This is a genomic window from Paenibacillus paridis, from assembly GCF_006345825.1.
Taxonomy (GTDB): Bacteria; Bacillota; Bacilli; order Paenibacillales; family Paenibacillaceae; genus Pristimantibacillus; species Pristimantibacillus paridis.
The window spans coordinates 1-57,671 of record NZ_VCIX01000073.1 but is presented as its reverse complement, the minus strand read 5'-3'; the positions used below and the strand labels follow the sequence as shown (position 1 = coordinate 57,671).

The following is a 57,671-nucleotide window of genomic DNA, read 5'->3' as shown; positions in this document are numbered from 1 at the left end:
AGTACTCGATTGATATAAGCAACGTTGTTCCGGTCGCGATCCCGTAGCGCAGCCACCATTTCGGCCATCTCATGCACTTCCGCAAAACGTCCCAAATAACAGGAAAGGTTGCAGTAGAAATAGCGATGACAAGACTCCACATAGAGACCAGCTGCTTCCCTAAGCCTTTCCTCATTCCAAGGGATATCTCTCTCCGACATCAAAATCACGAGCAGCAGCCCTCTATCGAGCTGAAAACAAATTCCGTTATCATGGCTTCCGATAAGTATCTCTTGCGCGGAATTTTTAAGCGCGTATTCAAGAATTTTCTCGTCCCTGCTCTTCAGTTCCTTGTTCCAGCGCTGAATGGAAATCAAGATCGGAAAGAAAACAGAATCCTCCGTAATCGGGATATGATGCTGTTCGACCTGCTCCCGAATCGCAGCTTGGTGGCTGGGGATCGAATGGTGGACCAGATCGAACCAGAAACGTTCAATGATGAACGATTCATGCTTCTGCCACAATTGATGAAATTTAATGTTACGAGTATTTTCGCTGTTCTTATCGATGACAGCCTGAGCCTTTCGAATAGCGCTCTCCAGTTCCTCCGAGAGCACTGGCTTAAGCAAATAGTCAAGACTACCGAGCGAGAGTGCTTCCTTCGCGTATTTGAAGTCGGCATGGCTCGTCAAAAAAATCGTGACCGTTTGCGGATAATGCTCCTTTACCCAAGTCAGCAATTCCAAGCCGTTCCCCTGCGGCATCTCGATATCACATAGCAGAATATCGATTTTTGCGTTATCGAAGCATTCTTTCGCCTGTCTAATATTATTGGCGGTATACAGCTCCGAGATCCCGAGCTTTTGCAAATCGAGATCCGCTTTTACGCCTTCAATGGCATGAATTTCATCGTCGACGATGAGCAAGTGATCGTTCATTTCTTGTCCTCCATTAAGGGATTTATCGGGAGAATTATGAATACTGAAGCACCGCCCGTTTCCTGATCGTTAGCATAATCAATGGATACCGAATCTCCATACAATAGCTTCAGCCGTCGCTGTACGTTCCATATTCCGGTATGCTCTCCGCGTTCATTTTCAACGCTTCTGCCCGCCTGCAGCTCGCGAAGTACCTCTACACCGAACCCGCAGCCCGTGTCTAGAATACTGATTTTAACCCAGGACCCGCTGTCTTCGTCCACAAAGTCAATTCGTACGGATATATGAACGGGTTTGTCCATCGTAACCGCGTGTTTAATCGAATTTTCGACGAACGACTGAATGACAAGTGGAGGAGTTGGCGTATCCGTCAAATAGTCTGGCACTTCAAGAGTCCATGTCAGTTTCTCTGGAAAACGCAAAGCTTGAATGCCCAAGTAGTTCCGAGTGTGCTCCAGCTCGTCTCTCAATAGGACGAATGTCGTATTGCTTCTAAACATGTAGCGGAAATATTGTACCAATGACCGTGTCAATTTCATCGTTAATTCATAATTCTTAACCTTTGCCAAATTATAAACGATATTTAGAGAATTCAAGAAGAAGTGGGGGTTAACCTGCAGCTGCAGCCGCTGCAGCTCTTCCTTCTGCTTATTAAGCTGCTCTTCAAAAACGTTAACACGAAGCGTTTCGATTTCCGTCATCATGGAGTTGAATGACTCTCCGAGTACTCTGAACTCCTCCGAACCGCCTTTGTGCATATCTACCCGAATGCTCCAATCTCCACCTCGGACCTTCTTCATTGAAACAAGGACTCGGTATAAAGGCACGAGTATGGCCTGTCTAATGAAATACAATCCGATTGGGATAAAAAGCAGGGATGAAGCAGTAATAAACCATATGATCCCTTGCAGGTAAGGAAGCCTGTCCAAGATTTGGTGATCCGGTATGACAGCGACCAGCTTGAAGTCGCCTCTGACGGAAGCCGAATTAACGATCAAAAATTTCCGATCTGAACCGGTCAAATAATATTCGTCTTCGCTTTGGTACAGCTGAATTCCATTCTTATCGACTAGCTCCGTGTCCGTAATTGGTTCTCCCTTGGCATTCGCGAGCAGTACTCCCCCACCTTCTCCGATTTGAAGAGTTTGGAGAGGCGCTAGCAATTGGTCGGTTCTCACCAAGCCGCCCAAATACACGCTGCTGGATCGGACGATATCAATGAAATAATCGTTTTGCCCAATCCGGGCGTAATGCCATCTTTGTGTCGAGTTACTTGGAATGCTGGCGGATCGAATAAGATCAGAAACATATTGTTGAATGTGATCCTTTTCCTCAAACGTTAAATTTTGCGTCTTATTCACATCCATAAGGTCCTTCCTTTTATCCGCATAAACGAAAAAAGAACTCAGGGAATCATATAAAGGAATATCCTTGCTCAATTTATTAAACAAATATACCTTCGAGTCGTAATAATCCGCATCCGTTTCGGCCTGATCAAGAGAAACCAAATCAATGCCCGATAACATGGAATTCATATAGGCATCCACATCGTTTAATCCCGAATCGATCTGGTTCATGTATAGAGTCAGCATGTTTTTATACGAATCCGCGACCTGCTCCCTAACGACATCAATGGCATAAAAGTTATTATATATAAGCATTGTTAACAGTGGTCCCGTCATGATCAGCACGCTTAAAATCAACTTGAACCTTAGGGAACCTCGTCGCTGCAACAATCCGGGTATCTTCATATTCCTGGCTCCTTAATCGTCAAGTTTCCTTCATCATATACGAAATGAAAGTCCAAGCGCCACAACCTTGTGCCTGGTTGCGGCGTTTGGACCTCATTTACGATCAGTTTAACCTTTTACAGCACCGATCATAATCCCTTTAATGAAGTACTTCTGAAAGAACGGATAAGCAACGAGGATCGGTAGCACGCCGATTACCGCAATAGCCATCTTGACTGAATCGGTCGGCATCTGCTGCATAGCTTCTCCTGCATTAGCGCTCATGTTGGTTGTAATAAACTGAATATCCTGCATAATTCGGTTAAGTAGATTTTGCACGCTGAACAGCTCAGGGTTGGTAATATAAATCATCCCGTTCTGCCAGTCGTTCCAATACATGATGCAGGTAAACAAGCCGATTGTCGCAATGACTGGCGTCGACAGTGGCAGTACGACGGACCAAAGCGTTCGGTATTCATTAGCTCCGTCCAGCTGCGCCGATTCGATTAACGCCGGCGGTACAGTCGACTGGAAGAACGTTCGCATCATCATGATATAAAAACCATTTGTGAGTAGCCCTGGTATGATAAGCGCCCATATCGAGTTTTTCAAATCGAGCAATTGTGCATACACCAGGTATGAGGGGACGAGCCCCCCATGGAACAGCATCGTAAAGAAGATAATAAACATGAGCAGATTTCGGTGCGGCGTTTCTTTCCTGGATAGCGGATAAGCCAACAATACCGTAATGGCCAACCCGACTACCGTACCAAATACCGTAACGAATACCGTTACACCGTAAGCTCTCGCGATGTCTGAGCCTCTGTCCAACAAATATTCATAAGCTGACGTACTGAACACTTGCGGGATGAAAGAATAACCGTGAGCGGTAATCGCATTCTGATCCGTCAAGGATGCTGATATAAGCAGCAGGAACGGAATAAGACAAACCGCAGCGAATAGAAACATCGAAATATGGCTGAACCAACTTATAAATCTGTCTTCGTTTTTCATATCGGGACCTCCTAATTTTTACGGGTCTCCCAAAAGTAAACGGAATTCGCTACGGAGGCCGTCGTCACTTTTGGGGGATTTTTAAAACAGCGCATTATCTTTGTTGAAACGTCTGACGATTAGATTTGCCAAGATGACGAGGATAAAGCCGACGATCGATTGATAGACGCCCGCCGCCGTAGACATACCGATGTCACCTGAGCCCATCAGTCCTCTGAAGACATAAGTGTCGATCGTGGAGGTTGATTCAAATAGTGCCCCGGAGTTCATTGGAACCTGATAAAACAGTCCAAAGTCGGAATAGAAAATCCGTCCAATGTTCAGTAGCGTCAACATGGTGATAACCGGAACAATAATCGGCAGCGTGATGTGAAGAATTTGCTGCCATCGGGAAGCGCCGTCAAGTCTAGCCGCCTCGTAATATTCCTCGTCAATACCAAGCAGCGCTGCGAAGTATACGATGCTGGAATATCCAATTGCCTTCCAGAAATGAACCAGGGTCAGAATCCAAGGCCAATACTTATTTTCCGTATACCATGAGATGCCCTCCTCAATGCCGAACCATGGAAGCACCGTTTTGTTGAGGAATCCCGTATCCGGGCTTAAAAAAGCGAAGCCAAGATAACCGACGATAACCATTGAAATCAAATGCGGCAGCGTGATGATGCTCTGATACGCTTTGACGAGCACCTTGCTCTTGATTTCATTCAACAGAATTGCAGCAGCGAGCGAAAGCACCGTTCCTAGAATAATGAATACAAGGTTGTAGAGAATCGTATTGCGTGTGATGATATACGCATCGGAAGTCTTGAACAGGTATTCGAAGTTGGCGAGTCCGACCCAATCGCTCTGCAGGATGCCTTTAGCGAAGTTCACATCCTTGAAAGCGATTACGATTCCGAGCATTGGGAGATAGTTATTAATCAGAATGTAAAGAAGTCCGGGAATCATCATAATCAGAAGCGGTGCATATTTCCGATATTGGGTTTTCCTTTTTATAGGTTTCTTTACGGCTTTTTGGGCATTTACCGCTGAGGCCTGTGCCATTGTCATTCCCCTTCCTGTTCATGTGTTGTCTGTTTCTGACTATCCTTATCATAAGGGAAGACCGTATTGCTAACTAACGGAATGACGACTTTTTCAATAACGGTTTTACGACTTTATTCTCACTCGATTTTGAAGCCGGACCCTCTCAGGATCCGGTTTCATTGCTCTTAAATTGAATTATTTCTCGGTTTGTCATCTCGAATTGCTCCTCTCAAGGTTTTTCAGTACAAGCTCATTCATCAAATTTCAACTCTTGTAGAGCCAGCTATAACTTCGCGACTAATCTGTTAACCGTTTCACGACTTCTTGAGTTGAGAGGTCATTCTCCTACAAATCAAAAATTCCCGCTACTAAAGAGCGGGAATCAATGTTATTCATTAAAAGAATGATTGAAGGATGTTAAAGACCCCATTCCTTTGTGCTAGAACCATTTTGTCTTTATTATTTGTTCAATGCTGCCCACTCGTCGAGCTGCTTCTGCTTTTCCGCGATGACTTTATCAATCCCTGAAGACTTTAGCTTCTGTCTGAGCTCTGGAAGTTTGTCGGCTGGATCGAAGGTTCCCGACTCCAGCGCTTTTCTATATTGTTCGATGACATTATTAAGTGAGGTAATTTCGTTCTTGACTGGCTCCGAATTGAATGCGAAACCAAGAGCTTTCGATTTGATCGCTTTCTGATTCGCTTCCGCCGTTAGTTCCCATACATTCGGCAAGTCAGAAGTCCGAATAAAGCCGATAGATTGGTTAGGAACCATCCATGTTTGAATAGAATATCCTACTGTCGTCGCTTCGACGCCTTCTGGATAATCAATCGTGTTATCAGACACCTTCACATAATGCTTGCCTTCAATACCCCATAAGAACAAATTAGATAGTTCCTTATCCGAATACATAAGATCCAGGAACATCATCGTTCTTTGAGGATTTTTGGAGTTGTTGGAGATCGCCCACAATCCCGCTGTTGCGTCGGTTGTTGTCGCATAGGTGTTAGACGATATCGGTACCGCTATGAGTTCTTTTCCTGCTGCTGCACTTTGCACTTCCGCACCGCCAACCTTTAGGCCGTCGAAGTAAGAGAAGGCTTTGCCCGCCTTCACCATTTCTGTACCATTGATTTGGCTCGTAGCCGCGTCTTTATTAATGTAGCCTGCTTTAAACCAGCTGTGCATCTTGTTCAAATGGTCCTCGTACTCTTTGGACTCAAATATGTTCTCAACCTTAAGTCCATTGTCGAATCCAGGCAATACGCCGAATCGATTACCCAATCTGTCATAATCGCCATATTTATCCGCAGGAACAAGTAATCCTACTGCAAATGGAACAACTCCAGGCTCATTTTCCTTAATCGTTTTAAATACCTGATCTAGGTCATCCAGCCCTTTGATGGAGGCTACATCAATCTTATGCTTGTCTACCAGCGCTTTATCCATCAGAATCGAATTTGTTCCGGTTGTGTAGTCTTTGTACACAGGTACTGCATACGTTTCCCCTTTAAGCTTGGCGCTTGCCAAATACTCGGGACCAATCGCCTGTTTGATTCCCGCCCCGTATTGCTCCAAAAGACTATCCAGCGGAATAATTTTCCCAGCTGCCATAGCGGCGCTATAGCCTTGTCCAAACTCAAACACCAAGTCCAGCTTCTCACCGCTAGATGACATCAAATTCATTTGTTGTGTCCATGTGCCAATGCTTATTGGCAAAATTTTCACAGTTGCATTAATTTTCTCTTTTGTAATTTTGCTCATTTCATCTTGAACCAACGCAAGATCTGCCGGCGTTGCTCCGATGATTGGCAACGCAAGCGTGATCTCGAAAGGATCCTTCGTTGCTTCGTCTAAGCTGTTGCTTGGCTCCTGCGTGCTCGACGAATTGTTCGATGGAGCATTAGTTGCAGCGTTCTCTCCATTTTTAGACGACGAGCACGCGCTGATCAACCCCATCAGCATGACCGCTGCAAGTGTCAAAACGACAAATCTCAAATTTTTTCTCATATTGCAATCCCCCTTATTTAACTTTAACTTACACCTACATCGTATCGTTATACCCCTTGTACCGGCTAACACTTTGACGACTTTTTTGATAACGCTTTCGCGACTTGTTCGGTCACGATAAATGTTCATTCATGAACCTAGCGCTTAGCTGCAGCGATTTGATCGGAGAATCATCTATCCAGTTTGTATGGGATTCCAGGATAACGGCCTGCACGCCATAGCTCTTCGCTGTATTCACGAGAGCTTCAAGATTCATATTGCCGTAGCCCAGCTCCATACTGCCCGACTCGATAATCGAAGCGGTTGGTCCACTAACGCGGAAGCCTCGATCATTAATATGATAAAGTTTCATTCTGCTGCCAAGTTGATTCATAAGTGCTAAAGCATCATAGCCTGCTTCTGTAGGCCAATAAGAGTCAAACTCGAAATTCACATAATAAGGATCTGTTAGTTCGATGAGCAATTGAAACGCGCTCTTATCCGCATCGACTTTGCGCAGCTCGCTATTATGGTTATGATACAACAAGCGAAGTCCATCCTTCTCCAGCAATCTGCCTGCTTGATTCAGTCTTTCAGCAAGGTCTATCACTGCTTGTCTGCTTGAAAAATCGAAGCTTCTCATTCCTGTAACGATAATTGTATCCGTTCCATATGCTCTAGCGTCCGCCACAATGCTCCCCGTTAACATAAGGATCATATCCAGATCTTCATGAAGACCAACAACCTCCAGACCAGATTGTTTAATTAATGCCCCCCAATCGAGCTCAGCACTGCTTTCCAGTTCAATACCTGCAGCTTTCGCCATCTCAATCGCCGCCTTTGGCAAAGGTCGAACGAGAAAGCCGCACAGCTCGATGCCATCATATCCCGCGTCCCTTATTGCCTTAAGCGTAGCTTCGGCCTGTTGCTCCGTCCCAACTACCGATCTGATTTGAAACTGCTGCACAGCCTTACGGACCATCCGTACACTCTCCCTTAATCCATTAATCGACCGCTTATGAAATAGTAAATCGATATTGTCCGCTTCCTGCTGTGAACATGATTCGGCCATCCTCGTAACGCGCATCTGAGAATTGCTTAAATTCGTCGCTCAGGTCATCTTGATTACATGGAAGCATGATTGTCGCCGTCGTATTGGCCGGCACTTCAAACCGATAATTGATCCCATGCTCTGTCTTTTCCCAGCTCGATTGGATAGTGCCATAAAGGGACTCGAACGTTGCAGACGCTTGCGTCAGCGTCCCCCCGTGCAAAGGCTTAATTATAAAGTGCTTATAGCCCGGCATTTCCCATACCGGACGGATTCCGGCTATGCCAGCGAAGAGAAAATCGCATACGGCTCCATACGAATAATGGTTAAGCGATCCCGAGAAATCACCATCAGGCTTCATCCCTCTCCAGCTTTCCCAAATCGTCGTAGCTCTCTTGCTGACAGCATACAGCCATGAAGGACACGATTGCTGCTCCAGCAACTTGAAGGCGATTTCCGCATGTCCGTAATCCGCAAGCACTTGAAGGATGAACGGAGTCGATAGGAAGCCAGTATTCAGATGATAGTCTTGCTCTGTGACTAGCTGCGCAAGCTTATCGGCAACAGCTTGTACTTTGTCAGCCTCCACCAAGCCGAATGCAAGCGTACGGACATTCGGCGCTTGCCTGCCTTCTACAATTTGACCGTCTTCTTTAATAAAATAACGATTATACACGCGCTTGATTTTACCATAGAGCTCTCGATACTTCGCTTCCTCTTCACTCTTCCCGAGTACCTGCGCCATTTCCGCTAGAAGCCTAGTTGAATAGGCAAAATAAGCGGTCGATACGTCGGGGAAGCACCCTCCAGTTTTCGTCAATAAAGCAGCCAAATCCGTAAATTCCGTGTCGGTTTCCAGCCACTCACCCCAGTGGAACCTCGTATCCCATACGTAATTCGCGTCAGGCTCCCCATCTGTTTCATTCTGATAAACCGAAGTATCCTTGAATCGCAAATTCGACTCCTTCGCATTGGAGGCCATATATTCTACCCACGCCTTTGCGGAATCGAACTGCTTCTCTAGAATCGACTTATCGCCATAGCATAGGTACATGGTCCACGGAATAATGACAGCCGCATCACCCCAGCCCGAAGAACCGTCAAGCATGCTTGCCACTCCGGGCTTGCGAAATGCCATCATCGGATTAGCACTTGTCTGGGAAAGCCGTTCCCATTCGGCTAAGTTGTGGTAGCCGATTACAGTCGGCACCGTGCTTGGCACCGATCCGTCGGAGAACTGCTCAACTGCCAGATCTGCCATCCATTTCTCGAAGAAGGGATACACATTCATGAAATCGGATGATGTTCTGGAATAGACCTGCGCATCTCCTGTCCATCCAGCCCTCTCCCGCGTTGGACAATCGGTAGGAACCTCCATAAAGTTGCCCTTCTGGCTCCATTTGGAGTTGGACACGAGCTGATTAATCAATGGATGCGAGCAGGTGAAATCGCCCGTTTCTTCCATATCGGAATAGACTGCTACCGCCGTAAAGCTATGCGGATCGATTATACCCGGATAATTTCTCAGCAGGACATAACGAAAGCCGAAGATAGCAAACCGCGGACGATAGCTTTCCACTCCGTTGCCTACCAGAATATAATGAACTTCTTGGAAATCCTCCAATTCTCCATGCGCCAGATTTTGCAAAGTGAAGTTGCCGTTATGGTCCAGTGCTTCTCCATGAATGAGGACGACCTCAGTTCCTGCATCTCCTTGAACCTGCATATCGACCCAGCCAGCTATATTTTGTCCGAAGTCCAGTACCGTTTCACCGTTCGGCGTGTGCAGCACTTTAGGCGTGAAGCGTTCTTTCGCTCTTACTGGCACGCTTCTTGTACCGATTAAGTTATCGTATCCATTCTCCGTGACGACAACTTGCTCCCATGCGGAATCGTCATACCCGATCTGATTCCATCCTTCGATGCTGATTGTAGCAACGTAGACCTCCCCTGCTTTCATGTCCGTCTTCTGTAATGGTCCATGGGAGGTCTTGAAGGAGTCGTCACTTGCGATTATTTCGCAGCTTCCATCTTCGTAGGTCAGGACCAGCTGCCCTAACACGGCTAGTTTATAGCCAAAGTTATTTTTCAGACTTGCCCCACCTGTCGTACCTCTCCACCAACCGTCCCCAAGCATAACCCCAAGCGCATTCGTACCTTCACGCAGAAGACTCGTTATATCGTACGTTTGAACCTGGAGTCTCTTATGATAGGAGGTGAACCCCGGCGTAAACAAATGGTCCGTACCCTCGATTCCATTCAAATAAAAGCTGTATAAGCCTCTTGCCGTCAAATAAGCTCTTGCCGAGACAAGCCCTTTCTTCACGTCGAATTCTTTCCTTATATACGGGGCAGGTTTATAGGCATCGATGTCTATCTCCTTCTCCGGTTCGATCCAGCGAGCCTTCCAATCCGAAGCATTGAGCATTCCCGTTTCGAAATAAACTGGCTTGCTAAATAATGATTCCTCTCCCTTGTTGTCCCATACCTTAACCCGCCAATATATCCGCTGCATCGATCGCACTTCAGGACCGGCGTACAACACATGCTGTGATTGGCTTGTCTCCAGCCTCTCGGTGTCCCACGTTACGTTGTCGAAGCTCAAGGTTTCGGATGCTTGCAATTGATATGCGCATTGTAGCACATTTTCCCCATCGCTTCGAAGCTTCCAACCCAGACGCGGCTTGACTGAATCTAGCCCCAATGGATTCTCCAGATATTCCGTTCGCAAAGACACTGCTTCTAGCATATTTGTAACCTCCTCTACCTTTTCCGTTGTATTTCCTTCCCTTTTCACGATATCATTTCGGAACTATGTAGACTAACACTTAGCCGACTTTTTGGATGTCGTTATGACGACCATATTTTTTTATAAAAAGTCTAGTAGATTCCATCCGTAAAGTCGTAGAACGATAGAGAAGAAACTCGAATTGTTTTAGGGTGAAGGTGACAGGTAATCGTTCTACATAGGAGGGAAATAGATGACCGATTTTTCTAGTTGAAACGTAAAGTTGATTCTGATTTGGCGTGTTACATCATAGGTTCAGCTGTAGTAATCGACGACGGCTCGCATGCGGGCAAAGCAACTTCCGTCCAATGGACCCATTCGGAAATTTTAAAGTGAAACGGATGGTTTCAGAAAATAACTTCCTTCACAAGGACTTGTTTTTTATGAGATTATACTAAGTAGAAACGAGGTGATTTATTTGCGTGCAAACGAAACGATTACGATTTCTAACGGTAGCCTTAAAGGCTTACGTCTGAAGGAAACTGGGGCGATTGCATGGCTGGGAATTCCTTATGCGAAGCCTCCAGTGAAGGAGCTCAGGTGGAAAGCACCGCGTGAGGTTGAGTCATGGCCGGGCGTATTGTCTGTGCAAGATTTTAGACATAGCAGCATTCAACTAGCTCTTGGTGTTCCTAACGGAAGCGAAGACTGCTTGTATTTAAACATTTGGCGCCCAGATCATGTAGAAGAAAATTTGCCCGTTTTCATATTTCTGCATGGTGGTGGCAATATAAGTGGCTCTGGCAAGGATTTTCAGGGCAGTATATTGGCGCGTGAGACCAACAGTATCGTAGTCACGATGAATTACCGTCTTGGTGCGATGGGTTTTTTTAGGCATCAAGCAATTCTGACTGGAGATCGCTTAGATGACTCGGGCAATTATGGTCTCCTTGATATTTTGCATGCATTGAAATGGATACAAAAAAATATCACTTCCTTTGGCGGTAATTCCGGTAATGTAACATTGGCAGGCCAGTCCGCCGGTGCGCGGAATGCATTGGCAGCTTATCTCTCTCCGCTAGGTGAAGGACTATTTCATAAGCTGTATATATTGAGTGGAGGCTGCACGACTGCTACAGTAGGCCAAGGCGAAGCCAAAGCAAATGATATTTTAACGGCTTTGCTCATCAAGTCGGGTGAAGCCACGAATCGCGATGAGGCGCTCAATTGGATTTCGACGCAGTCTTCCGATACGATTTCCAATTACCTGCATCGTCAGCAAGCCATTCACTTTGCCGAATTGATTGGTGATACCGGACTTCGAATGACGGCATTTCCACACTTGTTCGAAGATGGTTTTGTCATACCGAAAGGAGGGTTTGACAATCTTAAATACCGAACGCAGCTTTCGATACCGATCGTCCTTGGGAGCACAGTCAGTGAATTTTCCACATTTGCCTTATCAGACGCTCATTTCATGCCACAAGTCATGCAGGGTCAATTAATAGGCAATTCGGAGCAAAGGATGCTCTATGAGGCAGCCGTACAATATGGAAGCGAGATATATGGGGCCTTCAATGTAGAGGACGTCGCGGAGAAATTGTCGACCTTATTCCCGAAGATGCCGATATTCACATACCGATTTGGCTGGGGATTGCAGGAAGGCGTTATCGAACCTTCCTTCCGTTTTCTTTTGGGTGCTTCTCATGGTGCAGATGTCCCCTTCTATACAGACGATTTTTCGATACAAAGTTTTTTTTCAGGTATGTACACTGAGCATAACGAATCCGGACGCAAGGCGCTCACTGCACTTATACAAAGCTATTTAAGTCGCTTCTTGAAGACTGGTAATCCGAATGGTGAGGGTCTCCCCGGTTGGAAATGCTGGACTAATGATTCAGGGTCTAACGAAATTCTCTCGTTGGATGCGACCGTAAGCAACGTTATCGTACAACCGGTCCAGAAGCTTTCAGCCAAAGAAACCATATCTAGACTGGACGAAGACGAACGTTTGTCGGAGGAGCAGCGAACTTGGCTAAAAACTCATCTATTCGCAGGACGCTTTTTCTGGAAAAATGAATGAGCGCTGAATTAAATAAGCTTAAGGATTTGTGATTACCGGAGTAGACAATGATGGTGAATATGGCACGACTGTGTGGTTCTCAATGCTTGATGCCCTGCTCGTGTAGCTTATCCTACAGCTACCTTTTATACAGCACTTGGACAAACCGGTTCCCTTAAATCAGATGCAGCGTTTGTAATTGATCTTGTTGTAACCGCGTGTGTTGGGGAAGCGCATATGATAAAACAGGATTATTTTATAAGAGCAGGAAAAGGTATAAAGCGACTTCTTCGTACTGAAGTTTGATCGGGTCTTCCATGTTCAGTATTAATCCCTGGATTCGATTACCCGGAATTACCTCGAGTTGTGGGATCAAAATAATATTGTTGGCCAGCCGGCGATCGACTTAGCATTGTATTTTAGTTCAATTGGTACCAATTCCTTTAGCAGATAAGAAAATTCTCGATTAATAAAAAAAACCACCCAAAAGGGTGGCCCGTACTCATGATGAGCACTATAGGATTTGGATAGGAGTGGAGAGTCCTGTCCTGAATGTGTAGCTTTTTGACTATAAAGGAAAAACATTATCATGGAATCATTTTTCATACTCTTCTGCGGTATAGAAAGTATAGTTGCCAGAGCTGATTTTAATGAGCCCAAAAGGCTGGCCATTCTCCCATATAGGCTCGAACTCCGTTTCCTGCCCCGCCTCGAATACCTTGCCATTAGCAACAGCAAGCGGAATCTTAACCTCTCCTGAAGTATTCGGTGGCAAGCTTACCTGCAATCTTACGCCATCTTGCCCATGTGAGAAATCAACTTGAATTATGCCTCTTACCGAATGATAGCTTCCTCGCACAGAGCGCACCTTGTCTATACAAATTGGAGCAATCCCAATTTCTTGATAGGCATCCTTTATCGATGAAATACCGAGCATATGCTTATATAGCCACTCTAAGATATGTCCCATCATGTCATGATTACGAGATCTGGATTCGTCTGTCCAAAATTCCGGCAACGCCGTTTCGCCTTGCTCTACAAATCGGATATAGCTCGGATGCTCCGGCTGCATCATCATATCGAAAACGATATCGTTGCGATTTATTTTGGCTAATGCGCCAAACAAATAACGAAGTCCAATCTCTCCCGAACGCAATTGATGGCTGGCTGCCGCCTGAAGCAATGCATTCTCTATATCTGGGAGCTGCTCCTCCGGCACCATGCCAAAATAAAGCGGCATCGCTTGCATGACTTGATTCTCAGGGTCATATTCACCATTCAACTTGCAATAGGCGTACCGGGTCTCTCCAGGCACTTGCCTAAGCAGCCGTTCATTATAAAGCTGTTTAATTCGCTTCGCTTTTTCCTCGTAATGCGCATGGTCCTCACTATATCCCAGCATTAGAGCATACTTTGCCATCAAACGGAAGGCTTCGTAATAGAAGGCGGTTTCTACATTCTCAACATAATCTCCGCCTGTCTGCGGCGAAATTCCCCAATCGCCTAAGCCATGTCCAATGAATCCGCCATGAATTTCTTTGGTATGCAAGTAAGCCATATAAGCCTTCATAGCCGGATATGCCTCAACTATAGCGGTCCTGTTTCCATACGTCTGCAATAGCAGCTCCGGTACGAAGATGACCGCGCTTCCCCATGCGATGGAATCACGGAACCCATCCTCAAACCTTGAATACTCAGGCGCAATATCTGGGATGAGCCCCTTATCTGTCTGAGCCTCCGTCATATCGCGTGTAATTTTCAACCAGAGCTCTTCTACCTGCTTAACGTACATAATGGAGGGTCCCATCAGACTAGCCGTCTCTACCCAGCCCAGCTTCTCAATCGTCGGACAATCCGAATGCACGCTCTGCAAATTACTCTCAATCGCTTTCAGTATAATCTGAGCAAGCTGTGTGATCCGCGGATCATCTGCCTCCAGTTCGCCAACCTTTTTTGCGGCAGATGTGACAAAGTAACCTTTAACATCGTGAATGACTGGCTTAGCAGAATCTGCGCCATCACGCGTGCAGCCTTCGATTTGCACCCATCTGGCTCCGTAGCAGGAAAAATCAGGCTTCCATATCTCGATATCACCTGTACCAGCAAGGGTATATTCGGAAAAAGTAACAATATCCCATGGGGTCGCAACTGTATTATCCTTATTCCGCAGCTCGCCTGGCTTGATTGTCACTTTGCTGCCTGTCAGCCCGCTCACATGGATCTCAAACATACCAGACATGTTCTGACCAAGATCATAGACATAAACCTGTTCAAGCGGCTCCTCAACACCGTTGGTGTCATATATTTTTTGGACGGTTATCGGAGGTTGATTTTGGCGGACCAGTCTGCCTGAAGGAGCAGTCAGCACCACTGCCTGTTCCCATTTTGCAGCATCAAACGGAGCATTATCCCAGCCTATTGGGTAACGTCTTGCATCAAAATTTTCAGAACCATACACATTCGCAAGCGTCGTTGCGCTATCTCTTACACTCCAGTAGTCGGTATCCGTAAGGATGAGTGCTTTGGAGCCGTCCACATATTCGATATGCCATTCGCCAATGGCGAGCAGGTTCTCTCCAAATGCTTCGTAACCTTTCCCTATCGTATAGAAATGCCTTCCACCCGCATCTCCCGCATAGAAGCCATTGCCTACTGACAATCCAATGACATTGGTTCCCGTGCAGATGTGATCTGTTACATCAAAGCACACATATTGCACGGACTTGTGATAATTCGTCCAACCGGGGTCCATTTCATGATTGCCTACTTTGCTCCCGTTCATAAACAACTTAAAATGGCCCAACCCGGATACGACAGCAAAAGCCCGTTTGACCGGCTTTACTACTTGAAATTCATGACGGGCATAAAAGGGCTGCTTTCTTCCGCTGCCGATCCACTTTGCTTTCCAATCCGTTTCATGCAGGTACCCTGTCAACAGTATTTGCTGTTCGCTCCATACCTGCTTGTCCGCTTGATCCCAAACCGCTACTTTCCAGTAATAAACGGAAAGACTTTGGAGCTGCTGCCCCGAGTAGCGTATATTTAACTGCTCGGAGGAACCCACTTTTCCGCTGTCCCAGCATAATTCCGCTTCATTTGATAAGTTCTCTTCCGTTTCAGTAACCACAATTCGGTAGCTTGTTTGCCGCACTCCGCGATTTTCGCTCTCCAACTGCCAAGCAAAGATTGGACAATCCGTATCAATTGCCAGAGGGGAGTCATAGTTTTTAATTTGCAAGTGAATAGGCCGAATGATGCTCACTCTCCTGATGATGACTTTAGATCATACATTAGCTTTGGCGTTTCCATAAGTCCATAGGGCTTGCCCTGATATCGAGGCGTATAATCCCCTTCCTCTGGATGGAATGACCACCAATCCATCCAGTTTGGCTGAGGATCGGCCTGGTGAAGTGGGCCAAACAAATTGCGCGGACTGCCCACGACTTCGATGGCTATGGAGTTCAAGCCAAGGTTCAGCATGTTGTCCAACTCGACAAATGCTTCGCCTCGCCAAGGAATTGTTTTTCCTTCAGCCTCGTTCACCTTCACATCAAGCAGAACAGCCTCATATTGACCAAGCTCCAGTCTGTATCCTGTGCTATGCTCCGGCTGCCATTCTATCTCATAAAGGTACTTCATACTCCCGCAATAATAAGGATAGCCTTGGCTTCGCCAATCTCCATAAGCTAGCTTTAATGGCTCCTTAATTAGCTTACTATGCTCATTAACAGCAAAGTCTCCGATAAGATAACCATTCTCAAGCTCCATATCATTCTGATATGAAATTTGAACGTCTACTGTGTTTACCCCTTGTGCAAGCGCGGGCAGCCTAATCTTCTTCATGCTGATATCCAAATAATAGCCTTCGGTTTCTACCTGCACTTCCTCGCCGTTCAGAATAAAACGAAAGCGTTCCGCATCCTCAAACACAAAAAACACATTGCTGCTTGGCAAATCGGCTACAACAAAGATAAAGCGAAGCGAGACTGGCGTTCCATTTCCCGAATGCGGCTCCTGAATCCAGAAGTAGCGCTGCAAATTTCCGGAATGAAATACCTGCCTCATCCCAAGCTGTTCCCGAATTTGCCGCTGTGCTCTCCAAACTTCCATTGTCTCTGACCAATGCTCTTCTCCGAAACGATACTGACATTGATCTAATATCAACGCATTTGGCGCTGTGCGCTCGAAGGCCATTGGCTCCAAATGAATTTCCGACTTGCCGGCTGGGAGCGCCTTTATTTGCCCAGCATCCTCCTCTGGCTGTTCCGTAAATAAAACATACAGCTTCGAATCAGCGGGGCCAAAAGAAGCTCGAAAGCTTACCCCTTGCTCGGTCGCTTCGGTTTCTATCGTTTTGATCTTGCCCGTCCAAGCATCCCACTCCTGCAAGTAGCTGCCGCCTTCTAGTTCAATTTGAACCTCAAAGCCTCTTTCACGATCGTTATTGACAATAAAAGCAATCGCTTGCTTCTCAAGAGTACGATGCATATGAATAAAGGTATCAGCTTCCGCTCCATGATTGCCCTGAATACGAATAGAACGTTTGGATTCATTACCGAGAAGCCGCTCCAATTCCTTCAAATCTGCTACCTTAGTATATCGCTCGTGACGCAGCAGCGCGGCCAGCTGGCCTGATTTTTTGCCATCTATTAGCGAAGGTTGTTCTCCATAGGAAGCTACTTTTCCTCCATTATCCATAAACGCAAGCAGCAATTCAACGGTAGAAGATAATAAATTCGTTAGCGACGGCAGCACAACATAGCTGTACCCGCACACGCCTACATGAAGGCTGTCTCCATCCACCTTGCCGAATTCCTTCATTATTAGCTCATCGCCAAGATCATAATCATGGTGAAGCTGGACGAGCCGATTCACGAATTGATTGAATTCACGGTCATATTTTTGAAGCTCTAGCTCATTGCCTGCACTATTTTTCCATTCTTCTATCTTCACATCATGCCCCAGCTTCGTCCACACCGATGTGCCAGGATGAATAACTAATAAATCACGAGTAAGCTTGCCATCACTCAGCACAGCGCTTAATCTGGCATAATAATCCTCCATGCCGCGGTTATGCTCCCACCAATTCGTATGATAATTAAAGGATGGCGGATAATCGCGCTTTCGGCAGCCGCGCAGCGAATACCAGGATAAATGATGCGTCAATACATTGACGCCCAGCGCAAATTGCCAATCGCCAATCCATCTGCGGGTCTCAAAGGTGAGGTCCCAGCCCGTCACTCCATAAGTTTCCGTTATGACTCTCTTTTTTCCTAGCTGGTTTGCCACACTGGATACCTGCTTCATCGTAAGATGCTCATCTGTTTGCTCGCATAACGTATCGACACCGGGAATATCCAGATACCTATAATGCGGCATGACCGCGCCGCTATTTAAGGTAGAGCCGATTAGACTGCTCTCAGAATGAAAATGTCCAGTGAACTGGATACCTTGCTCAGTGCACCAATCGCCAATTTGCTTCGTATACGATTCGCTAAACGTTTCTGTTATCGTAAGCCAGTAATCATGCCTGATCTGCGCGGAGCTCTCACCTTGAAAAAAAAGATACGGCAGCAACTGGCCGATTGGATATCCCCGTCGTTGCTCAAAGGATTGCTCCAACACTTCACTCCAAGTCATCCAGGTCAGCTCCGGGTCATTCAAACGCTCTGAAAAGCCTTTTACCGTAGGTTCATCCGTAAAAATGCCAGGAATCGTTGTACCGAACTCTTCACCAACGGCTTGGCGATAGGGCTCGTAATTGGTTTCAATAAACAAGCGCGTCGTTTCGGGATTCATCAAATCAGTATACGTATCGCCATGGCACCAGTCGTTTTTGGCAGCAATCCGCTGCTCGAACACAAGATAAATTTCGTTCTCTTCATGAAGTGGCTCGCTAGGCTCATCTAAGGATAGCTGTGTCAACTTGTGAAGATGGTTGCCCTTTATAATGGCTCGGTAAACAAAACGGAGGTTAGCGCTTAGACGATATTCACGGCAAATTTGCAGCACAAGCGCCTTAGCTCGCACAGCATCGCCGCCAAGCCGCGGAACCAGACCTCCTCCCATGCCTGAGGAATAGCGGTCCTCATCATACAACCATGCCTTAATGCCGGTTGCCTTCGCTTTAGCGACGCTTCCTTTTACACGATCCATAAATGTCTCACTGAGATAAGGCGTCTCAAGACCCTCGCGAACATGCATCATAAATCCGCCCATCCCCTGCGCTTGAAACCCCTCGATCTGACGGTTTAATTCCTCCTGCTTCAGCTCGTCGTTCCAAGCCCAGAAAGGTACCGCCCGATAGTCGATACCCGGATTCTGAAATGCTTTCTTCAATTCGTTCCGTTTCATCTTACACCTCTATCGTTGTAAAATTGGCTAGCCTTTCACGCTTCCCAAAACAAGGCCTTTAACAAAGTATTTTTGCAGGAAAGGATAAATACAGAGGACCGGCAGCATGGAGACAAACAGCTGTGCCGCGAGCACCGTCCGATTGGAAATATTGGCGATCAACGACAGATCGCTCGCATTCATATTCGTTAAATCTCTAGCGACGATGACCGTCCTTAAATACGTTTGCAGCGGATAGTTGGAAGGTGAATTCATATAAATCATGCCATCAAACCAGGAATTCCAATGAAAAATAATTGTAAACAATGCGATTGTAGCCAAGGAAGGCTTGGAGATCGGCAAATAGATGCTCCATAGCGTTCGCCATACGCCAGCTCCGTCCATTTGAGCCGATTCCTCCAGCTCAATTGGCTGTGTACGGAAGAAATTGAGCATGAGCACGATATTGAATACATTGACGGCGGATGGAATAACGAGCGCCCAAATGGAATCCATAAGTCCTGTCTCTTTGACGACCATAAAGGTCGGTATCAATCCTCCGTTAAAGATCATCGTGACAACAAAATACCAGGAATAAATCGTTCTTGAACGAAATTTCAAATTCGACTTAGACAAAGGATAAGCAGCTAGCACCGTGAGAATGAGACTGATCGATACGCCTAGAAACAAACGCTCGAAGGACACAAGCACCGTTTGTAGAAAAATATGATTACCGAATATATACTTGTACGAATCCAGATTGAAGCCTACGGGCCAAATCGTCACCCAGCCGGCCGTGACAGCTGAATTACTACTAAGAGACATGGCCGCCATATGAATAATTGGAAAGAGGCAGGTTAATGAAAACAGCGTCAAGAATATATAATTCGCGTATAAAAATAGAACTCTGGAAGGCGTTCGCCGTTCAATCATAATACATATACCTCCATTTCGTTAAAAGATGCGATAGTTGGCAATTCTGTAGGCCAGCAAATACGATACACAGATAAAGATCAGTGAGACGATCGATTTAAACAATCCGACCGCGGTCGCTACGCCATACTGCATTTGCTCCATTCCAATCCGGAACACATAAGTGTCCAGAATGTCCCCACTGGAGTACACCTGCGGACTATATAAATTAAATACCTGATCGAAACCGGCATTCAAAACATTTCCGAGACTGAGTACACTTAGCAGCACAATAATCGGCCTCATACCAGGCAGTGTTATATGCCAGGCTTGTTTCAAATGGCCTGCACCGTCAAGTGCTGCTGCTTCGTATAACGATTTATCGATACTCAATATAGCAGCAAGATATACAATCGTATCAAATCCTAGCTCTTTCCAAATGTGAGAGGCTACAATAATGAAGCGGAACCAACCTCCGTCACCTAGAAAATAAATAGGCTCCATACCAAGAAATTGAAGGAAATTGTTGACGATACCGCCTGATGGCGACAATATGTCGATGAGAATACCTGATAAAATAATCCATGATAAAAAGTAAGGCATATAGACAATCGTTTGTACCGATCTTTTGAATACGACGTTTTTCACTTCATTTAACAATATCGCAAGCGTTAACGGGAATATAATGCCTACAATAATTTTCAAAAATGAAATGAACAACGTATTGCCGATCACCTTCATCGTATCCGGCATCCCGAACACATACTTAAAGTTGTCTAGCCCGATCCACTCTGATCCAAACCAGCCGCGGGAAGGAACAAAATCCTGAAACGCGATGGCAATGCCCATAATAGGTCCATAGCTGTAAATAAGCACAAGGATGACCGCTGGCAAAAGCATCATATGATAAGCTCCGGTGGAAAACCGGCGTTTACGGATTCCTTTCGTTTCCATAGTTGTGCACACTCCATCCTTCTATCTATAAAATAAGGAGGGACTAGAGCTGTCCCTCCATCTTGCATTACTTCTTTGCTGCGTCCCAAACATTAACTTCCTTCGTCACATCTTCTAGTCCAAGCTTATTGAGCTGAGCAACGAATTTATCGAAATTATCTACCGAATCTGAACCCATAATGACTTTCGTATAATACTCGACCACCGCTTGTTCAACGGTTTTCAATCGATTCTTCATTGCATCTGTAGAGGCACCATAAAATTCATCCATTTTAAACAAATTGTTTTCTACATACGCATTCATGGATTTGAAAGAGCCTGTCTCGCCAAATACCTTCTCGAATTGAGCATTCGTGTTGTCACCAGCTTTAAACTTCTCAATGTTATCGTAGTAACCTTTTTCCTCAGCATTGAGCTTAGATGAGTCGCCTGTTTTGAATGCTTCAACAATTTTGAGATGTGCCTGCAAGTTTTTTTGTGCTTTCCATGCTTTAGCTACCGCATAGTGATGGCCAGGAGCAGGCTCAGGCCCCATGAATTTATCAAACTCCGCTTGCGTTGTATCCCCATAATTTAAGTCCGTCCAGAAATTAAGCAGCTTCATAATCGCTTCAGGATGCTCATACCCTTTGCGTACCACAAAGTAGTTTTCCACATTCAGTTTAATTTGAGGATTAGCAGGCTGGTCATCCTTGGATACAATCGGATGAGCAAGCCAATTGGCCTCTGGAAAATTATCGATCGTTTGCTGCAGCGGGAACATCCCATTCCACATTGCTCCAATATTAATACCAACCCGGCCCGAAGCGGCAAGCTCAGCAGCTTTGCTCGAATCCTTCGCTCCAAAATCTTTTTCAATCAGTCCTTCTTTATACAGCTTGTTCAAATAAACAAGCGCGTCCTTCACTTCCGGCTGTGCGCTTCCGTATATAAGCTTGCCGTCAGCTCCCCGTACCCAAGCTTTTGGATAAGCATCAAATGCGTTGAAGATACCGAGCGCTTCAGCTACCCCTGGCATTAAGAAATCTTTGTTCAGCATCATGCCCACCGTATCCTTCTTGCCGTTGCCGTCTGGGTCCTGCTCAACAAATGCTTTCATTACGTTGTATAGCTCGTCTGTCGTTTTCGGAACCTGCAAGCCCAGCTTGTCGAGCCAGTCTTGACGGGTCCATAAGAAGGATGCGCCGTCGATAGCCGAGTTTGTTCCCGGAATAGCAATCAGCTTGCCGCCGAAGGTTGCCGATTCTAATGCAGAATTGCCTTCCTCCGTAATAATTTCCTTGGTAAGCGGCGTAGAGTATTGATCATAAATTTTAGTTAAATCCTCATACATATCGGTCTTGGACAGCGTTGCCAACTGCTCTTGGCTTACAGCGAGCAAATCTGGAATATCACCAGAAGCAATCGCTACGCTTATTTTTTGTTTGCCAGCGTCTGTGCCTTTGGTATACCAAAGTGGCTTGATATTGATGCCAAGCTCATCGCGATAGGCCTTGATCCATTCACTGTTTTCCCATTTTTCCTCTGTAAAACCGTCAGCAATAGGATCGCCGATCATTACGCCCACTGTGAGTTCCACTGGTGGATCGAACTTTGCAGCCGGATCAATCGGCGTATTATCTACTGCTGCCTCGTTGTTGCCCCCGTTTGCTGATGGTCCGTTACTTGCCGTATTGTTGCCATTACCCGAGTTACATCCTGCTAGAAGAGATACGCTTAAAAGTACGGCCGCTGCTGTGGAATACACATTTCTTTTTTTCTTCATCATGCTTGCTCCCCCTCTGTTTATCGCCGAATACTTACAAGTTCATCTTACTCTCCACTCAAAAAGAAAACGATTTCAAAATTCCGTGATTTCTTGCACTCTTCCGACTTTTTATCATTGTGAGCGCAAAAAAAAGAAGCTAAGCCTCGTTTAGAGAGGATGCTTCTCGTTTCGGTTTTTACAAATATCGTTATCGCTTATTGGATTTCCACTCATTTACTTCTCTTGTCACATCCTCCAGACCAATCTTATTCAGCTTGGTGATAAAGGCTTGAAAACCATCGATAGATTCTATTCCCATGATAACCTTAGTGTAATACTCCTCCACCAACTGATCCACCGTTAGAAGGCGGGTGTTCATGGCATCTGTTGATGCTCCGTAAAATTCATCGATCTTAAACAAATTTCGCTGCTTGTAATCGTTCATGACCGCGTAGGAGCCCGTGCTGCCAAATACCTTCTCATATTGGGCATTCGAATTTTCTCCTGCCTGGTACTTTAGAATATTATCGTAATAGCCTCTTTCTTCAGCATTCAAAATTGAACGATTACCTGTTTTGAAAGCCTCCATTATTTTTAAATGAGCTTGAAGATTTTTCTCTACTTTCCACACTTTTGCAACGGCATAATGATGCCCAGGAGCCGGAAATGGTCCAAGAAAATGATCAAATCTAGCTTGGCTTGTATCACCATAATTCAGCTCCGTCCAGAAATTGATCAATTTCATCAGTGCCTCCGGGTGCTCATATCCATTTCGCACCACATAATAGTTCTCTACATTGAGCTTAACCTGAGGATTAGCAGGCTGCTCATCCATTGAAACGATTGGATAAGCCCGCCAGTCGGAATCCGAATCCATATCTTTGGTCAACTGCATCGGATACATCCCATTCCACGTGGCGCCAAACATAACACCAACCTTCCCACTAGCCACAAGCTCGCCTGCTCTGCCTGTATCCTTTGCGGCAAAATCAGTCTCCATGAGTCCTTCTCTGAACAGCTTATTTAAAAAGGCAAGTGCCGGCTTCACTTCTGGCTGTACACTGCCATAAACAAGCTTCCCCGCTTTTCCTTGAATCCATATTTTCGGATACGAATCAAACGCATTAAATATTCCAATCGCTTCGGCCAAACCCATATTTAAAAAAGAGTTGCTGAGCGAAAGTCCCACCGTGTCTTGCTTGCCGTTGCCATCCGGGTCCTGCAGCGTAAAAGCACGAATAACGTCATAAAGCTCCGCTGTCGTGCTAGGGACTTGCAGCCCTAGCCGATCCAACCAATCCTTGCGAAGCCATAGGAAGGAAGCACCGTCAATGGCTGAGTTCAGCCCTGGAATAGCAATAAGCTTCCCATCAAAGGTTGCGGATTCCAAGCCCCGAAGATCATCTCCCTCAATAATCGATTTGGTTAGCGGCGATGCATATTGCTCGAATATATTCGTTAAATCTGTGTATAAGCTTGTTTTGGATAATGAAGACAGCTGTCCCTGATTAACCGCAATCACATCCGGGATTTTACCCGAAGCAATCGCAACGCTGACCTTTTGTTTGGCGGCTTCCGCACCTTTCGTATACCATGTCGCCTTCACATCAATACCTAGCTCATCCCGGTACGCTTGCTGCCAAACGCTGTTCTCCCACTTCGCTTCCGAAAAATCCGTCGCAATCACATCACTTATTGCGACGCCAGTCGTCAGAGTTATAAGCTGAGTAGCTTCATGATCAATCTCGCTTGCACCCTCACCATTTTCCACGGTTGCTTTGTTTCCACTGCACGCCGATAAACCAATTAACATGATTAGCAGCATGAGAGTCGCAAAGGCTCGAAATTTATTCACATAAGCCAATTCATTTCACCTTCCATTTGCGCAGTTTGCAGTCTTTTTTAGCCACTTGTCCGAAACTCCTGCGGCGTTTGACCCGTTTCTTTCTTGAAGAAGCGGCTGAAATAGCCCGCGGACGTAAAGCCCAGCGACTTGGCTATATCCTGTATTAGCAATTGCGGCTCGGAGAGCAGTTCTTTGGCTCTTTGAATTTTCAGAACCGCAATGTATTCACTAAGCGTTATGCCTTTGGCTTGTTTAAATAAACGCGATAAATAATCGGGATTTAAATACACTAGCTCCGCCAAGTGCGTCATCGAAAGATCACCATCCAAATGCATCTCAATGTACTTAAGAACCGTTCCCAGCACATCGCCCCGCAAGCGAGAGGATTGCGCATCATGATAGCTCTCAAAAACATTAATCATATGTTCAAGCAATATAATACCTTCTCTTCGTTCAGAAAATGCTGCGGGATGAAGCAGCTTTTCGATATGCGGCCCCGCAATCGGGTCGCGATCCAGACCATATTTGTTAGCCGCCGTCAAAAAACGCAGCGCAACTGCATAATACATCTCTATATATCGGATATCATCGATGGCAGGCGAGCTCGAATAAGAGCCCAGCTCTATTACGATCGCCTGTACTTCCTCGCGCTTACCCGTTTCTAAATAGAGGTCTAGCGCATTTGCTTTTTTGTGAAAAACCTCGATGAAGCCTCGTACTTCCGCATCATTCGATTGGGCGTCAAACGGCAGATTCTTATCCGTAACAATAATCTGTTTCTCCTCGTAATACTGGGAGAGCAGCGCTTTCAGCCTAGTAAATTGCCTCGGCACCCCTTCCCAATCAACTTCCTTGTTCGTATATGCAAAAGAAAAAGTGCGTCCAGTCGATTTTTCAACGGTTTGTTGAACGGTTTCCAGCGAGCCTTGCAAAAAAGTCATCAATCTCTCCGAAGAAGGGAGCGCATGATCTTGGGCTTGCAAAAACACGACATAATATTCCCGATTATAAACCACATCCATCATATTTAAGTAAGGAGATAAATAGCGGACACAGACCGAGTGAAGCGCGGTTAACATCAGCTCTTTCTCAGAGAGCCGTAAGGCACTAGATGCCAAATCCAGCCTCGCAGCTAACATAACGAGGGGCTTGTTCGCGATTAGCCTGATTCCGAGCATATCCATCGTTTGTTGGGACAGCTCCTCTAAAGGCTGAAGTCCATCAAGGACGTCAGAAAGCATCATGGTGCGATGATGAACGGCCTGTTGACGCTGCGTTTCCCGCGCCTGCTTAAGCAAGGTTTCAACTGCCATACGCTTATCCAGCTCCGTCACCGCAAGGCGAACAGCCTCAACGATCGCTTCGTCTCCCTCAGATTTCAAAATATAATTTTGGGCTCCATTGTTTATCGCGTGGTGCACATAGTCAAATTCGTCAAAGCCCGTCAAGAAAATCAGCTTGCATTCCGGCCAGCTTTGCTTTACTCGATCCCCCAGCTCCAAACCTGTCATTTTAGGCATTTTGATGTCCGACATTAATATATCGATTCTATTCTGTGACATTACGTCCAATGCCTCATTGGCACTGGAGGCCTTATAAAGCTCAAGCTGATGCCCCTCAAACTCCAAAAACAATTCATATAAGCCATCGAGCAGCAGCTTTTCATCATCTACGATCAGCATCCGGTACATGCACCATCTCTCCGTCCCATTCAATGATCATTTTAACCTTTAAACCGCCAAGCTCGCTTCTTTCTACCTGTAGGCCGCTTTCGGGTCCGTAACTGTATTTCAATCTTCTATGCACATTTAAGGTTCCTGTGACTTCCGCAACTTCGTGTTTCTCTGACAATAATGCCTGCAGCTTCACCAGCCCTTCCTCACTTGCTTCCCCATTGTCTTCCACCACAATAATTGCTTTACCCTTCTCTTCAGCAAAAGAGACACGCAGCAGCCCGCCCTCTGTCACATTTTCAAGCCCATGTACAAATGCATTTTCAACAAGCGGCTGGATGATAAGGCGTGGTACGGATATTGGCTTTAGCTTTTCTGGAATATCCCCAAAATCAATGGTCACCCTATCCGAGAAACGTGTTAACTGTAGCATGACGTAATTTCGAGCATGTGCTGCTTCATTCTCTAAAGGTACCGTATCCCTTGTATTGCGTGTAATGAACTGAAAATATTTGGCGAGCTGATTGGTAAACTGCACCGCTTCATCCTCTTTTTGCATCTTGATCAATCGAATAATACTGAACAGGCAATTATACAGAAAATGAGGATTGATTTGCGATTGCAGCTGCTTCAGCTCCGCATTTTGCCGATGGATTTGCTGGTTGTATACCTCATCAATCGAAATTTGGAGATTAACAAGCATCTCATTAAAACGTTCATATAAAAAACCAAACTCATCATCCTTGTGATGTCTAATATTCAGATCCAGATTCCCTTCCTCTACCCGTTTGAATGCGCGCACAATTTTAACTAAAGGTTTGTTTATTGCACGGTTAATATACAATAGATATAAACCTACCATAATAATCGTGGCAGCAAAGAACAGCCAAAACCATTGAATATACGGAATGACAGATCGAAACATGGTGGGCTTGTACAGAAAATGATCCAAATAAATACCGCTTTCAGGTTCAACTGAGCGCATATAAATATAATCTACAGCCTTCTCAGTGAAAGAAGCCTCCGTTAATTCCTCCGTAGCTTTGTTCGATGTGTAGCTTTGTTCCATTAATGGAGACAGCTCCGTTTTTTTGACAGCTATGATCTTGTCTGAGCTGCTGCTTAGACCCAGCACCATTGCACCTGTAAACTCACGTTCTACTGCAGCCTTAAGGCTTCGCTTCAGCTCGGTAGCTCGCAATTCGATTTCGACAACCAGTTCCGGTGTCCCGCTGAATGAGCTATCAAGCGGAAAGGCAACCATAAGCAGCTTGTTTTTGTAGGAGATCACATTATAAGGATTTTCCAGCTTCTCTGCCGGAACCGCGTTTTCTTTGAGTTCGCCATATCCGTCAACCGCCGATATTTCCACATGGATTGGTGACAAATACAGCCGTACATCAAAGATCAAGTCGCTGCTATTTCGAATCGAGACAAGCTTCGCGCGAAGAAAATTAATCAATTCAATTTTTCGATACGATTCCAAAATATCATAAGCATTAACGAGTTGAACCAAATACGTGTCGTTCATCATGTCGTACTGAAGGGAATTAAAACGCTTGAAAGTACTGTTCAATTCCCTAATGTAATTCTCGGACTGCGTTTCTGCCGAATTTACGATATCCTGTCTAAGCATGCCCGTTGCCCAGCTGTACAAGATGCCTGCCAAAATATAAATCGGAATCGTCGCTATAATAAAGGCAATGATTAAGCGCTTAAAAATGGAAAATTGCCATTGTCGATGCGATGGTCTCATAACGAGCCCCCCTTGCGCTTATTTTAATTTTTGATTATAACTTATTCCTAGACAAGGAAACAATGATAAAGTTCCGACTTCAGTATCATAATTCCGACTTCGTGTAAACTGCAGAAAATTTGGGGATTATTCCTCCGTGATCGTCAAACAACCAGCACCTTGTCTTTAAGGTACTGGTTGTTTAACTCTTACGTTTGGACTATGAGTTTAGGAATGTAAGATACCTTTATGCGCAACCTTAACTCATTTCCCAATATCCCATAAAAATCAGGCCATTTATAGCTATCCCCTTGAATCTTTATTTGCATGATCATTATAATATTACAGCTACAATTAATCGAGTAGGAGGGGGCGGCTATCCTCCGACCTCTCACACCATAGTACTTACCGTTCGGCATACGGTGGTTCATGTCCATATTCCGCAGTTGTTTGTATCTATCCGATAAGCTTCTCAGACCAAGAGATGACCAGTATTGGTTATTTAGTGATCGGTGAAGAATCGGGCTATTTGCAATAGGCCAGTATTTCTTCCTCGAGAATCCTTAGGTGTCCAACTTGCTATCGTATCTATCAACTTTACCAAAGAGCTTCATTCATCCAAAGGATCTTGTCCACCCCCTCATTTAGCTCTATATCGAATTCGAACTTCCGGTAGAAATGCTCTTGTTCGCTCGATGTGATCCCAATCCCCCTGCTATCATGGTTGTGATACATGGGACTTGCTGTTGATCAAAGAGTTTCATGATCGCTGTCATTAAGATTGAGCCGCATCCGCAGTTAACTCGTTCCCCTGTAATTTTGATGTACGAAGTTTGATAAATATGAATGAACTGGCTTCCACCCTTCATTTCAGCGATGTGCCATCTACCTTCGTAATTAATGTCGAACTTGCGCTTTAACGGTATTAGTTTATGATCAGAAATGAGATCTTCAGCTCCGAATACGTTCATGAACAAGCTGCTACATATTGTAATACAAAAGACTAAATTTAGAAATAAACCCCATAAGCGAGTGTATTGGAATGTCCTAATATAGATGCGACCACTTGGATTTGACCGGTTTCAGCAGCTAATTGCTTTGCATACGTGTGACGAAGTTGATGAACGGTAAATTTTATGCTTGTCAATTCAGCTAATTTTTCAATTATGTGCTGAATCGTCAGGGGAGCTAGAAGTGGGCCATTGAACTATTCAGAAATCACCATCTCGCTATTTTTCGGATTGCTTCACTAATAAACGATTTCGCTCCGTCATTTTCAAGCGCCAATAAGAGTGCCTCGTCAGCTTAATTACAGTGTGACTAACCACATTTCATAAACTACTGCCTTGCCCAATACCATGATCCTTTTCCAGCTCGGCCACCATCTATTTGAAATCAACTAAAAACAAGCAACAGCTCCTTATCATCATTCGATAGGAGCTGTTGCTTGTTTCTAACGTTGTAAAATATAATTTATGGAGCTTTTCCCTCTACGACTCTCCAGCCTCATTTTTCAACCATTCCCTGCACAGCAATGTCCACGTTCCGACACTTGCATCGTTCTCGGCTAATCCCATACCGTGCGGACCACACTCGAACATATGCAGTTCACACGGAACATGATGCCTATTTAATGCTTATGCGAAGAGAAGGCTGTTCTCCACCGAAACGGCCTCATCGTCTGCCGGATGCCACAGAAAAACAGGTGGTGTATCCGCCGTTACTTGCAGCTCAGTGGATAAGTCACGACTTTGCTCCTCAGAAGAAAATTCCCCAAGCAAATTGACCATGGAATGATGATGGCGGAACTCACCAAAACTGATAACGGGATAACATAAGATTAGCAAGTCAGGACGACTGCTTTCCCTCTCAATCGGATCAAGGTGTCCCGTTTGTCCTCTATCGTAATGTGTTCCTACTGTAGAGACAAGATGGCCGCCTGCCGAAAATCCAAGCATACCTACACATTTTGCATCGATATTCCATATCTCCGCATGATTACGCACACAACGAATGGCACGTTGAGCGTCAAGCATTGGAACAGGATGCTTATAGGGCGCGAACCGATACTTCAGCACTAAAGCAGAAATGCCTAGACTGTTTAACCATCGAGCAATTGGCTCGCCTTCATGATCTGCGAGCATGCCATAGGCACCACCCGGGCATACAATGACAGCTGCTGCAGGAACATCACTATACACTAAATAAGGAGTTAATGTTGGATCTCCCTGCGGTTCTTCGCTAATCAGATGCGGTGCACCTTTTGGCCAAATTACAATCGGAGTTGTCAATGTATCCCCTCCAAGCTGTTATGGTTATGCTTTAGCAGCTAGATTAAATAATTGATCGAATCATATGGGCTGATGGAGCCTTTGAATCCACAATAGATCCCGTTTCTTCTCCGGCAGCTTGGGGCACATTCAACAAAACGATGGGAATTAGACCCTTCGTAGGCCGTCCAGCCGATGTGATCTCGACGATCAGATCATATCGCGGCTCCTTTAATGCATGAGGCGTCAACTCGAAGAAAAGCTCATTATAGCCAATATTACAATGATACTGCTCCAGCGGTACGCTAATATTCGGTCCTGGAGACACGGTCCAACCCTCCGGCAAATGCCATTTGACGTTTAACCACTGCTGTATAAACAGCTGGTTGTCCAAGACAAGGCGGAACCGTTTCGGCCGAGCCTCCGATACAAAGGGTTCATTCTGATAATCCAAATAGACCGAAAAGATTTGAAAGTCGTAGTGGACCATAAATGGGCTTTGCTTGAACAAATCGGAGGTTTCACGATAAACCCAGCAGTTTACTCTTTTCGGATGATTATATAAATCCTTATCCTCTTTAGTCTCGATCGTATATCCGCGTTCCGCATTTACATAGTCACAATACTCGCTTCCAAGAAAAATCGGTGTTAGCTTTAAGATTCGATCCGTAAGTTCCGTCACCGTCTTCGGGATCTTTAATCCTTGATCTCCCAGATTGATGCATAAGGTTTTGATCTCGTCCCCAATAGGTTCCAGCCATTCCGACGGCACACGCTCAGGCTCGCCAATAATCCCCATAATGGCGCCAAGTGTTGCCGCTGTACAATCGGTATCTTCACCGCAATTGTTCGCGATACAAATGCTTTTGCCAAAGTCGCCTTCTCCGTAAAGCCAGCCGATGATTGTAATTCCAACGTTGCTTGGCGCATCCCAGCCCATATCCCCAACAGGAACTTCATCCGTCAACAGTTCCGGAGTCATCCCGATAATGCCGAAGCTGCCAGGAAGTTCTGTCAGCACACGAATTCGAGCTTCCTGCCAGCTCATACCCGAGCGATAACATTCTATAACTGTCCGAACCGCTTTTGCAGATCCGCAATCATCTGGAAGGTATGATAATCCGATGTCGATTAATTTATACGTATCGCTCTCTACGAATGCGGCACTTTGAATGGCTGCGAAGAATACTTCCGCATAGACACCCTCGTGACTGTGATCAACAACCGCATCCTCAAAAGCATATTTCACAGCGATATCCGGATGCCCGGGTGCGAGACATGCCCATATCTCCGAGCGAATAAACGCCCCATTGCTGTCACGGAATTTATTGTTTACATAACCGGATAACGGCGGCACGATCCCCATCCGCATATTGTTTTTTCCTGCACCGTATTCCGCCCAGTTAGGAACGATGTAAGACAGCCAATATTCGCCCAATATGCGTGAATTAATCATTTTCCCATGTTTCTCTGCTGCATTTAACCACACCAATTGCAAATCTAAATCATCGTTAGGAAGAACTCCTTGCGTCAGATCATGGGTGTAATAAGTGACATCCAGCACCCCGCGTTTGCATTCAAAAGGCGCTCCAAGTGTACCCCCGACGTTTTTCCCGATCCAACATCCGCGCACTTTGTTCTTATACTGGTCTAATGAAATTTTCATCGTTGCACCTCTTATTCATATAGTGGTTACATTAATGAGTTTATCAACGAAACAGTACGAGAAACATCGACATTGTTAAGGTTTAAACATAAATAATGTTAAAAAAAACCGTTCCAATTCATCGATTCTATCGGTTCATATTCGTATGTTCACAGTGTTGTCAGAGGTACCATAATCTCCTATAATTAATTGATCATATTGAATAGGTATGGGAGGGATTTCATGTCTTTTTTTACGATGTCGAGGCTCGCGAGCCTTGATGTGAGATGGGCTGGCATACAACAGGGCAATGATAACCTCTATATGATGGAGCATTCCAATCCTTTTTTTGAACTGATGGTCGTTGCCGAAGGTCCCATTTACCTGCAAGTGGAATCCGAGCAGCTCGAGCTGAACTCTGGAGACATCTTCATTTTAAAACCGTGGGAGCGGCATTACAGCTGGAAAAAAACGAACCCCAAAGCGAATTTCTTCTGGGTTCAATTTTCCTGCACGCCTTCTCTGAAGGAAGTCCGTGACTTGGCAGCTGGCATCGATTATTCGCTGCTCGAGCACCAAGATTTACGTACCTTTGAATATGAGCATGTCGATGAATTAATCCTTCCGCGGCATTTTCAATTCCCTCGTCCCTACGAGCTTCTTTCCCAATTCGAAAAGCTGCTGGAGACCTTCTCTAAGCCAGAAGTATATTTTCGTTTCCGCTCCACGCTGCAATTTGCGCAAATTTTGGAATCCATTGCTTTATCCATTTTAGTCGAATCCAAAAATCAGCGTTACATCCCCGAATCCTTTGTCATTTATCGGAAATTGGTTCGTCTATTAGATGAAGCATACACTTACAACCTGTCAAAAGAAGAAATAGAATGCAGCATGGATCGCACCTATGAATATTTGTGTCAAATCTTTAAGAAATATTCAGGTACAAACATCATCAAATATACGAACATGCTCAAAATTCAGAAAGCCAAATTTTTATTAAAAAGTACAAATCGATCGGTACAAGAAATCTCTCAAGATGTCGGTATCTCGGACACCTTTTATTTCAGTAAACTATTTAAACAATATGAGAAAATCAGCCCTACCGCTTTCCGTGAACGCATGCATCCTTCCTGATCGCAAACACAAAAAAACCTGCCCATAACAGGCAGGTCAGCAGCTTATTTTCCGTTTTTTTGATGGGATGCTATTTAAATTTTATATCCGAATACTTTCCCTTAAATTCGATAAACTGTTTCATGTTAGTAGTAGACAATAACGTATTGTTTATTTTAAAACGGTTAAATACGATCCCGCTCACATTATGGCTGTCGTCAACACCGCTAATCAGAGATTTTCGCGGAAGCTTGCCGCGGTACAAAATGTTGTTAAAGGAGACGTTGCTCACTGAACCAGGCGTAATTCCAGCAGCCATCTCATCTGTCTTAATTTGAAAAAGCATAGAGTCCCCCGGAGCTTCGAACTCATCGATATGAATATTTTTAAAGGCAATATTGCTTATCTTGTTCCCTCCAGTTGCCCAAATTTGAATCGCACCATTATATTTATTCAGATCCCATACGCCTCGCTGATTTAAGATATAAATATTCTCAAAGTTAACCTTATCGATCGTCGCATTAGGCGTATCGCCAAGCCCAAGCAATATCGGACGGGCATTGTCTGCCCAGAAGATCGAATCCTTCACCGTAATATTTGAACTCTCACCATAATGATAAATGACAAAATTGTCGTCCGTCGTTCTTATGAATACGCCTGAAACCAATGCATTTTTGCTGCCTGAGAGGTGAATGCCATCAGCATTAACCATCGAACCGAAAAAGTTTATGTTTTTGATCGACGTTTGATCCGTAAAGTTCATAACGACTGACCACATCGGATAATCGATCAGTGTAATGCCTTCTACCTTTGAATTAATGCTTCTCGTAATCCATATCGCCCCGCTCCGGCCCTCGGCGTAATTTCTAGGTCGCAGAAGATCGCCGCCGTACATGATACCTCGTCCCTTAATCGTAATATTGCTCAGATCATCAGCAGAAATTGACCCTTTGACAAGCGAGCCTGGTGCCAAATAAACAGTCGTATCGCTTTGACTGATATAAAACGCTTCACCTGCATGCCAATTGCCATAACCGGTAGACGACATATAATGAGTAAAATCATTCCCGTCAGTCATATTGGAGTAACCAGGGAAAGCCCCTTTTACAGCTTTACCCTTTGCAATATTTGTCGTGTCATCTCCATTTTTATAAAGCTTGAATTCGCTTGCCAATGATGTCATTACATAATGACTTGATCCAGTATTACCTAGAAGGACAAGCTTTACATATCTGGCGTTCACGCTGCTCAATAAATCGGTGACTGTTCCTTCCTTATTATTCTCATACCCATCGTATATTTGTACATACGGGTCGTCGACTTTCTCCTTGGCCTCAATCACAAATCGTTGGGGCCCTTTTGCAAACCACTGGGAGTCGGTTAACTGCTGCACCAAATCAAATTTTTCCAGTTGAACCGTTTCCTCGAGATCAAGCTCAACCCACATCCCTTTGGGCAGCTCGTGCTCGCCCGGCTTAAAATAATACGTATCTTTTCCCGTTGGCAAATAAAGCGGTATCGGGTCGCCAGGATTTATAACATAAACGTTTGCGGCATTCTGTGAAGGTGCATCGTTCTCAGGCATGTTTGAAAGGATATGCAAATTGCCCTCACTCCAGCTGCCATTCACCATAATGGTGGGCTTTAATGGAGCTTTGCTATTTTGCGTGAGCGAAAAGGTTAATGTTCTCCCTTCTGTTTTTTTAGCATGAACTTCATAAGCCGAAGGGCGTATTTCATAACTTTTGATTTTTTCCTTGTTATACGTTACCTTAAACTCTGCTGTACCTGAAAAGTCTACGTTAACCATGGCTGCATCCGTTGGCACATCTTGCTCCTTCTGCTCGCCGTTTTTTACGTTATAAACATAAAGCTCTTTCCACGTTTTCTGGCCGCTCTCTCTTATCCAAACCGAAAAACTATTATTTTTTTGCTGCCAAGCAGGCGTTTCCCAAGTAACGATTTTTGAAGTGCTCTGCTTATTTTCCTGATTCACAGCATGCGCCTCCCCAACATTTAAAAAAGTTGCTATCAAAAAGAGCACAAGCAACAGCTTCATCTTCATCACAAACCATTCCCCCCGTTATGAAGTCATGATAATTCTTAAATCTAACCTTTCACGCTGCCAAGTACGATGCCTTTCATGAAATACTTTTGCAAAAAAGGATAGAGAACAAGCACAGGCAGTGCTGCAAGAAAAATTTGCGAGGCTTTGGTCGTACGGTCTGATACCTCAGCAAGTGCCTTCATATCTTCCGCTGTCAGGTTTCCACCTGCGGTAAATAACTCCGTGCTTACAACAAGTGTCTGCAAATACGTCTGCAACGGATAATTCGTAGGAGAGTTCATATAGATCAGTCCATCAAACCAGGCATTCCACTGGCCTACGCATGTAAACAACAAAATTGTCGCCAGTGCAGGAATCGAGATGGGAACCATCATTTTCCAGAGCAGCTGCCACTGTGTACATCCATCAACAAGTGCAGCTTCCTGAATTTCTTTTGGTGTACCGCGAAAGAAATTGAGCAGCAGCACGATGTTGAACACCGCCACAGCGCCTGGAAGGACAAGTGCCCAGATCGTATCAAGCATATGGTAATTTCGAATGACCATGTAGGTTGGGATTAATCCCCCGCTAAACAAAATGGTTACAAAGAAGAACCAAACATAGAAGGTTCGCATCGGAAAGTCCGTCCGTTCCTTCGACAACGGATACGCGGAAATAACAACCACCAATAAACTGATAATCGTACCGAGAACAACCCGCACAATCGAAACAAAAAGCGACTGTAAAAATTCCGGTTTGGACAGTGCGTACTTGTAGGAGCTCAGCGTAAAATCAACTGGCCACAGCTTGACCGCCCCAGCCGTCGCCGCCGAGCTTGAGCTAAACGACAGAGCTAATATATTAATGAGAGGAAGCAAACAGACAACAGCTAACGTAATAAGGAAAACATTATTGCAGATAAGAAAAACTTTCCGTCCCAGTGAATCATTGATGTCCATAACGGTCTCTCCTTTCCTTAAAAAATACGGTAACCAGCTATACGATAAGCCAGCCAGTACGATGCTCCTACAAAAATCAAAGAGACCACCGATTTGAACAAGCCGACGGCTGTTGCAACCGCATATTGAGCATCGATAAGACCTAGTCGATATACAAAAGTGTCCAGAATATCTCCCGTACGATAAACAAGCGGGTTATACAAATTGAATACTTGGTCGAAGCCAGCATTCAGCACGCCCCCAAGCCCGAGTGTCGCGAGCAGCACGATGATGGGAAGCATGCCTGGCAATGTCACATGAATCGTTTGTTTCCATCTGCCTGCCCCATCCATAATGGCGGCTTCGTATAATGTAGGATTGATGCTTGTAAGCGCAGCGAGATAAACAATCGTGCCAAACCCAAATTCCTTCCATACATCCGTGACAACGAGCACATAAGGAAACAGCTTATCATTGCCAAGAAAAAATAGCGGTTCCATTCCAAACCAGCTAATCACTTCATTCAGTAGTCCCTGTGATGGTGAGAGAATATCGATCAGAATGCCGCCAAGAATGACCCACGATAGGAAATGCGGCAAATAAATAAGAGTCTGCACCGATCTCTTGATCGATGATTTCCGCACTTCATTAAGCAGCAATGCCGTCACAATAGGGGCAATTTGACCGAAGATGATTTTCAGAAAAGCAATAAAAATGGTGTTCCATAATACTTGGCCAATCCCAGGCATTTGGAGCATAAACTCGAAATTGTTCCAACCCACCCATTTGGAATCGAAGAAGCCTTTAGCAGGAATGAAATTCTGGAAGGCAATGACGATTCCTGCCATAGGGATATAATGAAACATGATTAACAATAGAATTCCGGGCACCAGCATAAGATGCAGAGGTAAATGCTTCTTCCAAGATCGTCTTCTTTTGACGGTCGCCGCTTGCAACATGATCATTCCTTTCTAAGCTGATAGAGTAAGAAAGGAAGCAAGCAATACGAGCCTGCTCCCTCTCCCTTCTCAGGTTATTGTTTAGCCTTATACCATTCGTTTACTTCAGCCGTAATTGCATCTCCGCCAAATTTCTTCCAATCCGCTACAAACTTATCGAACTCGTTTACATTCGATTGCCCCATAATAATTTTCGTGAACACTTCCAGCTTCATCTTATCCAGCGTGCTTTTCTTGGCTGTCATCGTCGGCGTGCTCGGTCCCGAATATTCATCGACCAGGTACTTGTTTTCCTTCACATAGTCGCTGACTACATTCATACCGCCACCAGGTCCAGCCCATTTGTAGGATGACCAGGCTTGCCCTTCCTCGTTGCTGTCTTTAAATTTGCCCGACAACCACAGCTGGTAGAGGTCATAATGATGTTTTACATCCGCAATCGGATTATCTACATACTTCCCTGCATCTTCCGATGCCTGAACACCCCGATGAATATTAATGAGCTCCAATGGATCACTAATAATGACTGCTGCAAAAGCTGATACATTAATTTCTTTGTTTTCTCCGCCGTACCAATAGGCATCTAGACGACCTTCTGGACCATACTGCTTCTCTACCGCAAAATTAAGCAGCTTCACGAGCGCTTCCGGATGCTCGAACCCTTTGCGAACGACATAATAATTCCCAACCGGAATGCCGCCTGAGGTACTTGCTGGCTGGTCGTCAAAGGAAATGAGCGGATACGGCTTCCAATCCGACTTTTCCTTCTTATAATGATCCGTCAAAGGCCACCACACGGCACCCTCGCCTGAGTAGAACATGCCCGTTTTGTTACCGGCAATTAATTCGTATGCTTTAGCCTGATCCTTGACCGCAAACTCTGGATCAATCAGACCTTCTTTGAACAGATCCTGCAGCTTCTGCAGCGCCGGCTTGAGTCCTGGTTGTATATCTCCGTAGACGAGCTGTCCAGAATCATCTTTGACCCATCGGCCTGGATAGGCATGGAAGCTCTCGAAGAAGCCCATTAAGGAGTTCAAATCCTTATGGATTCCACCCAGCCCTATCGTGTCCTTCTGGTTGTTGCCATCAGGATCTTGACTCGCAAACGCCTCGGTGATGCGATATACGTCCTCCATCGATTTGGGCTCAGGCAAATTAAGCTTCTTCAGCCAATCTTGTCTAATCCATAACATCTGCGCACCGGTACCTGTGAAGGTAACACCAGGCAGCGCAAGCAATTTGCCTTCGAAGGTGGAGGCCTTCATTCCGTTGCCTCCATCATTACTAATGACTTGCTTCGTTTTCTCCGAAGCGTATTTCTCAAATACTTCCGTCATGTCCTCGACCATATCGGCATCGACAAGGCGCTTCAGCTCATTAGCTGACACCGTCAAAATATCAGGGATATCGCCAGATGCAATGGTCACATTCATTTTTTGCTGCCACTGTGTCTGTGGAACGCTCCACTTATTGATTAGCTTAATACCCAGCTCCTCTTCATAAGAGCGATACCAAATATTGTTGTCTATGCTGTCGCCCTTCTCGAACTTGATCGACGGCGGCAGCGATCTTACGGTTGTCACCTCAATTGCAGGCTCATATTTGCCCAGCGGAACACCATCGGCTGGTTTGTCTGTCGAATTCGCTGCGCCCTTGCTGTCGCCTGTGTTTGCAGTGTTTTCTAGCTTACCCTTGTTTCCACTCGCTCCATTATTCGTAGTGCTGCATGCTGATGTTAAGAGAAGCATGACTGCTGTAGCGAGAATTAAATATCGCTTTAAGCTTTTGTGTTGCATGTTCAATCCCCCTTTTGTTGTAAACGCTATCACTTGCATGAATAAAGTATAAGCCCGCTACATCGACTTACGTAACAGGCCATTTCTTTACTTCTGCTTATCTATTTTTTACCTATGTGCAAAAATTTGCCGAGCAAGCCCAGCCATCATCGTACTTCCAGCGAACGGTAATCCTGTGGGGTATAACCACTTGCTTTCTTGAAGAATCGTGTAAAATGGGGCGGTGAAATAAAGCCAAGCGCGGCACTTATTTCATGAATTTTCAAATCTGGTTGAAGCAGCATCCGCATCGCTTCTTTCAGCTTAGCCTCATGGATATAAGTGAGCACGTTTGTACCCGTTACCTTTTTGAATGCTCTGGATAAATAAGACGGATTCCATTGTACAATCTCAGATAAACGTACCAAAGAGAGATCCTCTCCTAGGTGATCGTGAATATAGCTCTTCACAAGATCAATGGTCCGGTCGCGGCGTTCAGCCTGGTCCTGCTGCTGCATCTCAAAAATCGTCATGGCAAGTCGATAATAATAATCCATATAGGATGCCAGATTCACTTGATCAGCTGCCGGCTGCATTAAAACCGACAAATCAATGCGTACCGATAGACGCTCCTGCAAATTAAATCGATGAATATGGCGCAGGAAAACAAGCGATAGCGCAGAGTAAACCGATTCCATTCGCATGGGCTCAGCTTTGAAGCGATCCCAGGCGGAATCGAATGCTTCGGTTTGGCCGTTTGCTAAATATTCGCCAAACAAATCCGTTTTGCGCAGCATCTTTGCAAGGTAAAGCTCGGACTCGCCGAATTCAACTTGAACAACACCATTTCGATCACCGGATTGACGGTGATACTCATGCTCCAACATCGCCCATCGGTCGGCAATGTCATCCCACTCGCAAGGAGACCTGTCCAGCAGAAAAAATAATGAAATATGGAAAGAGAGCTGAAAGGCAGCCTCTGCATTCTCCGCATATTCCCGAACCGCTAGTCGAGTGTCGCTCCACAAAGCAGATTGTTCAATCGGTTCGCTTAGATGACTGGATGCCGGTTGGATGAACCATGCCATTGTTTCCTTGTCCACAAATATATACTTCATATGCAAGTGGGAATAACCATACTGCTCCTCGATTACCTTCATCCCTGCATGCAGCTGCGCTTTTCCAGCGTGCCGTGATCCAGAATCCAATCCGATCAGTTTAGCCATCATAAGGAGAACTGGATTCTTCGGATCGAGCGGAATACCCAGCTCCTCGAACTGATTGCACCTGCTGCGCCTATCAAATGATTCATCATAGAGCAGTTCGCTTAACAGCTCGTTTTGAAGCAGCGGCAGCGTTTGCTCCATCTGCTGTATCGCTTTGCCCATAAGGCCTTCAATCTGCTGTTCTCCGGCGATATCCTCTGCCAGCTTGCCAATCGTATCCAAAATTTTCTCATGGCCTTCCGTCTTAAGAAGATAGCTGGTATTGTCATAATGGATAGCCTCGTATACATAATCGAATTCGCTATGCCCGGTCAAAAAAACAACTTTGCATCTAGGCCATAACCTGCGAATATGCTTGTGAAGCTCCAGACCGCTTAGAACAGGCATTCGAATATCGGTCATAACGATGTCAAACCTTCCCCTCCTTAACCATTCGAGAGCGCTCTTTCCAGAATAAGCCTTATACAATTCGAACTCGATCGGAAAACGTTCCTGAAGAAACGTATAGAGGCCGTCCGCAATATCGGGCTCGTCATCAACAATTAACAATCTAAGCATACGCCTTGTCCTCCTTCCATATGGTCAAACGAACTTCCAATCCTCCAAGGCGGCTGCGCTCTACAACGATTCCGCCTCGCTCCCCGTATTTCATCCGCAACCTTCGGTGTATGTTTAGAAGGCCAGTCGTTTCAATCGTACTTTCATCCGTTCTCAGCAGCTTCTCTAGCGTCTCCAACCGTTCCTGATCCAATAATAGGCCATTGTCTTCCACACGAATCAACAAACAATCCTCTGCTTCTTCGAAAGTGATAGACAGAAGTCCGCCTTCCTCTATATGATCAAATACATGCTCGAAAGCGTTTTCGATTAAGGGCTGAAGAATAAGGCGCGGTACCTTAACCTCAAGGTAAGCGGTTGGAACTTCGCCGCACTTGGCTTTCATCCGCAGACGAAAGCGCCTGCCCTGAATTTCAGCATAAATTGTGGCATGCTTGGCCTCCTCGAAAAGCGGTACTTCATCTGAGGAATTGCGGGTAATATACTGTAAATAGCTGCCCATCTGTGACGCAAACTGCTTGGCACTGTCATGATCTTCTACCGCAATCATGTTATACAGCGTGAAATAGCTGTTATATAGAAAATGCGGGTTAATTTGTGATTGTAGATGCTTCAGCTCAGCCCGTTGAACTAATATTTTGTGCGTATATACTTGTTCAATCAAATCCCGCATATAACGGGACATTTTATTAAAGCCCTGGAGCAGATATCCGAACTCGCTGCGGCTGTTCTCGGTAATCGTTACGTCCAATTCGCCCTTCTCCATTTTCCTAAATGCGCGCAGAAGAGCCAGCAGCGGCCGATGGATCATGCGGTACAAGGAAAGACACAAAACCATAATAAAGAAGAGGAATACGGCAATTAACACCCAGAACAGCTGCTGGTAACGATGTAAATTATTGAACAAATGTTTCTCAGGGACAAAATGAATGAGCGAGAACCCAAGAAGCTCAGAGAACCGAGAGGATACGAGCACTCTATCATCTCCCTCACCGACACTCCTAATATTCTCATATTCATTCGGTGCACCCGATTTATATTGATCGATGTACTGATTCAAATAGGGATTCTCATAATGATGAGTGCGAATAATAAAATCGCCATTCGGATCGCTTAGAACGGAGCCGCTATTCTCGCTGCTCTCTAAAGAGGAAAGTGATTTGCTTAGCTCATTCGGCGAGAGCTCCACAATAATGGAATACATCGCATTTTCCGCTTCGTACAAACCACGCACCTCGTGAACAAGTACAATATACGGAATATGATTGAGGAAATAGATCGCTTTTCCCGGACTCTTTCTAGCCAGCTCACTAGTAGCATTAAATTGTTCATGCATCATCACGCCCGTTCCCTGCATAGCGGATATCGTACGGTTAAGGGAAGGAATATGTACGGACACATCCGATATATAGACACTGCTGTTTTTTAGTGCAAACAGCCTGTCCTGTACCATTAATATGGCTTGGCTTTTGTCATATTGATTCATGTAGTCTGGAATAACCGCCAGCTTGTTCAGCGATTCGTCGTTAATTAATTCAAACTGCAGCAGTTGAATCCGTTCGACTTCCTTCTCCATCGCACGCATATTCGCATCAACCCTCGACTCCATCGAGTTGGATATTTCCCTTCGCAGCAGCTCCCTGCCTCCAGAATAAAAGTTGTTCCCGATCAAGATAATCGGTATCAGCAACAAAGCCAGCAATAACGCGAAGCGAAACAACAGTGAGCTCTTTATTCTGCTAAACCCTGTACGGATAAGTACCGCCTCCATTTTTGCTAAGATTGCCATGAAGCAGCAGCTTAGACTCGTTTTTTTTGTTTACACTTGCAAATGATGCGGCTTCACCGTATACACTTTTTCATTATTTAGAAGATTGGGCTCAAAAGCAATACAAACACTAGTTTAATGTTAAGCGATTTCATGTGCTTTCAACATTGACGTTTTTAACATTTGGACAGAAAAAAGACTAGATAAATCAATAGCTTGATTCATCTAGTCTTCGACTCCATTACTTCGGTATCTTATACTATAGGTATACATAAAATAGAAAGAGGTGAACGATTTGGAAACAATTTGTAGCAATAGGTGATAGCTTTACGGAAGGTATTGGTAATGAAGTGGAGGAGAGCCCATTAAAGAGCTGGGTCCATCACTTCGCCGAACTGCATGAGCCCGCATTAAAATACACCAATTTGGCTAAACATGGATTGATAACCAAAGAAATTCGCTTAAAGCAGCTAGAAGAGGCTCTAGCACTAGAGCCTGACTTAGTCAGCCTAATCGCAGGCGCAAATGATATTTTAAAAGGACGCTGGAACTTCAATGAGTATAAGTCGAAAATGGCGCTCATGATAGATGCGTTAAGCAAGTCAGGCGTTGCTGTTATAATCGGAAATCTTCCCGACTTTACAGCTAGATTGCCTTTTCCTGATGAAAAAAAAAGTAATAAAAGAACAGCTGTTACAAGCAAATGAAATCGTTCGTTCACTTAGCGGCGAGTACAAATTAATGCCTATCGATTTCTGGAATCATCCAATCGCTGAAGACAATACCTTTTGGTCTTATCATCATTTCGTATTATTCTTTGTAACACTCCTCCATGAAGCCTCCGGACCGGCCCCTCCTCCACATGCTTACGGAGTAAACGTTTTGATTCAAGAGACAAACGTATTATGACGGAACTAATTATTGAAAAAATCATTCCATACAAAACTAAAGAAATTCATTTTAGATGGGGAGAAATACAAGAAATTTAAAATATAAAATCAAGCTACGAAAAAAATCAAGGAATATCACCAAAAAAACCACCCAAAGGGTGGCCCGTACTCATGATGAGCACTATAGGATTTGAATAGGAGTGGAGAGTCCTGTCCTGAACCTGTAGGTTTTACCCTTAAAAGAATTATCGATTAATCTCTCATAATATTCGAGACGATTTTAGGATCAAATATGAAGATGAAGGAAGAATCCTTATAAAGTAAGAGATTGATGACTAGTCTAAATGCGGTTTATGTATTAGCTTTTTCATTGATAATTTTTCAAGTTTAGTTGCTAAATCATTAAATCTTACCAACTCGAATTCCCGATTATTTTTATGCTCCTCTTACTTGTCTGTATTTTTTGGCCATATTGACACAATTCATAGATATCTGTATCCTTCCAACCTGAGCTATAATAAATCATAGTCGAATACGTCGGTACTTTAATTCCGGTTTCCAATTGATGTTTGCCCATTACAAATCGTGAATCAAACAATAATTTTATTCCTTTATCGAAAGTAATAGATATTGGTATTTTTTGACAAATTACTATTTCTTACAATTGAGAAACTTGAGTTGACGTAATCATATCAATTGACGCCGCATATAATTTATTTAAATTCCCTCCATTCCTATTGAAGGACTAGTTTTTTTAATATAGTTGGGTCTTCTCCTAAGTAACAGATAACGAACGATGTACTTACTGGAGAAAATGGTTCAAATTAGAAAAAATCGTAAGAAAGCGATGATAACAAAAAACAGGTCAATCATGGTGTTATCTGACCGTAATCAACCTGTTTTACGTAACGGAATAGTGATATTTATGTTATAAAATTAAAGTAATTGATGTGCGTACAACCGAAATGGAGAAATCTTCATACGTGTACTCATAGATTATATGTGTTATTGGTTGAATGACAGGTTCATTCGACACTGGGTAGCCTCCACCAATAATAATTTAACTAATAGTTGTATTTCCACAAGCAAAAGGTTACTTTGAAAAATCTGCTAGATAAACATTAACCTTTCCCATCTAGCCATTTATTTGTATAGTACTTATTGGAGTTTATGCGAAGTTCATTGCGATAGTCTACTATGCTCCCTTTATTAATAGACCTATAAGAATTTATGTCCGAAGTTCCATCATCTTCCCACTTGCAATATGGGCAAATATCATAACCTGCTCCTTCAAACGCACTATAAAGTTCTGTTAAAGTTTTAAACCCACAACAAGGACAAGAATATAACTCTTCTACCTCACCAATGACTTCTACTTGATATCCAGAAATAGCATGAACTATTTCTGCTAAAAAACCATTACTAACACCTTGAAAATCAATTTCTACCTCATTTTGTTCCTTATTAAGGATTGACGTTTCTTCTTCCAAATACTCGGATAAATCTATCTCTTTTCCTATTATGTTACGTACTGATTCAATTATTTTAAACGCATTTTCTCTAGTTATATTATTCATCTTATTAGCCCCTGTTCTTTTAATGTCTGAATCACCATATCATCAGGACGACCATCCCATTTATAAAAAAATTTAATTCTACCTCCATTCTCTGTTCCAACAAATATAGATTGAGTGGATGGCTCATATCTATTTACATATCCATTCGTAGTCGTCTGTACAATACTATCAGAAATTCTAGTGCCAAATTCATAAGCCATATCAGAGTATTCTTTAGATGATTTTGCTCCAAACTCCGTACTACCATGTTTGTCAAAATGTGCTTTTAATTTTCCCTTATTCCATAAGTCAGCATTCTTTGCTGTTGGTTGCCACACGGAATTACCCGCACCCTTAACAGCACAATTATGCACCCAAACACCAAGATTGGACACAAAATAAGAATGGAAATCCGCAACCTCAAAATTATAAACCGTTGCTTCACGTGGCTCTTTTTCAATCTTAACTATTGCCAGTTTAGTACCGTCACTTGAAACAAGCAAATCGCCAACTTTCAGGTCTTTGACGAACGTCCATCCTTTGCTATCGAGCCAAAATGAATGTTCAGCAGTAGCTTCTATAACTTCATCACCGACGTGAACCTTATAAATTTCGTCAGCTTGTTATTTGCCGAGACGATCCAAGAGATGCTAGAGGCTGAAATGGATGAGCATCTTGGCTACCAGAAACATGAAACGCAGAAGAAGCAGACGTCCAATAGCCGCAATGGCAAGAGCAAGAAAAACATCATTAGCGAGTATGGGGAGCAGGAAATCGCTGTTCCTCGTGACCGTGAAGGTGAATTTGAGCCGCTTGTTGTGAAGAAGCACCAATCCAACGTGACCGGCATTGAAGATCAAATGATCGCGCTCTATGCCAAAGGTGTCAGTACCAGAGAGATTCAAGATCACCTCCAAAATCTCTATGGCATTGAGGTCTCTCCCACCTTCATATCCAATGTCACGAACAAGATTATTCCCCTCATTAAAGAGTGGCAGAATCGGCCGTTACAAGGCGTTTACGCCGTTGTTTTCCTTGATGCGATTCACTTTAAGGTGAAGCAGGATGGTGCTATTGTCAACAAAGCAGCATACATGGTCATTGGGATTGATCTTGATGGTTGTAAAGATGTATTGGGCATGTGGATTGGGGAAAATGAGTCTTCGAAGTTCTGGCTTAGCGTCTTGAATGATCTGAAAAATCGCGGTGTACAAGACATACTCATTACGTGCGTAGACAACTTAACAGGCTTCACAGAAGCGATTTCCGCCTGTTACCCCCTAACAGAAATACAAAAGTGTATCGTCCATCAGATCCGAAACTCCACTCGTTTCGTCTCTTATAAGGATTTGAAGAAGGTAACTGCTGATCTGAAACCCATCTACAAAGCCGTTAATGAGGAGATGGCTCTTGTAGAGCTTGATCGGTTCGAGGAAACCTGGGGGAGCAAATATCCGCTCATTATTCGTTCCTGGCGTAATAACTGGGATGAGCTTGCTACCTTCTTCAAATACCCCGCAGAGATCCGTAAAATCATCTATACCACTAACATTATTGAGAGTTACCACCGTCAATTACGTAAGGTAACGAAAGGTAAAAGCATCTTTCCAACAGACGAATCCTTACTAAAAATGCTTTATCTAGCAACCATGGATGTCACCCGTAAATGGACGGGTCGTGTACAGAATTGGGGTCAAATGCTGCTGCAACTTTCCGTGTTCTTTCCGGATCGCATTGGCCAGTATTTACGATAAATCCCCCTCGGGGGGAAGGCATTAAGAGAGTTTACACAAAATATTTGACAGACCCTCATATGGTGTTAGTCGAAGTCGGGGACTTCTCTGCCTATATCTCTATCAGCTTCAATTTGAAGTTGTATCGTTTTAGTACCCATGTATTTTCGTGCAGTCACTAGAATTAATCTGTCATTCCCGAGGACTTCCAAAACCGTAACTGAAAAAAGGTTCATTAAATGAGCATCTTCGTCATTAGATACTTCTTCAAAATATTTAAAAATTTTATCTAACAGATTGATATTTCTTTCTTCACTTAATAGTTTAATTATTTCAGGCATGAAGATACCCTCAACTATGATAGTTTCTAACACTTCACCGTATGTCGCGATTGATTCTTTATACGCAGCCTCAGTTGATGGTAAGAAATGCAACATTCTTCTAAAGAATTCTTCCGTTTTTATATTCATAACCACCAGCTCCTATATTTCAATAGTATCATCTTCCCTATGTTTATGTTGAACTATCCTACCCTTTCATATTAACGTTTAAATAAATCTTATTCTTAGCCTTCAGCAGACAAAACAATTCACGAGCAATAAAAAAAGCCACCTGGAAGGGTGGCTTGCACTCATAATGAGTGCAAAAGTATAGATAGGAGTGGAGAGTCCTGTCCTAAACCTGTAGTTTTTTAGAGTTGCGTATTTTCATACCGTGCCTGATACCAACCGAGCCACTGTCTCAAATCTCATCTTTCTATATAATAGGAATGCTACCTATTTGCTGAACACCAAGCGATACATCAGTATCAATCGTTTTTATCAAGATCTTCAGGGAAGCGGCGCGCCCCCTTAAACTCTTCCAATTGCGTAATAAAAAGCAGCCAATCATCATAGTGAGCAACTATCGCTACCCGTTTTTTAATACTCAACGATTTTCCTCATCAAATTCTAAGAATTTATCTTGTAAATCCCCATTTAATACCGCTTCTTGTCCTTTAGTTGTAAGCTTCAACTCAATTTCTGGATCTCTAAGCGATATTACACCATCTAAAATACCTAGTAATGTTGACGTGGTATCAACCTGAACTTGTTCTATGATATTTAGAAGTATCTCTTTATTCTCTTCTGGCAGTTCCTCAAATAGTTGCATAGCTCTCTTCCAATAAGGGTCCGTTATTGTCATTATATCAGTCTTAGTAAAAATATTGCGATATATCTCAAGGTTATCTCTAACTATTAATTGATAAATATCCTTAATAAATTCTTCATCATTCATTTTGTCTTATCCCCTTTAGATTAAAAAATCACTCATAGCATCAGTTAATTATATCGTAGATATTCAAGACTACATTTATCCTGCACAGTTAGCGTAATGAAGCAGCCGATCAATGGTAAGCGTCAAACAAGAATGTGTATTGAACATTGCAGTATCCTGATTTCATTTCATACGAATAAATTGAGGAGGTAAAAAAGAAACTGATTAAACTAAACATGTGAAAGTCTAGCTCGGTTCTATTATATATTTACATATTCAAGCAAATCGAAGCATTTTATTGCAATAATATATCTAAGTCGAATAAGAGAAATGCAGTATCCACAGTAAAGAAGTTTGGCCGCCTGCATATTAAACTGGTCCTCTTTTTCAACGCTTTTAGAAGATAATATCCTTTTTTTGGTTTTTATTCTAATTATTTTCTTCCATTACTTTCAACAATTTCCTAATTTCATCTTGTTTTCTCCTGAACCAATCCTGTGACCAAATCCGATGTATTTTCCACCCTAACGATTCTAGGATTTCTTGACGGAGTCGGTCTCTGTCCCTAGCTGTCTTGGACGAATGATATGCCGCACCATCACATTCCTATACCTAGGATGTAATTACCTGGATTGTTGGGATCTACAACAGCCAGATCGATGCGATATGATGAGCAGCCAACCTGTTTACGAAGTATGAGTCCTCGTGCTGTTAGAGCTTCATAAACATCTTCTTCAAGTGGAGAATCAAACTCTCCGTCGTTTTGAATGCCTGTATTCGCACTAAATTCACCAGCTGTGCTTGCATAGTACAGATAAGATTTTAAGAGCTGAGGTCCCCGTTTATTTAGTTTCGCGTCGTCCAAATCCGAATGAAGGATGCTTGAAACTAGCTTAATTTCGTGCTTCGCACGCGTGACCGCAACATTTAAACGACGCTCACCGCCAGGCTTGTTAAGAGGTCCAAAGTTATAATAAATAACTCCATTTGCGTCTTTACCATAACCAACACTAAAGAAAATAGTATCCCTTTCGTCACCTTGTACGTTCTCCAAATTTTTTACGAAGAAATAATCGCTCTTGCTATCATCAAAAAAGGCTTCTACTGTTGGGTCACGATATTGTTTTCGCATTGCATGTATTTGATCGAGTATAGCTTGCTGTTGCGCTTCGCTGAATGCAATTACACCTAAACTGCGTTCTGGTGATTTTTCGATGTGCTCAAAGACAAGTTTAGCAACCGTCTTCGCCTCGATCAGATTACGACGGCTTGTACTACGCTCATAAACTCCATCTGAGACATAGACAAGTGACACACCATCATGTTTTCCATTTCCAGAACTCGGGAATGTGTATAGTTGATCATCATAGATCTCTTTATTCGAAAAAGCTATTAATGACTCGTGTTTGCTGCGATAATGCCATTGCAAAGGTTTAACTTTCATAAAGATTGATGCCTCTTCCAGGACACTTTCGTAAGTGTCATTGCTCTCGTCCTCTTCATCGATAAACTCTTCATCGTCCTCAACAGATGAACCAAAGAAACGTGTAGGCGGAAGTTGCTTCTTATCACCGGCGATTATTATTTGTTTCCCTCTAAAAATGGAACCCACAGCATCTTCTGTACAAAGCTGAGAAGCTTCATCGAAGATAACCGTATCAAATGAAATAACTGAAGCGTCTATAAACTGACTTACGGACATGGGACTCATCATCAAGCAAGGCTTAAGCGCAAAGATAACGTCAGGTATCTCAGAAAATAACTTTCTGATAGGTTTATGCTTGCTTTTCTTTGATATTTCCTTTTTTAGTAAACCGACCTGAAGACCAAAATCAAGACTTGAAATTCGAGATTTTTTATTGTTATTTAAGATCATATGGATGCGGGATCCATTCGTATCTAGCTGAGACTTATCTAAAGTTTTAAACTCAGTAATTAACTTGCTATGTTGATCCGCATTAAAGTGATTAAGTGCTGGAAGAGACTCATAGGCAAAATCCAACCACAATTTATAAAATCGTTTTAAGAAAATAGCTGTAAAGTTAACTTGATCCGTTGAACTCATCACTTTAACTTCTTGTATAAACTCTTGAATACCCAGTTTTTCCGCGTCTGATAATATTTGTTGAACTGCTGTCCATTCTTCCAACTTATATGACTCAACTGCCCACTTATCCATATTATCCGCACATACGCGGTATTCCGATTCTTTCAAGGTTTTCCCACTAATGATAGCTGCTTCTTGTGGGAATATGGAGTTAAAAAATTGCATCAGAGTTAAACTGTCATAGAGACGTTTTCTTACTTGTTCAATCCCTCCGTCTACCATCTGTGACATTGAGAGATCTAGGGTGCTGACTGCACGGATTATGGCTTCCGGAATGCTCCCCATAATCACCTGTTTGAGATTTTTAATCCATTCCAGAGAATTTAAAATTGTTTCCCAATTGGTATCAAATTCAACAAACAAAGAGCCGAAGGTATTCTTAAACANCAACAAACAAAGAGCCGAAGGTATTCTTAAACAATTCGGAGTTTTCTTCAATAATTTTCTTAGTTTCTTTATAAGAGCGTATAGCTGAGAGGTCGGATAAGACATCATTAAAAGTGGTAAATGATGCTTGCTTTGCATACAAATCTAAATTAGCTTTTGCTCCTAGGAACAGATCAGAAGTAATGATGACGGATTCTGCGACTTGCTTAAGCTCTGATACAGGCATTTTTTCGATCTCATTAGCCAGCGACTTATTGAGTAAGGGTTTAACGCTCGTAGCCATCTCATGAGAAACAGAAAGTGCACGTACAGTTTTTTTATACAGTACGTCAATGGACTCCATTTGGCTCAAAGTGGATTGCAACATCAAGCTTTTAATTTTATCAATGGGAATAAGATGATTCGTGATAAAGGAATTTAGGCTCTCAATGTGTGCGATTTGCTCCGTTAATAAGTTCCAATTAGTGTCGATCCCTTTATAGTGATCACCCAGCCAGGTTTTTAGGAGATCTTTCTCAGATTCCAACCATTTTTTCTTCTTCTTTATACGTTCCACCATTTTCACATCTCGCAGAAGCTCGTCAAACTTTGGCTTAGAACCTGTTTTGAGATAAAAATTAAAAATTTTCTGATCGTTACGATACGAGCGATTAAAAACACGAAAGAAACTTGTATAATTCATCATAAAGCGTTCAAGCATACCATCTAATTCTTCACGATCTAAAAGTGCCCGGTCATATTTTTGGCTAAACGCAGCAGTGTCATCCAAATATTCCTCAACATTAGTACGTGCTTCCATCAAGATTTCTTTGACCTTGCCAAATGTCTCTGTGTTAAACCAATAGTTTGTCGGGCGAAGACGCAAACTGATTTTCTCTAAAATGAATTTATAATTCAACACTTGTTCCAGGGTAAAAGAATCTACTTCCATTCCCAAAAAATTTGAAATGTCAGTGCTTGCTACCGTCAGTTCTGACAAGGCTTGTTGAAATGATTTGAGATCATTTAGTGTCGGCTGTTCTGTAACAATTAACTCGTTTATAAACCCTTCTGCTTCTTGCAAAGAATCAAGTAAAGTGGCTCTTGCTTTGGAGAGACTCGATACGACTTCGTCAACATGAAGCTTCCAAACCTCTTCATCATAGGAGGGAACCACTAATTGCTTTGCTTTATGATAGTCTTCAAATTTCTTCGTTGCATCCTGATATAGCGAGGTCTTAAAAGTCAACTGATCATCGTTGCGAAGCCACTCCTCTGGTACAACAGGAATGTTCTTTAACAATTCGTTTATGGTTTGTAATCGGATAAAACTATCCGGCGCAGCTTGCCAATTTAATCCGAGTTCATCAATCAAAACCTCTATGGTTTCGCTTATAGAGCGCAGTACACTTGATAATCGTTTGAATTTAACCGAAATATCACTCTGTAACTCAAGCGTAAACTTTTTTACAATAGATCCACTCCATAGGTGAGATTCACTACCTTTTAAGACATGAGCGAACTGCCTTAATCGCTCTAAAAGATCATGTATCTCTCTGAGCTTCGATGGAGTGACATTGCTTACGTTATTAATAGCAAAGGTTAACTCTTGCAATTGATCAAGTTTAGATAGCTCTCCGTGAATACGATGAGCTGTAAATTGAAGTGGCTGAACAGGCATGTGTAAAGCTTCTGTGTATAAATTCAAATGCAATTTTATCTTATCGAAAGTGTCAAAGGGAGCTTGCATTAGCCGAGGTGAATGATGCTGATTTAACGTCCGATCTAATTCACTTAGAACAACTTTTTTGTTGGCATTATTACTATGTAGTTCCAAACAAAAATCGCCTAATTGTTTATTGTTCAGGCGTTTTTTAACGACTTCCAGTGCCGCTTTTTTCTCACTGACAAATAAAACTTTCTTTCCTTTAGCAAGACTTTCTGCGATGATATTGGAAATCGTTTGACTCTTCCCTGTTCCCGGGGGACCACTAATAATAAAGCTCTTTCCATTATTGGCAGCTAAAATAGCCTCCTGTTGGCTGGAGTCGGCATCAAGTATTTGAAACGATTCTACTGATTTCGATCCTTTATCATGAATTCTAATGGAGTCGGATTCTTCATAATCACCCTGTTCATAATACATGGAAACACCAGCAAGTTTTTGAACAATATCATGCTGACTTATTTGCAACGAGAATTGTTCAAAATCCTTATACATAACGAGCTTACTAAAAGAGAAAAATCCCATAAAAGCATCTTGTGTAACGGACCAGTCCTTTATGTCTTTGACTGCTTCTGAAACTTTTTCTAGGTAATCAACAATGATAATTTCACCTGAATCATCACTTATCGGAGGCAGCGCAATTCCAAAATCAACCTTCATTTTTTGGACAAGTGTGGGATTTAGTGTCAAATCATCATCATAACGTTCTATGTAATAGGGTTTATCCGAACTCTCTCTCTTTAATGTTACGGGAAGGAGAAGCAGTGGCGAATTCAATTCGATATTGCTATCCTTGGACTCTTTCCATGTTAATTGTCCGAAGGTTACAAATAAGGTATTAACACCTTTTTCATCAAGTGATGATTTTGCTTTAAGGCGAATGGACTGAAGTACGTTCTCTAACTTTTCAAATGCATACTGTTCAATGTCGTCAAACTCGGTTGTTTCATCATCGTCTGCTAGATCAAGCTTCTTTCGACGTGCTCTCTTTTCTTTATCAATAAATTTTTTAAGGTCAGTAATTGATTGAACCTTAATGGATTTATCATTTGATAATAGTTGATACATGACATTAACATCTGTATTGAACTTAACGGCTGAAGTAACATTATCTTTAAAATTAATTAAGCGATTACGCTTGGAAAGATCAATTAAATTGGTTTTCCAACGATGCATTTTCTTGTTGAATATATCAGTCTTCACTCCAAAAGACTCCTTTTCATTCACTTTTTCCCTATTTCATGAGCGACTTTATTCGACATACGTCTTTCTTTTTCCTCTTTACATGAGGCAGTATACTTAAAAAATGTAGAAAGTTGAGGAACATAATACATATTTTTTTGATAAACTCACCCTTCCATTTTCGGAATTAGTTATTTTATTCGAATCAAATGGATGGGTTAATTATTACCACGTGGTAGCACTTCTAAAAAAAGCCAAGGTACTCTTTTAGTGTTTATGTGAGGAGCCATACACAACTTAACGATTCAATTCATCTTGGATAGTAGTCAGTTTTTTTCGATAAGGCACAATTCAGAATTAATTCCAACTATCAGATGCAGCTTTCTTTTCAACTTTTTTTCCATTTGTTATTACTTCCATTTTAGTCCCCATCCTATGCTGAATGATAATTTAGTTAGTCTTCAACTGAAATTCCCATGAAAACTCAACAATTAAAATAAGTCCCGTCTTATTCACTGACTGAAAACCAAGCTCGGCTTGTCGCCAACAGTGTTGTCAAGACCTTTCCATTTTAATTTCCTCGTTCCAAAAGTCCCTTCTCAGTAAATGACAAAAAATAAAAGCGCTTAATGGCGCCTTATTCATTAAAAATTAGATGATCGATTTTCTCGTTACTCCCGCACCGATTAACATAGTCATTAAAGTTTTACTACCTTAGTGACATATGATCATTATGGTCAGTAATTATAATCTGTGGTCAGAATCCTACAGCTCCTTTTAGAATTACAAAAGTCGGTATAAAACGATAACTACAAAAAAATCCTACTCTTCAATTATATGATAAATGGGTCATTTTTCCTAGTTTGATATTTTCCACACTTCATTTCATATTGCGTCTTATCATGTAACCTGATACTTTTATCATTACATCTGGAAATTTATATAAGCATTTGTCGGTTATCAATGCCATGGGAATGATAATGATTAAAAACGGCTAAATCCAGCGTTCATCAAATTGAGTGGTAAAAATACAATTATAAAAATAAGAACATTGGTTCTCAAAATATCATTTTATCATTTCGTTTGAGAATATCCCTTGATTTATAAGGCTTTACGCGATTTTTTATCATTTGCTGTGGATCTATTATCATTTCGTGTGGTGGCTTACTAAAACCGCGACATGGAGCCCGGAGATCACCAATATATGCGTCAAGCTACGGTGCGAGAATTACTGGAACTATTTAGGATCGAGATCATCACGGTCGTCGTCGACCTCCACTGCCGACACAGTCCCCCTTTCGCCTCAGCGACGGCAAGCAGAGCCGGTATTCCGGTCACATTTCTTTGGCATCCGGTCACATGCGGGACCTGACCTGCAACCACAGTGCTCAAATTGTTCCACATACCGGAATATAATGCCATTCCATTCTACTTCATCAGACTAATCACGATATCACTAACTTTCGGATAACTTCACTAATAAACGATTTCAATAGTGAAGCTGTTCGCTTACAGGTTCCCGCAAGTTCAACGCTGATCGGTCATGTATACAAAAAAGCCACCTAAAGGGTGGCCTGCACTCAATAAGAGTGCAAAAGTATAGATAGGAGTGGAGAGTCCTGTCCTGAACCTGTAGGTTTAACACTTAAGAGAATTATCAATTCCGCTCTCATTTATATAGTTCTCTCTATGTCTAACGACAGCTGTCTATTGTATTATAGATCTTGATTAAGAAGAAGCAATTGACCCCCATGAACGCATCATCGCAACGATGGATTGACTGTCCGGTGCAATTCTATCAAGATTGCAGAAGCCATGTCCTGATTGCGTATTTGCTGAACATCTTCCAATCCATTCGGACTACTTAGGACGGTTGGGGACGAAATTCGTCCCCAATTCGTCACCAAGCAAAAGGAACATGTAACGATGAGTGCCTCAGGCGTAACAACGCATACTTAGCCAGTAGCTCAAACACCTGTCGCAATAGCTCAGGGTCAACTTACTTGTTTTTACAGTTGAGTATGCTGTCGAAATAGAAGTCAGTCAGATCTCACTATGCTTATCCTCATGCAAGAAATCCTGAGTCTATAAATAGCTTGGATAAAGACCAAATTCTATTAAAATATGATAATAGAAAGATCAGGGTTCACAAAAAAAGAGCGAAAATAAAGAGATAAGTGACATAACTTACGATATATCCGCTTATCTCTTATTTATACCAATTATTGCGAAATTCACAATTGACGCACAGCATCTGAATTAGTAACACTGTTTTTGACTACACCATGAAGATAAATTGCTTTAAGCTGTAAATTTCAAATACACAGAGTAAATGAACAAAACAGTTATTTGAAAATTTTATTAAGCACCGTAAGCGTTTCTTCTTGCCCTTCGCCCATTGGATAAATAATATATATATTTCCTTGTATATATTCAATCATTTTGGTGTCTGGAAACTTTTTTTTCGTTTTTTTCAAGATTTCATTTCTTTCATTTTGCAAATCTTGTTCATTCACAAACTCGTAAACGGACAGGCTTTCCCAAGACATTGGCAAGAAAAATAATCGTCGATCTATTGCCAATTTACTTTTTATTAACTCACTTTGACCTGTTATTTTATATTGTAATTTTAAATTATCAAACCGATTATTTATATCATCAATTGTCATTTTGTTTGTTGCCTCCTTTTGATTTGTGCAACCTAAAAGCATGAGAAAAATAAATAATATTTTACTTATATGTGGTTACTACTACGTTCATATCATTTATACTTCCCTCTCTTCTCTGGATTGATATTTACTTGAGTTTGTTTAAGAAAACATAGTTACATAAAGAACACTAAAAGTGCCTTCTTCAATTTAGTAACGCCATCAAAACTATCCTATATTTGGAATTTACGAAAATAATAACTCAAAACCAACTAAAAAGATAGGTTTTATTATTAGAAAGACATATTCTACTTGGACACCACTTGTCACACATGCATACTTCAGATTATTCTCAAAATAGGCTGCAGTCTTTTTAGAATGTCGTTCTCTTCCTTCAGATCAGCGAGAACTTACGAAGCTTATATATTTGTTCATCTTCCGCTTTAAGGTTTCCACTGTCGGTAAATAATTAATCGCCGTCTTGTTTATACAACATTACCCAATCCTATAACGTCTCATAGTGTACACCCAGTTCTCAGGCTGTTTCAAAAGCTGTTGATTCTTCAACTAAAATACGCAAAATTATCTGCTCCTTAAATGTTTTGTCAAATTTCTTACTTTGTCCCATTTTAACCAATCCATGAGTTATTAAATTGTTTTCTTTGTGTCCATCTATTCAGGGAAAGTTTAAGGATTATTTTCCTATAACTGCACTCTCGCTCGGATTATTGATCAATTGAATTCCATATCTACTATGAGATTAGACAATTCAAGAACAATAAAAAAAGCCACCTGAAAAGGTAGCCTGCACTCATTCTGAGTGCAAAAGTATAGATAGGAGTGGAGAGTCCTGTCCTGAACCTGTAGGTTTTTAGAGTAGCGCATTTTCATATCGTGCCTGATACCAACTGAGCCACTTTCAACAGGTTTCAAACCTCATATTTCTACATAATAGGAATGCTGCCCGTTAGCTCAACGAGGCTACCATTTTTGCCGGCAGCCTCGTCTTGGTGATTATGAAGCTATAGTTACCCGTTAGGATTCCTGTAGAGCGTTAATTTTGCGCTTAGCATTAAAACGAGCGACTCCGGTACGATGGGGTAGTCAGACCCGTCGAGAAATGCGAGTGAAAGCCTCTGGAGGTGCGTGGAGCGATCAATTATAAAGGAGCGAAAACTCGCCCCTTCTGTTCCCGTATGCTTGCCGGATGCCCATTTAGACGGCTCTCGCCTATTCTATCCGGCTTACGATTTAACTTCTGGTGAAATCCTGCGAATAAGTGAGTATTTGTGAGAAAACTGCATCTTTCCGAGGGAGTTGAATAACAACTTGCAATAAGTACCATCACTCTCTCTTGATAGATGTTATTTTCCAAAGTCCTTTTGGATTTTTATTTAATTTAACGTTATTGATTTCGCTTCTTTCTTTACCATCCTTGTCCATATAGATCAATCTCACACTCACATTACCTACTCCATTAATCACACTAGTATTAGTTATTTCAATGTCTTCTAGGGAAACAAGATAATACTCCCTATACAACTTTCCCATGTTTGCATAGTAATCAATTATACTACCTTCATTAATATTCCAATCTAGAAGCTCTTGGGACTCCTCCATCTGACCCTGTAACATAGTTTCGTAATATTGATAGATTGTGTCTTCAAGTGACATTTCTTCACCCTCACATCCTAATTACATCAAAATAAAAAGAAAGCTTTCAGATGTCGTATCCGAACACCAATATCATTTCTAAATTTTATATATTTTCTACTAAATCCCTGTTTTGAAGGCTAGGGATAGTGAATTTTAATGCATCATTTATCACCTTTACTCATTGTCGTAAACTGCCCTTTAGCTCAACGAGGCTGCCGATTTATTCCGACAGCCTCGTCCTGATGATTGTTAAGCTATAGTTCCTCGTTAGCTCAATCCCTTATCTGCTGCCTCTAAATAGTCGAGAAGCATCAGTCGAGCTTTCTCGAAATTCTTGTACTCTTTATAGAACTCCGCGTACTTACCAATACTTCCCTCGATGAATCTATACTGCGGGTACCAATTAAAAAAAGATAGCTCTAACAATTCTCTTTATCGGTGAGGAATATCTTCTATCTTACCAGTCAAGACATAGCTTAAAGTACCCGCAATATTCATACAGTAGGTGTTAAAATCGCCATTCAATGA

35 protein-coding genes and 4 pseudogenes (1 of these 39 running past the window's edge) are annotated in these 57,671 nt (G+C 43.0%); 4 read left to right on the top strand and 35 right to left on the bottom strand.

Going from position 1 to position 57,671, the window contains the following annotated elements; genetic code table 11:
* The 7 genes from FJQ58_RS05815 to FJQ58_RS05785 all read right to left on the bottom strand — a co-directional run.
* Nucleotides 1-917 carry the 5' portion of a response regulator gene (locus FJQ58_RS05815; protein ID WP_139991487.1) on the bottom strand. It extends 679 nt beyond the left edge of the window, so only the first 917 of its 1,596 coding nucleotides appear in the window; it begins with the start codon at nucleotides 915-917; its stop codon lies beyond the left edge, outside the window.
* The gene (locus FJQ58_RS05810; protein WP_139991486.1) at nucleotides 914-2,668 is read right to left on the bottom strand and encodes a sensor histidine kinase; all 1,755 of its coding nucleotides are present in this window, start codon (nucleotides 2,666-2,668) and stop codon (nucleotides 914-916) included. The genes FJQ58_RS05815 and FJQ58_RS05810 overlap by 4 nt, the downstream gene beginning before the upstream one ends.
* Nucleotides 2,669-2,776: 108 nt before the next feature.
* Nucleotides 2,777-3,661, bottom strand: coding sequence for a carbohydrate ABC transporter permease (locus tag FJQ58_RS05805; RefSeq protein WP_139991485.1), 885 nt, complete (start codon nucleotides 3,659-3,661; stop codon nucleotides 2,777-2,779).
* 81 nt (nucleotides 3,662-3,742) lie between these two features.
* Entirely contained in the window at nucleotides 3,743-4,708 is a 966-nt protein-coding gene (locus FJQ58_RS05800) for an ABC transporter permease (RefSeq protein WP_139991484.1), read from the bottom strand.
* A gap of 441 nt (nucleotides 4,709-5,149) precedes the next feature.
* Entirely contained in the window at nucleotides 5,150-6,700 is a 1,551-nt protein-coding gene (locus FJQ58_RS05795; protein WP_139991483.1) for an ABC transporter substrate-binding protein, read from the bottom strand.
* A 112-nt stretch (nucleotides 6,701-6,812) separates the two neighbouring features.
* Nucleotides 6,813-7,661: a sugar phosphate isomerase/epimerase family protein gene (locus tag FJQ58_RS05790; protein ID WP_139991482.1), complete on the bottom strand. Its 849-nt coding sequence runs from the start codon at nucleotides 7,659-7,661 to the stop codon at nucleotides 6,813-6,815.
* Between the two features lie 34 nt (nucleotides 7,662-7,695).
* On the bottom strand, nucleotides 7,696-10,479 hold the full coding sequence (locus tag FJQ58_RS05785) for an alpha-L-rhamnosidase (RefSeq protein ID WP_139991481.1): 2,784 nt from the start codon (nucleotides 10,477-10,479) through the stop codon (nucleotides 7,696-7,698).
* Between the two features lie 457 nt (nucleotides 10,480-10,936).
* Here FJQ58_RS05785 and FJQ58_RS05780 point away from each other — a divergent pair, with 457 nt between their 5' ends.
* Entirely contained in the window at nucleotides 10,937-12,541 is a 1,605-nt protein-coding gene (locus FJQ58_RS05780; protein WP_139991480.1) for a carboxylesterase family protein, read from the top strand.
* A 574-nt stretch (nucleotides 12,542-13,115) separates the two neighbouring features.
* Here FJQ58_RS05780 and FJQ58_RS05775 read toward each other — a convergent pair.
* The 11 genes from FJQ58_RS05775 to FJQ58_RS05725 form a co-directional block, all read right to left on the bottom strand.
* On the bottom strand, nucleotides 13,116-15,782 hold the full coding sequence (locus tag FJQ58_RS05775; RefSeq protein ID WP_139991479.1) for a family 78 glycoside hydrolase catalytic domain: 2,667 nt from the start codon (nucleotides 15,780-15,782) through the stop codon (nucleotides 13,116-13,118).
* The gene (locus tag FJQ58_RS05770; RefSeq protein ID WP_139991478.1) at nucleotides 15,779-18,874 is read right to left on the bottom strand and encodes a glycosyl hydrolase; all 3,096 of its coding nucleotides are present in this window, start codon (nucleotides 18,872-18,874) and stop codon (nucleotides 15,779-15,781) included. The genes FJQ58_RS05775 and FJQ58_RS05770 overlap by 4 nt, the downstream gene beginning before the upstream one ends.
* A gap of 27 nt (nucleotides 18,875-18,901) precedes the next feature.
* Nucleotides 18,902-19,786 carry a carbohydrate ABC transporter permease gene (locus FJQ58_RS05765; protein WP_139991477.1) on the bottom strand — a complete coding sequence of 295 codons (885 nt, stop codon included), beginning with the start codon at nucleotides 19,784-19,786 and terminating at the stop codon, nucleotides 18,902-18,904.
* Nucleotides 19,787-19,807: 21 nt separating this feature from the next.
* Nucleotides 19,808-20,719 carry an ABC transporter permease gene (locus FJQ58_RS05760; protein WP_139991476.1) on the bottom strand — a complete coding sequence of 304 codons (912 nt, stop codon included), beginning with the start codon at nucleotides 20,717-20,719 and terminating at the stop codon, nucleotides 19,808-19,810.
* Nucleotides 20,720-20,786: 67 nt separating this feature from the next.
* Nucleotides 20,787-22,487, bottom strand: a complete 1,701-nt coding sequence (locus tag FJQ58_RS05755) for an extracellular solute-binding protein (RefSeq protein WP_139991475.1) — start codon at nucleotides 22,485-22,487, stop codon at nucleotides 20,787-20,789.
* A gap of 187 nt (nucleotides 22,488-22,674) precedes the next feature.
* A complete protein-coding gene (locus FJQ58_RS05750) occupies nucleotides 22,675-24,321 on the bottom strand; it encodes an extracellular solute-binding protein (RefSeq protein WP_238403835.1) in 1,647 nt (548 codons plus the stop codon).
* Between the two features lie 47 nt (nucleotides 24,322-24,368).
* Nucleotides 24,369-26,003 (bottom strand): response regulator, encoded by a 1,635-nt coding sequence (locus tag FJQ58_RS05745; RefSeq protein ID WP_139991473.1) that lies wholly within the window; start codon nucleotides 26,001-26,003, stop codon nucleotides 24,369-24,371.
* Nucleotides 25,978-27,741 carry a sensor histidine kinase gene (locus FJQ58_RS05740; protein ID WP_139991472.1) on the bottom strand — a complete coding sequence of 588 codons (1,764 nt, stop codon included), beginning with the start codon at nucleotides 27,739-27,741 and terminating at the stop codon, nucleotides 25,978-25,980. Before FJQ58_RS05740 ends, FJQ58_RS05745 begins: the two co-directional genes overlap by 26 nt.
* A 988-nt stretch (nucleotides 27,742-28,729) precedes the next feature.
* Nucleotides 28,730-28,888 (bottom strand): site-specific integrase, encoded by a 159-nt coding sequence (locus FJQ58_RS33400; RefSeq protein WP_420799817.1) that lies wholly within the window; start codon nucleotides 28,886-28,888, stop codon nucleotides 28,730-28,732.
* 469 nt (nucleotides 28,889-29,357) lie between these two features.
* Nucleotides 29,358-30,011: an alpha/beta hydrolase gene (locus FJQ58_RS05730; RefSeq protein WP_338016125.1), complete on the bottom strand. Its 654-nt coding sequence runs from the start codon at nucleotides 30,009-30,011 to the stop codon at nucleotides 29,358-29,360.
* A gap of 43 nt (nucleotides 30,012-30,054) precedes the next feature.
* On the bottom strand, nucleotides 30,055-31,656 hold the full coding sequence (locus tag FJQ58_RS05725; protein WP_139991471.1) for an ADP-ribosylglycohydrolase family protein: 1,602 nt from the start codon (nucleotides 31,654-31,656) through the stop codon (nucleotides 30,055-30,057).
* A gap of 222 nt (nucleotides 31,657-31,878) precedes the next feature.
* Here FJQ58_RS05725 and FJQ58_RS05720 point away from each other — a divergent pair, with 222 nt between their 5' ends.
* On the top strand, nucleotides 31,879-32,769 hold the full coding sequence (locus FJQ58_RS05720; protein ID WP_139991470.1) for an AraC family transcriptional regulator: 891 nt from the start codon (nucleotides 31,879-31,881) through the stop codon (nucleotides 32,767-32,769).
* 70 nt (nucleotides 32,770-32,839) lie between these two features.
* Here FJQ58_RS05720 and FJQ58_RS05715 read toward each other — a convergent pair whose 3' ends face one another.
* The 6 genes from FJQ58_RS05715 to FJQ58_RS05690 form a co-directional block, all read right to left on the bottom strand.
* A complete protein-coding gene (locus FJQ58_RS05715) occupies nucleotides 32,840-34,744 on the bottom strand; it encodes a glycosyl hydrolase family 28 protein (RefSeq protein WP_162341333.1) in 1,905 nt (634 codons plus the stop codon).
* Between the two features lie 113 nt (nucleotides 34,745-34,857).
* A complete protein-coding gene (locus FJQ58_RS05710) occupies nucleotides 34,858-35,754 on the bottom strand; it encodes a carbohydrate ABC transporter permease (protein ID WP_139991468.1) in 897 nt (298 codons plus the stop codon).
* Nucleotides 35,755-35,771: 17 nt separating this feature from the next.
* Nucleotides 35,772-36,692, bottom strand: coding sequence for an ABC transporter permease (locus FJQ58_RS05705; protein WP_139991467.1), 921 nt, complete (start codon nucleotides 36,690-36,692; stop codon nucleotides 35,772-35,774).
* A 74-nt stretch (nucleotides 36,693-36,766) separates the two neighbouring features.
* A complete protein-coding gene (locus tag FJQ58_RS05700; protein WP_162341331.1) occupies nucleotides 36,767-38,491 on the bottom strand; it encodes an extracellular solute-binding protein in 1,725 nt (574 codons plus the stop codon).
* A gap of 146 nt (nucleotides 38,492-38,637) precedes the next feature.
* The gene (locus tag FJQ58_RS05695; protein WP_139991465.1) at nucleotides 38,638-40,254 is read right to left on the bottom strand and encodes a response regulator transcription factor; all 1,617 of its coding nucleotides are present in this window, start codon (nucleotides 40,252-40,254) and stop codon (nucleotides 38,638-38,640) included.
* Entirely contained in the window at nucleotides 40,247-42,043 is a 1,797-nt protein-coding gene (locus tag FJQ58_RS05690; protein ID WP_139991464.1) for a sensor histidine kinase, read from the bottom strand. The genes FJQ58_RS05695 and FJQ58_RS05690 overlap by 8 nt, the downstream gene beginning before the upstream one ends.
* Nucleotides 42,044-42,315: 272 nt before the next feature.
* Between FJQ58_RS05690 and FJQ58_RS05685 the strand changes: the two are divergent.
* Nucleotides 42,316-42,817: pseudogene (locus FJQ58_RS05685) on the top strand (SGNH/GDSL hydrolase family protein); the annotation flags it as partial.
* Between the two features lie 1,339 nt (nucleotides 42,818-44,156).
* Here FJQ58_RS05685 and FJQ58_RS33395 read toward each other — a convergent pair.
* A pseudogene (locus FJQ58_RS33395) lies at nucleotides 44,157-44,279 on the bottom strand (CPCC family cysteine-rich protein); the annotation flags it as partial.
* Between the two features lie 206 nt (nucleotides 44,280-44,485).
* Complete coding sequence (locus tag FJQ58_RS05675; RefSeq protein ID WP_238403834.1) at nucleotides 44,486-45,049, bottom strand: polymorphic toxin-type HINT domain-containing protein; 564 nt, start codon at nucleotides 45,047-45,049, stop codon at nucleotides 44,486-44,488.
* Here FJQ58_RS05675 and FJQ58_RS05670 point away from each other — a divergent pair.
* The gene (locus tag FJQ58_RS05670) at nucleotides 45,029-46,222 is read left to right on the top strand and encodes an IS256 family transposase (RefSeq protein ID WP_139991461.1); all 1,194 of its coding nucleotides are present in this window, start codon (nucleotides 45,029-45,031) and stop codon (nucleotides 46,220-46,222) included. The two genes, FJQ58_RS05675 and FJQ58_RS05670, sit on opposite strands and share 21 nt — an antisense overlap.
* Before the next feature lie 65 nt (nucleotides 46,223-46,287).
* Here the strand turns inward: FJQ58_RS05670 and FJQ58_RS05665 are convergent, their stop codons facing one another.
* From FJQ58_RS05665 to FJQ58_RS33385, 9 genes and pseudogenes are all read right to left on the bottom strand, one after another.
* On the bottom strand, nucleotides 46,288-46,671 hold the full coding sequence (locus FJQ58_RS05665; RefSeq protein WP_138756414.1) for a DUF7674 family protein: 384 nt from the start codon (nucleotides 46,669-46,671) through the stop codon (nucleotides 46,288-46,290).
* A gap of 338 nt (nucleotides 46,672-47,009) precedes the next feature.
* Nucleotides 47,010-47,132 carry a hypothetical protein gene (locus FJQ58_RS33155; protein WP_274382316.1) on the bottom strand — a complete coding sequence of 41 codons (123 nt, stop codon included), beginning with the start codon at nucleotides 47,130-47,132 and terminating at the stop codon, nucleotides 47,010-47,012.
* The gene (locus FJQ58_RS32850) at nucleotides 47,129-47,479 is read right to left on the bottom strand and encodes a transposase (protein ID WP_139991460.1); all 351 of its coding nucleotides are present in this window, start codon (nucleotides 47,477-47,479) and stop codon (nucleotides 47,129-47,131) included. Before FJQ58_RS32850 ends, FJQ58_RS33155 begins: the two co-directional genes overlap by 4 nt.
* Before the next feature lie 408 nt (nucleotides 47,480-47,887).
* Nucleotides 47,888-48,004 (bottom strand): annotated as a pseudogene (locus tag FJQ58_RS33390) (hypothetical protein); the annotation flags it as partial.
* A gap of 52 nt (nucleotides 48,005-48,056) precedes the next feature.
* Entirely contained in the window at nucleotides 48,057-49,928 is a 1,872-nt protein-coding gene (locus FJQ58_RS05650; RefSeq protein ID WP_162341329.1) for an AAA domain-containing protein, read from the bottom strand.
* A gap of 16 nt (nucleotides 49,929-49,944) precedes the next feature.
* Nucleotides 49,945-52,833 carry a DUF4011 domain-containing protein gene (locus FJQ58_RS05645; protein WP_476641269.1) on the bottom strand — a complete coding sequence of 963 codons (2,889 nt, stop codon included), beginning with the start codon at nucleotides 52,831-52,833 and terminating at the stop codon, nucleotides 49,945-49,947.
* Nucleotides 52,834-55,184: 2,351 nt separating this feature from the next.
* Nucleotides 55,185-55,508 (bottom strand): hypothetical protein, encoded by a 324-nt coding sequence (locus FJQ58_RS05640; RefSeq protein WP_139991457.1) that lies wholly within the window; start codon nucleotides 55,506-55,508, stop codon nucleotides 55,185-55,187.
* A gap of 1,323 nt (nucleotides 55,509-56,831) precedes the next feature.
* Nucleotides 56,832-57,161, bottom strand: a complete 330-nt coding sequence (locus FJQ58_RS05635; RefSeq protein ID WP_139991456.1) for a hypothetical protein — start codon at nucleotides 57,159-57,161, stop codon at nucleotides 56,832-56,834.
* A 249-nt stretch (nucleotides 57,162-57,410) separates the two neighbouring features.
* A pseudogene (locus tag FJQ58_RS33385) lies at nucleotides 57,411-57,668 on the bottom strand (YxiJ family protein).
* Nucleotides 57,669-57,671 lie beyond the last annotated feature (3 nt).

Coding starts and splice junctions, on each gene's coding strand:
- FJQ58_RS05810 (WP_139991486.1), bottom strand. CDS start 2,668: ATGAAGATACCCGGATTGTTGCAGCGACGAGGTTCCCTAAGGTTCAAG.
- FJQ58_RS05805 (WP_139991485.1), bottom strand. CDS start 3,661: ATGAAAAACGAAGACAGATTTATAAGTTGGTTCAGCCATATTTCGATG.
- FJQ58_RS05800 (WP_139991484.1), bottom strand. CDS start 4,708: ATGGCACAGGCCTCAGCGGTAAATGCCCAAAAAGCCGTAAAGAAACCT.
- FJQ58_RS05795 (WP_139991483.1), bottom strand. CDS start 6,700: ATGAGAAAAAATTTGAGATTTGTCGTTTTGACACTTGCAGCGGTCATG.
- FJQ58_RS05790 (WP_139991482.1), bottom strand. CDS start 7,661: ATGGTCCGTAAGGCTGTGCAGCAGTTTCAAATCAGATCGGTAGTTGGG.
- FJQ58_RS05785 (WP_139991481.1), bottom strand. CDS start 10,479: ATGCTAGAAGCAGTGTCTTTGCGAACGGAATATCTGGAGAATCCATTG.
- FJQ58_RS05770 (WP_139991478.1), bottom strand. CDS start 18,874: ATGAAACGGAACGAATTGAAGAAAGCATTTCAGAATCCGGGTATCGAC.
- FJQ58_RS05765 (WP_139991477.1), bottom strand. CDS start 19,786: ATGATTGAACGGCGAACGCCTTCCAGAGTTCTATTTTTATACGCGAAT.
- FJQ58_RS05760 (WP_139991476.1), bottom strand. CDS start 20,719: ATGGAAACGAAAGGAATCCGTAAACGCCGGTTTTCCACCGGAGCTTAT.
- FJQ58_RS05755 (WP_139991475.1), bottom strand. CDS start 22,487: ATGATGAAGAAAAAAAGAAATGTGTATTCCACAGCAGCGGCCGTACTT.
- FJQ58_RS05745 (WP_139991473.1), bottom strand. CDS start 26,003: ATGTACCGGATGCTGATCGTAGATGATGAAAAGCTGCTGCTCGATGGC.
- FJQ58_RS05740 (WP_139991472.1), bottom strand. CDS start 27,741: ATGAGACCATCGCATCGACAATGGCAATTTTCCATTTTTAAGCGCTTA.
- FJQ58_RS05725 (WP_139991471.1), bottom strand. CDS start 31,656: ATGAAAATTTCATTAGACCAGTATAAGAACAAAGTGCGCGGATGTTGG.
- FJQ58_RS05720 (WP_139991470.1), top strand. CDS start 31,879: ATGTCTTTTTTTACGATGTCGAGGCTCGCGAGCCTTGATGTGAGATGG.
- FJQ58_RS05710 (WP_139991468.1), bottom strand. CDS start 35,754: ATGGACATCAATGATTCACTGGGACGGAAAGTTTTTCTTATCTGCAAT.
- FJQ58_RS05705 (WP_139991467.1), bottom strand. CDS start 36,692: ATGTTGCAAGCGGCGACCGTCAAAAGAAGACGATCTTGGAAGAAGCAT.
- FJQ58_RS05700 (WP_162341331.1), bottom strand. CDS start 38,491: ATGCAACACAAAAGCTTAAAGCGATATTTAATTCTCGCTACAGCAGTC.
- FJQ58_RS05695 (WP_139991465.1), bottom strand. CDS start 40,254: ATGCTTAGATTGTTAATTGTTGATGACGAGCCCGATATTGCGGACGGC.
- FJQ58_RS05690 (WP_139991464.1), bottom strand. CDS start 42,043: ATGGCAATCTTAGCAAAAATGGAGGCGGTACTTATCCGTACAGGGTTT.
- FJQ58_RS05670 (WP_139991461.1), top strand. CDS start 45,029: ATGTTCAGCAGTAGCTTCTATAACTTCATCACCGACGTGAACCTTATA.
- FJQ58_RS05665 (WP_138756414.1), bottom strand. CDS start 46,671: ATGAATATAAAAACGGAAGAATTCTTTAGAAGAATGTTGCATTTCTTA.
- FJQ58_RS32850 (WP_139991460.1), bottom strand. CDS start 47,479: ATGAATGATGAAGAATTTATTAAGGATATTTATCAATTAATAGTTAGA.
- FJQ58_RS05640 (WP_139991457.1), bottom strand. CDS start 55,508: ATGACAATTGATGATATAAATAATCGGTTTGATAATTTAAAATTACAA.
- FJQ58_RS05635 (WP_139991456.1), bottom strand. CDS start 57,161: ATGTCACTTGAAGACACAATCTATCAATATTACGAAACTATGTTACAG.